Here is a 56,847-nt window from a genome sequence, read left to right on the forward strand (position 1 = left end):
AGGCCGGATATAAGCGTGCAGTCTCACCCCGGCCATGGCGAATCGGGCTTGCACAACGGGACGGGTCCATATAAGCGAATTCATTCGCGATTGCAGCGCGCAGCGCTGCCGGGATGCCCCAACGCAGCTGAAGCCGCTCCTACATTAGCCTTGACACCACTCCCAGTGTGGGAGCAAATTCATTCGCGATGCAGCGTGCAGCGCTGCCTAGTGTATGGCCGAGCGCAATAGTTTGTAGGCTAGCGCACGATCATCACCGACATCTTCGAGTGGTGCACCACATGCTCGGCGTTGGGGCCGAGCACGTAGTCGGCGAACTTACGCTTGTTGTGGGAAGCCATGACGATCAGGTCGGCGTCGATCTTCTTGGCCGCCTTGATGATCGCCTCCCACGGCGAGCCGTCGATGACCGCATGCTTGACGCTGACGTCATCCGGCACGTGCTCGTCGACGAACGCCTGCTGGGCCTCGGTCAGCGCCTCGCGCGCCTTCTTGGCAAAGTCCTTGGGGAAGTAGGAGCCCACCAGCGGCATGCGATAGTCGGGCATCACCGTGACGATCTGCAGCGAAGCGCCGAAGGTGCGGCACAGCGTCAGCGCCGTGGGCAAGGCCTTCTTCCACGACGCCTCTTCGTTGAGGTCGATGGGCAACAGTAACTTCTGATACATGGCAGCTCTCCTTGGGCGCTAGGCGGACGCCGTCTGCGCCGGCGTTGGTTCACGACGGCGACGCTGCAGCACCACCACCAACCCAAACAGCAGGAAGCCGGGGATCCACATCCACTCCTTGGCCCAACGATCCACCGGCGCAAGGATCTCGAGGATCTCCTGGTCGAAGTCGAAGCCGATGTCATCGGCCAGGCTACCGAACTCGACGAAATCGACGATCGCCTGGTCGCCGTCGACATAGAGCTCGAGCCCGAGATTCTCGAGACGCTCGGCGCCGCTGTCACCCGCTGGTACCGGCACCAGCAGATAGGTGGTCATGGGATCGCCGAAGGCATCTTCGCCAGCAATCTGCACGCGCATGTTGCTGCCGTCCTCGATATCGTCCAGGGCCTGTTCGAGCTGCGCCGGAGGCACCGACTGATAAGGATCATGGATGATGTCCATCCAGTAGCCGGGGCGGAACAGGGTAAAGGCCACCAATAGCAGCAGCAGGCTCTCGTACCAGCGGTTGCGCACGATCATGAAGCCCTGGGTCCCGGCGGCGAAGATCAACATCGCGATGGTCGAGATGATGAAGATCACGATGCCCTGCAGGAAGCTCACGTCGATCAGCAGCAGGTCGGTATTGAAGATGAACAGGAACGGCAGTGCCGCGGTACGCAGGCTGTAGTAGAACGCCTGGAAACCGGTGCGGATGGGGTCACCGCCGGACACCGCCGCGGCGGCGAACGAGGCCAGCCCCACCGGTGGCGTGACGTCGGCCATGATGCCGAAATAGAACACAAAGAGGTGCACCGCGATCAGTGGCACGATCAAGCCATTCTGCTGGCCCAGCATCACGATCACCGGCGCCAGCAGCGCCGAGACCACGATGTAGTTGGCAGTGGTCGGCAGCCCCATGCCGAGGATCAGGCTGAGCACCGCGGTGAGCAGCAGGATCAGCATCAGGTTGCCCATGGACAGGATCTCGACCACATCGGCCAGCACCAGGCCAACCCCGGTCTGGGAGACCGCACCGACGATGATGCCCGCCGCAGCGGTCGCGATACCGATGCCGATCATGTTGCGAGCACCGGCCACCAGGCCGTCCCAGAGATCCAGGAACCCCTCCTTGATATCCCCCGCCAGGCGACTGCGGCCGCGGAACAGCGCGGTGATGGGGCGCTGGGTGATCATGATGAAGATCATGAACACCGTGGCCCAGAACGCCGACAGCCCCGGAGACAGGCGTTCGACCATCAGGCACCACACCAGCACGATAACCGGCAGGATGAAGTGCAACCCGACCATCACCGTCGGCCGGGTCTGGGGCAGCTTGAGCACCTTTGAGTTGGGGTCATCCATCTCCAGCTCGGGATAGTTCGACCCCACCTTGAGCAGGCCGATATAGATCACCGCCAGCGCCACACCGACCACCCAGGGCGTGGCATCGCCAAGCACCGGCTTGAGCCAGCCGAGGCCGTAGTAGACCGCAAACGACAGCGCCATCAGCAGGATCAGGCCGGTCAGGAAGCCAAGCACCTTGTTGATCAGCGGGCGCGCCGGGTTGCTCGACGGCAGGCCGGTCATGTTGGCCTTGAGCGCCTCGAGATGAACGATGTAGATCAGGGCGATATAGGAGATCAACGCCGGCAGGAAGGCGTGCTTGATCACCTCCACGTAGGGAATGCCGACATACTCGACCATCAGGAAGGCGGCCGCGCCCATTACCGGCGGCATGATCTGGCCATTGACCGACGAGGAGACTTCGACGGCACCGGCCTTCTCGGCCGAGAACCCGACCCGCTTCATCATCGGAATGGTGAAGGTGCCGGTGGTAACGGTGTTGGCGATCGACGAGCCAGAGATCAAACCGGTCATGCCCGAGGCAACTACCGCGGCCTTGGCCGGCCCGCCCTTGTAGTGGCCGAGCATCGAGAATGCGACCTTGATGAAATAGTTGCCGGCGCCAGCCTTGTCGAGCAGCGCGCCGAATAGTACGAACAGGAATACGAAGCTGGTCGACACCCCCAGCGCGATACCGAACACCCCCTGGGTGGTCAGCCACTGGTGATTGATCAGCCCCGCCACGCTGACCCCGCGGTGGGCGAGCAGCCCGGGCATGTAGGGGCCCAGCAGCGAATACAGGATGAACACCGAAGCGACGATCATCAGCGGCGGACCCAGCGCCCGCCTGGCCGCCTCGAGCAGCATGATGATACCTACTACACCGACTACCACGTCCTGGGGCTGGGGGCGTCCGGGGCGCTGCGCCAGCTCGGCGTAGAACAGGAACATATAGGCGCCACAGAAGGCCGCCACCGCGGCGAACACCCAGTCCTGGATCGGGATCCGGTCACGCGGCGAGCGCTTCAGCGCCGGGTAGGCCATGAAGGCCAGAAACAGCGCAAAGGCCAGGTGGATCGAGCGCGCCTCGGTGGCGTTGAACACCCCGGTGCGAAATATGTAGGGCAGTGGCGAAGCAATCCACAGCTGGAACAGCGACCAGGTCGCCGCAATACCGACCAGTAGTTTGCCCGGCATGCCTACCGGCTTGCGCGCACCGGAGTCGCTGGCCGCTACCATCTCGTCCAGATCGACATCGTTTGCCGGCGCTTTCTTGTCAGCACTCATACGCTTGCCCTGCCCTTGGCCGAGTGGCTCGGATGCACCCTATCCACTCGAAGTTGCTTGACGTCATGCTCAGTTCAATCTCGGATCATCATGTCCAAAACCACGATGCGCGGCCTCCCATCAGGGGTGACCGCGCATCGTCAGGTGGAGTCGGTTACTCCTGGCGTGCCAGGATCACTCCTCGATCCAACCCTGCTCCACGTAGTAGCGCTTGGCACCGTCGTGTAGCGGTGCAGTCAGACCATCGGAGATCATGTCCTCTTCGTTGAGGTTCTCGAAGGCCGGGTGCAGGCGCTTGAAGCGATCGAAGTTCTCGAACACCGCCTTGACGGTCTCGTAGACTACGTCGTCGTCGACGTCAGCGGTGGTGACGAAGGTCGCCGCTACGCCGAAGGTCTCGACGTCCTCGTCGTTGCCGCGATACAGGCCGCCGGGGATGGTGGCACGAGTGTAGTAGGGGTACTCGTCGACCAGACCGTCGATCTCGTCGCCGGTCACCGGCACGATGCGCGCATCGATGGTGGTGGTGGCTTCCTGGATCGAGCCGTTGGGATGGCCGACGACGTAGACCATGGCGTCGACGTTGTTGTCGGACAGCGCAGCAGCCTGCTCGGCGGCGTCCAGCTCTGAAGCCAGCGCGAAATCGTCAGTGGTCCAGCCCTTGGCGTTCATCACCACATCCATGGTGTTGCGCTGGCCAGAGCCCGGGTTGCCGATATTGACGCGCTTGCCCTGCAGGTCGTCGAAGGTTTCGATGTCGGAGTTGGCACGCGCCACCACGGTCAGCGGCTCACCGTGCATGGTGAATACCGCGCGCATGTCTTCCCAGGGGCCGTCGTCCTCGAAGTTGGCTTCGCCGTGGTAGGCACGATACTGAACGTCGGACTGCACCACGCCCATGTCCAGCTCACCGCTCTTCATGCCGTTGACGTTGGCCACGGAGCCACCGGTGGACGGCGCGTTGCAGCGAATGTTGTGGTCGTCGCTACCGCGGTTGACCATGCGGCACACCGACTGGCCGACGACGTAGTAGACGCCGGTCTGGCCACCGGTACCGATGGTGATGAACTGCTCGTTGGCCACGGCGGGCGCGGCAAAAGCCGCAGCGCCGAGGAGCGCGCCGGAGAAGGCGGCGGCAGTGAAGGCATGGCGTTTCATTGTACACCTCTTGAAGTTGTAGACGACGCGACCGGCGATCCTGCCGAGCGCTTACTGCCAGGGACAATTACCCTGCGTTACGATAGCCCTAGCATACTTATAGCCTCTTTACGCGGCATTGAGCCAATCGGCACCTCGCGTGAAGCGGCTAAAGGGCCAAGGATACCGTCATTGACAGTTCGCTACTTTAGCGAAATTTCCTAAAAAAAACAGGTATCAGTGAGAGCATCTTCTGCTTCTCGCCCGATACCCGTCAGTCTAGGTGTCATCAGCGTTTAGGGATCGTTAATTTTGGCTTTCTTTCAAGACGCCTTCATGATCAAAGCCTGCTTGTCGTCCTTCATCGCCGCGAACTCGGCCTCATAGAAGAACTCGCGCTCACCCAGCGCAGGCTCAAGATGGTTGAGCCAGGTGGCCTCCTCATCGTACTTGGCGAAGAACGGCCGCTGCACCCAATCGCTGTCGCGGCCCTGGATGAAGCGCAGCACGAAGACCTTCTCGCCTTTGATTTCAGTCACGCCCTGGATCTCCACCTTGCCGGGATCGGCGGACATCGACGGCCCGCGGGCGGTACGCGCCAGGCCCGGCACCTGTTTCATCGCCTCGCGATAGATCTCCCAGGCGCGCACCAGCGGCACCTCGAAGTAGTGGCGGGCGCCGGTGTCGCGCTCGACGAACATGTAGTAGGGGATCATCCCCAGGCGCACCTGGGTGGTCCACATCCGCGCCCACTGGTCGGCATCGTCGTTGATGTGCTTGAGCAGCGGCGCCTGGGTGCGAATCTCAGCGCCGGTGGCACGGATGCGCCGGATCGCCTCGCGGCAGATGGGGGTGTCCATCTCCTTCCAGTGGTTGAAGTGCGCCATGAAGGCGACGTGCTTGCCGGCGGCGGTCAATTCACGGAACAGCTCGAGGATATCCTCGGCGTCGGGGTCGGTGACGAAGCGGTAGGGCCAGAAGGTCAGGCTCTTGGTGCCGATGCGGATGTCCTGGACGTGGTCCAGCTCCGGCGCCATCAGCCCCTCCAGGTACTGGCGCAGGTGCTTGGCCTTCATCACCATGGGGTCGCCGCCGGTCATCAGCAGGTCGGTGACCTCGGTGTGCTCGGCCAGGTAGCGGTGCAGGGAACCGGCCTCGCTGGAGGCGAACTTGAGCTCCTTGTCGCCGACGAATTGCGCCCAGCGGAAGCAGAAGGTGCAGTAGCTGTGGCACACCTGGCCCTGGCTTGGGAAGAACAGCACCGTCTCGCGGTACTTGTGCTGCATGCCGGGCAGTGGCTCGCCGTCGAGCAGCGGAAGGTTGAGGTCCATCTGCCCTGCCGGATGCGGATTGAGCTCACTGCGAACCCGCTCGATCACCGGCTTCATCTCGGCCGCCGGCGCATCGCGACGCACCAGCTCGGCGACCTCGTCGAAGTGCTCGGGAAGCAGCATGCCGCGCTGGGGAAAGGTGAGCTGGAAAACCGGATCCGCGGGCACATTGTCCCAGTCGATCAGCTCCTCGATCACGTATTCGTTGACGCGAAACGGCAGTACCTGGCTGACCACCCGCATGTCGAAACGCAGGTCCTCAGGCAGAGACTGGAGCGCCTCGATCTTGTCGAGTTGGCGATGGGTGTAGACCTTGAACTGGCGTGCCTCGAAGGCGCTAGCGGATCTTTCGAGGTCGGCATTCACTGGCTGATTCATGCCATCTCCTGTTTATTCTGCGCGGCGCGCGCGGGCCAGCTGCGCTCTGCAGGTGACAGGCAGCGGCGCCGTGTGGCGTTCATCGGGGATGGCCATTGGTACAGGCTAGGGTAAAGGGTTGCAAGTTTCTGCGTGCATTTGCAACGAATGTCGCCAATCACACGCTCAAGTGCGACAAATGCTCTATCGACAGGCGCGCCGGTAGCGGGCCTCAAGCTCGCGGCGCTCGCGCAGCTGGCGCGTGCCGACGGTGGTATCGGCGCGCAGGCGCTCCAGTCGCTCGGCCAGCGCCCGGCAGTCGAGCACCAGCGGTTCGTCGGGCGCCGCCGGGGTCTGCGGGCTCGCCGGCACGCCAGGCTGAGCCGCCTGGGGCAGCAGCTCGAGGGGAATCACCACCTCGACCCGGGGTCGCGGACGGGCCTGGGGGGCGTGCTCACCGCGACGCGACTGGCGCTCGTCACGCGCCTCCCTGGCCTGATGCGGCTCACCCGACTGCCAGCCGATGCGCTGGGCCTCGAGCGGCGCCGAGGTCATTATCGCTAGCAGTGCAGCACAGCCTGTCATCACAACACCCTGTTGCATGCCGCCCTCTCCTTATCGTCACCCTACCCCAGGTATAGCTCAGCATCCGCGGCAGGCTATCCCACGTTGTAACCCAGCACGCGAGGCAGCCATAGGGCGATGTCAGGAAACACCGCTACCAGCGCCAGCGCACTGCCCATGGCGGCAACGAAGATCAGCGCCCAGCCCACGGTCTGCTCAAGGCGGATCTTGGCCACCTCGGTGGTGACCATCAGATTGACCGCCACCGGCGGCGTGAACTGGCCAATGGCGATATTCATCGCCAGCAGGATACCGAACCACACCGGGTTCCACTCGAAGTGCTGCATCACCGGAATCAGGATCGGCATCAGGATCAGGTAGATCGAGATGGCATCCAGCAGCATGCCGGCGACCAGCACCGCCAGCATGATCAGGATCAGTAGCATCACGCCGTTGTCCGATAGCGCGATGATCCACTCCGCCATGTCGCGGAAGGTGCCGAGCATGGTGCCGGCCCAGGCGAAGATCCCGGCCAGGGCGATGATCAGCATCACCACCCCGGAGATCACCCCCGCCTCGCCGAACAGCGACCACAGGTCGCGCCACTTGAGCTCGCGGGTAAAGAACAGCCCCACCACGATGCCGTAGGCCACCGCCGCCACCGCCGCCTCGGTGGGCGTGAACAGCCCTGAACGCAGGCCGCCGAGGATCAGCACCGGGGCAAACAGCGCCGGCAGCGCCTGCTTGAAGGTCTCGCCGACCTTGAGCTGCTCGGCGCCCTCCACCGGGGTGCCGCCCTCCCAGCCGTAGCGGCGCGACAGCAGCAGCGCCGGCACCATCATCGCCAGGCCGGCGAGGATCCCCGGGAACAGCCCGGCGGCGAACAGCGCGCGCAGGTCGACGCCGGGGACCACGATGGAGTAGAGAATCAGCGCCACCGAGGGCGGAATCAGGATCGCCGTGGAGGCCGACGCGGCGATCAGCGTGGCCGAGAACGGCTTGGGATAGCCCGCCTTGGTCATGCTCGGCAGCATCACCATGGCCACCGCCGCGGCATCCGCCGGCCCCGAGCCGCTCATGCCGCCCATGATCATGCACACCAGCACCGCCACCACGGCCAGGCCGCCGTGACGCGGCCCGATCAGCGCCTGGGCGAAGCGCACCAGGCGCAGCGCCACGCCAGCGCGCTCGAACAGCAGACCGGTAAGGATAAACAGCGGGATGGCGATCAGCGGGTACTTGGCGACGCTGTTATAGGTATTGGTGCCGAGGGTCGCCAGCATCTCCGGCGATAGCCCGATAACGATGCCCACCGCCCCCGCCAGGCCCAGCGAAAAGGCCACCGGCACGCCGGCGATCAGCAGCCCGGCAAAGGCCAGTAGCATCCACAGGTCAGGGCTCATCGGCGAGTCTCCCGGTTAACCGGTCCCAGGTCTGCTGGGTCTGGCGAATCAGCATCGCCGCGGAGAGCAGCGGCAGCCAGATGATGTACCACCACTGCGGCAGGCCGATCCCCGGTGACAGCGACTGCCACTGGTACTCCTCCCAGGTCAGCTTGGCGCCGAACCAGGTCACCAGCCCCAGCACTGTCACCCCACACAGCCACTGCAGCACGATCAGCGCCTTGCGCGGCCCGTTGGGTAGCGCCCGCTCCAGCAGGCCGATGCGGATATGGCCGTTGCGGCGCAGCGCCACCGAGGCACCGGCAAAGGTCACTACCACCAGCAGGAACACCGAGAACTCTTCGGTGAAGGCCAGCGAGCCGCCGGTGATATAGCGGGTCACCACGTTGCCGAGGCTGATGACGGCAATGATGATTAGCGCCAGCGACGCCAGCCAGCGCTCAGGACGCGCATCAGGAGACACCTTCATGACCACCTCGAAAAAATGACGCCGCCCCTCGAACACCAGGGGCGGCAGGCAAGACCAGGGAACGACTCAGCGTGCGTCGATGGACGCCTCTGCGGCCTCGACGATCGCCTCGCCGATGCGCGGTGCCCACTTCTCGTAGACCGCCTGGGTGGCCTCGACGAAGGCCTGATGCTGCTCATCGCTAAGCTCGGTAACGGTGACGCCACGCGACTCGATGTCGGCGCGCCGCTCCGGCTCCTGCTCACGCGTCATGGCGACTTCCCAAGCCCCGGCCTCGATGGCGGTCTCGCGCAGCATCTCGCGGTCGGCCTCGTCGAGGGAGTCCCACACGCGCTGGTTGGCGGCGAAGATCAGCGGGTCATTCATGTAGTTCCACAGCGTCAGATACTCCTGGCCCACCTGATCGATGCGCGCCACGTCGAATACCGACAGCGGGTTCTCCTGACCATCCACCGCGCCGGTGGTCAGCGCCGGCTGGGCGTCGGTCCAGCTCATCTGGGTCGGGTCGGCGCCCAGCGCGCTGAAGGTATCCTGGAACAGCGGCGAGCCGACCACGCGGATACGCAGCCCGTCGAGGTCCTGCGGCGAGCTGATCGGCCCGCGCGAGTTGGAGAGCTGGCGGAAACCGTTTTCGCCCCAGGCCAGCGGCACCACGCCGCGGGATTCGATGGCATCGAAGATCATCTCGCCGGCCTCGCCGCCGGTGACGGCATCCACCGCCGCTTCGTCGGGGATGAAGAACGGCAGTGAGAACAGGTTGAGCTCCGGCACCTGGGGCGACCAGTTGATGGTCGAGCCGACGGCAAGGTCGATCAGCCCCGAACGCATGGCCGAGAATTCGCGGGTCTGGTCGCCGGAGACCAGCTGCGAGTTGGGATAGACGCGCAGCGTGATGCGGCCCTCGCTGCGCTCCTCGACGAGCTCGGCCCACTTCTCCGCCGCCTGGCCCCAGGGGAAGGCGTCGGACAGCACGGTGGAAACGGACAGCTCGCGGGCTTGGGCCGACAGCGAGGTGGAGAGCAGCGCGGCACCGGCCAGCGCGACGGTGAAATGGGTCAAGCGGCGTGACAGTGTCATGGAATGTCCTTGCAGCAGAGGGCGCCACCTCTCGGGCAGCGAAGTGTTTATTGGTATGGGTGCGCACCTGGCGCGGGCAGCGAGGCTGCCGCCTTCGGGTAGCAAGGCAATATCGGCCGCTTGTGGCGGGAGGTTCGACGCTCTCGCCGACCTCGGGGTGGGAAGGCCGGCAAGCCGGAGTGCGATGACTCACTGGCCATTGTAGAGCGCCAGGCGTTGAAAGAAAGTCACTTACACCAAGGTGTAAGTCGAGCGCCGCCGAGTTTGCCGCGCTACACCGCTTCGTCCAGCTCGGCCATGCACTGCAGGGCCGCGGTGGGGATCGCCACGCAGTCGCCCTCTTCGATGCCGTGCTCGGCGAAATAACCGGCATTGACCTCCAGCGCGGCGATATAGCGAGCCCCGGGGCGCGTCACCGGGCATTCGCTCGGATCCGATGACGTGCAGGGCTGCATGCTGGCGATGGTCGCGATACGCCCCTGCTCGTCGATGAAAGCGATATCCAGCGGGATCCGGGTGCGGTACATCCAGAAGCCGCTGCGCGACGACTGAGGCTCGGCATAGAGGAACAGCATGCCGGCATCGCTGGCCAGTTCGTCGCGATCCATCAGCCCTCGGGCACGCTGGGCAAGGCTTTCGGCCAGCTCGACCTCGAGCTTGTGCGGCCCGTGCTGACTATGGATGGCCAGGGTATCGCGGGCAAAGTCCATGGGCCGGCCAGCCTCGGACTGCGCCAACAGCGCCTTGGGCATCATCAGGGTGGCGCTCATGCCGAGCAGTAGCTGGCGGCGGGTCAGGTTCATCCTTCGTCCTCTGGTGTTTGAGCGGTGCTCATTAGGGTGCTCGCACAAGGTGCTACAGCTTAAGCTAGGTCCTGCCGATATTACTGCCAGAACGATGCGCAGAGGAAATCCATAATGAACCTAAAGGAGAGAACTGGCATGCACCGGGTCATCACTCGCCTCTTGCTGGCTGGCCTGCTCCTGCCCTTTGGCGTCCAGGCAGCGCCACCCCGCGACATGCCGATTCTTACCATTCACCCCGGCCCAGGAGGCGTTTCGCATGTACTCAGTGTGGCCGACCTGGAAGCATACCCAAGCCGCAGCGTGACGGGCCTGATTCCCGATGTCGGCGATCACGAGGCCGAGTGGACCGGCGTCTCTCTGGCCTCGCTGCTGCAGGGGTTGGGCGAGCCCTTGCCTGCTCGAATCACCGCCAGCGCCATGGACAGCTATCGCGAAACCATCCCCATCAGCGACCTCGAGCGCTACGACCCGATCGTCGCCTACCAGCGCAATGGCGAGTACCTCAGCATCAGCCAGCGCGGTCCGCTGGTCATCATGTATCCCTATGGTGAGCACCCCGAACTACTGACCCGCGCTTTTTTCAGCCGCACGGTGTGGCAGCTTGATGAACTGAGATTGGAGTAAGGCCACTCATGCAGCCCAGCCGCCCCCGACACCATAAGCTGGCCATGCTGGCGCTCCTGTCTACGCTAGCGACGATGATCTTGGCCACGGCCTACAGCCTGGTCAACGTCAATGCCAAGTATGCGAAGTACTCTGCGCCGGGGATGCATACCGAAGTGTGGCAGAGCTATCAGCTGCACTCGGAAACGCGCCGATTGAGCGACACCGCCAACCGCGTGCTGGCCGGTGAGGCAACGGCGCCTGAACTGATCCAGCGCCTGGGGGTAGCGATGAGTCAGCTTGCCCCCCTGCAGAATACCCAGGTCTTCGACTACCTACCCGAGGCGCATACTGAACTGCCCAAAACCCTCGAGCACCTCGACTCGCTGCTTGACGCCTGGTCGTCACGCCTCTCGTGGCAGGACACTTCCCTGGCCACCCAGGTCGCCAGCGAGATGGCAGATCAGCTGCCGAGCATGCTGGGCCCCACCCACGACATCATCGTCAGTGCCAATATTGCCGTGGCCAGCCGTCTCGATGGCGAACGCCAGGACCTCAAGCGCACCTTCCAGCGACTGGTATGGGTGCTGCTGCTATTGGGGACAGGCAGCCTGCTGCTGGCGGCCAAGCTATTCAGGGACCACCGCCATACGCTGCACCTGACACGCGAGCTCGGCACCCTCAACCAGTCGCTGGAAGAACGTGTTGCCGAGCGCACCCGGCGGCTCGAGGAGCGCAAGGCACTGCTCGGCATCATCCTCGACTCGAGCCCGAGCGACGTGGCCCTGCTCGGCGCCAACGACCAGCACGCCTACTATATCAGCGACACCCTTCGGCAACGCGCCAGCGCCAATGACAGTGGCTTTCTCGAATCGCTATTCGTCGATTCGCACCAGTACACACTCTTCATGCAGCGGCTGACCTCGAGCCAGGCGTTCGACAACTGGGAGGCACGCCTCGACCCCAGGTCGCCATACTGGGCGCTGCTCTCGGTACGCCACCTCGAGATCGACTCGCGTCGTGCCTGGCTGATCTGGAGCCTGGACATCAGCGAGCGCAAGCGCATGGAGCATGAGCTCAAGCAACTGGCGACCACCGACTCGCTGACCGGTCTCGCCAACCGGCGCACCTTCCTGCGCCAGGCCATCAAGCAGCTGAGACGCTCGCTACGCGAAGCCAAACCCTGTTCGGTACTGGTGATCGACATCGATAATTTCAAACGTATCAACGACCAGCACGGCCACCAGGTGGGCGATACAGTGTTGCAAGCGGTCGCTCGGCGGCTCGACAAGCACCTGCATCCGCGCGGCCCGCTGGGCCGACTCGGTGGCGAGGAGTTTGCAGCGCTGGTCAAGGACGCCGATGGCCGCGCTGCGTGGGAGATCGCCGAGGCGTTGCGCGACGATGTCGAATGCCTGACCCTGCAAGGCGAGGAGGGAGGGGCCATCCCGGTGACCATCAGCATTGGCATCGCCACCCACAGCGGGCAGGACACCAGCCCCCAACACCTGCTGGTAGAAGCCGACAAGGCGCTGTACCTGGCCAAATCAAGGGGCCGTAACCGCTGCGAAACGCTCGATCAGTCGAGTCCGGCGCCCTCGTACTAACCTTCCGCCTGGCCCCTCGTCCCGGCATCGGGCATGACGTGCAGGCCCGCGGCCAACAGCGATACGCCAACTGGCTCACCGCGGGACAGACCATTGCGCCGCGCCGCATGGGTGGCGATCTCGAAGCGCAGGCTATCGCGGGTGTGGGCAAAGCCCAGCGTGACCTGGGCGATACCGCCGAGCACGATCATCTCGCTGACCCAGCCATGCACGGGGTTCTCGCGCTCTCCGCGAGAGGGCCGCTCGCGCCGGTGCAGCACGACATCCGAAGGGGGAACATACCAGTGCACCGGGTCGCCACTCGCGACATTTGCCGGCAGCTCGGCAGTGAGCCGGTAGGGGCCCCACTGCACCCTGCTCTGCCCATCGCTGTCGCGCAGCGCCTGCCCCTCGAAGACGTTGTGCTTGTCGAGCAGGCGCGCCACCTGGGGCGACGCCGGGCGGCGAAACAGTGCCTCGGCGGTGCCGCTCTGCAAGGTCTCGCCGGCGTGCAGCACGCACAGCCGGTCGGCCAGCGCCGCGGCCTCCTCCAGGTCATGGGTGACCAGCATGATGGGGATGTCGATCATCTCGCGCAGCTGGGCGAGCTCGCGCTGCAGGCGCCGCCGGGTGACCTGATCCACCGCCGAGAACGGCTCATCGAGCAGCAGCGCCCGCGGCTCGCGGGCCAGCGCCCGGGCCACCGCCACCCGCTGGCGCTGGCCGCCGGACAGCGCCGCCGGGTAGCGCCCCTCGAGCCCCTCGAGCCGCACCTGGGCCAGCCAGCGTGACGCACGCCCGGCACGCTCGCCCCGCGGCACATGATCCATTGCCGCCATCACGTTGGCCTGGGAGGTGAGGTGGGGAAACAGCGCATAGTCCTGGAATACCAGACCGATACGTCGCCGCTGCGGGCTAAGGCAGACGCCGCCATCGGCATCGAACCAGGTCTCCCCGGCGCAGCGAATGCTCCCGCGCTCAGGCCGATAGAGGCCGGCGATGGCACGCAGCAGGGTGGTCTTGCCGCCGCCGGAGGGGCCCACCAGCGCCAGCAGCTCGCCGGGCGCGCAGTGGAAATCCGCGGCCAGCGGAATCGGCCCGGCCTGCTGCAGCCGCACCTCGAGGCCTTGTGGCGGGGAAGATGGCTCAGACATGCAGCCCCCTGCCGCGGCGGGCCAGGCCGTAGACCACGCCGATGGTCACGAAGGAGACCGCCAGCAGGATCGCCGACATGATCCCCGCGCCGGCCTCGTCGAAGGCCTGCACGCGGTCGTAGATCGAGATCGCCAGGGTCCGCGTCTCGCCGTCGATGGAGCCACCGACCATCAGGATCACCCCGAATTCGCCGAGGGTGTGGGCGAAGGTCAGCGCCAGTGCCGAGATTAACCCTGGCCATACCAGCGGCAGTTCGATACGGGCGAAGGTCTGCCACGGCGAGAGGCCGCAGCACCAGGCCGCTTCGCGGACGTTGCGCGGCACCCCTTCGAAGGCGCGCTGGATGGGCTGCACGGCGAACGGCAGGTTGACCACCAGCGAGGCCAGCAGGATACCGCTGAAGGTGAAGTTCAGGCCGCTGCCGGTCAGCCGCTGCCAGAGTGCGCCAAACGGTGCCTCAACGCCGAACGCCAGCATCAGGTAGAAACCCAGCACGGTGGGCGGCATCACCAGCGGCAGTGCCACCGCCGCCTCGCACAGCGCCTTGCCGCGAAACCGGCGGGTCGCCAGGGTTCGCCCCAGCCATAGTCCAATAGGGATGAGTAGCAGGCAGGTAAAGACCGCCAGCTGCAGCGAGACCGTCAGCGCACGCCAATCCATCAAGGCGTCTCGTCGCCTGACGGCAGGCTGAAGCCGTACTCGGCGAGCATTTCGCGCGCCGCGTCCTGCTGCAGGTAGGCGTAGAAGTCGCGGGCGGTCTCGCCAGCACCCTCGATCAGCACCATGCGCTGGTTGAGCGGCGCGTGCCACGCCTCGGGAATCAGCACATGCTCTGCGCGCGCCGCCAGCGCCGGCGCCAGGGCCAGCGAATAGGCCACCAGGCCGCCGCGGGCGTCGCCGCCCAGCGCGAACTGCGCCGCCTGGGAAACATTCTCGCCGAGCACCTTGAGCGGCTGCATCTCGGCCCACAGGCCGGCATGCTCCAGGGCCTGCTGCGCGGCCACGCCGTAGGGCGCATGCTCGGGGTTGGCCAGGGCGATGCGCGCGCGCGCCTCACCCGCCTGCAGGCTGGCTACCGCAGCCTGCACCGCGGCCAGCGGCGCGTCGTCAGCGGGCAGGTCATCGCGCCCGGCCGGCTGTAGCCATACCAGCCGCCCCACCGCATAGCGCACGCCGGCATCGACGGTATGCCCCTCGGCGTGGAGCGCCTCGACGTAGGCTTCGTCGGCGGAGAGGTAGAGCTCGAAGGGTGCGCCCTGGGCGATCTGGCGGCGGAAGTTGCCGGACGAGCCGAAATTCAGGCGCAGCGCCTGGCCGGTCTCGGCGGTGAAGCGCTCGGCGATGTCCTCGAGGGCGAACTGCAGGTCCGAGGCAGCGGCCACCGTTGGCGCCTCTGCGTGGGCCAGGCCAGGCAGCCAGGCCAGCATCACCATCAAGAGTCCGCGCCGAAGTCCCTGCATGTCACATCTCCATGTTCCTGTTGCGTGCCTGGATTGTCGGCGATCCGCCCCACCAAGGCAAAGAGGCGCCCATCACTTCTGGCGCACCCACAAAAAAGCCGCCACCCTCTCGGGTGGCGGCTGATTCAACACGACGCCGTATGGCGCGAGTCGAGCGTTACTTGGCGGCCTTGCTGGCAGCCTTGGACGCGGTCTGGATGTTCTCTTCAGCCAGCTTCTGGCCTTGCTGAACGAAATCCTGGTTCAGCGCGACGACTTTCTCTGCATCGCCCTTGACGCGCTCGGACAGCTCTTTGGCCACTTTCTGCTGGCCTTCGACGTAAGTACGCAGACCTTCTGCATCCTTGATGTCGAGCATGGCGCGTGCCTGGCTCATGCTGACGTCGCTATAGGCCTTGACCGCTTCGTACTGGGTGTTCAGCAGCTTTTCGGCGTAGTCGAGGCTCAGTGCCGCATAGGCACGGGCCGGGCCGAAGAACATGGATTCGAACTGCTGAGTGGCTTGATCGATAGTTGCGTTGCTCATTGGACACCTCCGTAGGTTTCGGGAGCGAAGGCTTTTCGTCCTTCGTTGCAGTGCAACATAGCAGAGCATTTTGTGCAGTGCAACATCGATGGCGGAGATTTTCTCAGTCGATCCGCTCCAGGGTCTCGCGGTGCACCCGGCCACGCTCGACGTATTTGTCGGCGCCCTTCTGCATGGCAGCGATGGCCTCGTCGCTCAAGGTCTTCACCACCCTGGCCGGCGCACCGAGGATCAGCGAGTTGTCGGGAAACTCCTTGCCTTCGGTGACCACCGCCCCAGCGCCGACCAGGCAGTTCTTGCCGATCTTGGCACCGTTGAGCACCACCGCCTGAATGCCGATCAGCGCGCCGTCGCCAACGCTGCAGCCGTGCAGCATCGCCTGGTGGCCCACAGTGACCCGCTTGCCCACCGTCAGCGGGTAGCCCGGGTCGGTGTGCAGCACCGCCCCCTCCTGCACGTTGCTGCCCTCGCCGATCTCGATCAGCTCGTTGTCGCCGCGCAGCACCGCCTGGTACCACACGCTGCTGCCCTTGTGCAGCGCCACCCGGCCCATCACATCCGCGGTTTCGGCCACGTAGCTGTCGGCGTGCACCTCGGGGGTCATGCCATCGTAGCGATAGATCGCCATTTCATCTCTCCTCTTGGGACTCGGCCTATGACGTCCCATTGATACCCCATCAATGCCGGCCTCTACCATAGCGCCTTGGTGGTGTGTGGCGCCGGGCGGTTTGCCGAGGCGACCAGGAAGGGCTAGGATGGGAACGTTACCATTCTACCTTGGACAGCATCACGCATGGCCGATCGCGCCCCCACCCTGCATGACGTCGCCAGCGCCGCCGGCGCCTCCAAGACCAGCGTGTCGCGCTACTTTGGCGACGAGCGCGAGAGGCTGTCGGCGGCGCTGCAGGAGCGCATTGCCACGGCAGCCGAACAGCTGGGGTTTTCACCCAACCGCATGGCTCGCGGCCTCAAGGGCGGTCATTCGCGGCTGATCGGCATGCTGGTGGCCGATATCCGCAATCCTTTCTCGGTCGCCGTCATGCACGGCGTCGAGCAGGCGTGTCGCCAGCACGGCTACTCGCTGATGCTGTGCAATACCGATAACGACCCCGCCCAGGAGCGCGCGCACCTCGAGATGCTCAACGCCTACCGGGTCGAGGGCCTGGTGATCAACCCGACCGGCAGCCGCCAGCCGGCACTCGACGCCCAGAACATCCCCACGGTACTGCTCGACCGCCGCCTCGACCACGCACGTGCCGATGTCGTGGGGCTCGATAACCGCCTGGCCATCGAGATGGCCCTCGACCACCTGGCCGCACAGGGCTACCGCGAGGTGTTCTATCTCAGCGAGCCAGCAGCCCGGGTCAGCTCCCGCGAACAGCGCCTGGCGAGCTTCCGCCACGGCCTGGCACCGCGAGGGCTGCACGGTGAGGTCCACTGCCAGGCGCCGGACTGCGCCGACGAGTCACTGAAGGCCGCGCTCAGCGCGTTCATCCAGCGCCCGGCCGCGGCGCCAAAAGCCGTGCTATGTGCCAACGGCAACATGACCCTGGCCGCCACCCGTGCCTTCCACGCCCTGGCGATTCGCCCTGGCGCCACTGGCTTGATGGGGATCGATGAGCTCGACTGGTGTGGGCTGGTCGAGCCCGGCATTACCACCCTTGCCCAGCCCACCGCGGCCATCGGCCACAGCGCGGTCGCGTGCTTGCTAAAGCGCCTCGCCGACCCCGCCCGCGCCATCGACGACATCCAGCACTCCCCGACGCTGATGGCGAGAGGCTCGACCGCGGCCAGCACGCCATTCCAGTCACCACCAGCGCCCTCCCCTGGCCGCTGACTCACGCGGAGACGACGTACCCATGACGAGCCACAGCACTCCCGAGATCCTCACCTTCGGTGAGGCCATGACCATGTTCGTCGCCGAGACACCGGGGCCGCTGGCCGAGGTCGAGCGCTTCCGGCGCAGGATCGCCGGCGCCGATACCAATGTCGCCATTGGCCTGGCCAGGCTCGGCTTCGGCGTCGCCTGGCTGAGCCGCGTCGGTAACGACGGCTTCGGCGAGTTCATCCGCCGTACCCTGGAGCAGGAAGGGCTGGATTGCCGCCATCTGGTCAGCGACGCCGCCAACCCCACCGGCCTGCTGTTCAAGGAGCGCGCGGAGGATGGCCAGGATCCACGGGTCAGCTACTTCCGCCGCGGCAGTGCGGCAAGTCAGCTGTCTTGCGACGACGCCAATGACCTCGACCTCAGCGCCCTCAGGCACCTCCACGCCACCGGCATTCCTCCCGCCCTCTCGTCCAGCGCCCGGGAGCTCTCCCACCACCTGCTGACCCAGGCCCGCGCGGCCGGTGCGAGCATCTCCTTCGATCCCAACCTGCGCCCCAGCTTGTGGCACAGCGAAGAGGAGATGCGTGACACCCTCAATCGCCTCGCCGCCCAGGCCGACTGGGTGCTGCCCGGCCTCGCCGAGGGGCGGCGGCTGACCGGACAGGAATCTCCCGAGGGCATCGCCGACTTCTACCTCGAGCGCGGTGCCAAGGCGGTTGTCATAAAACTGGGCCCCCAGGGCGGCTACTATCGCGGCACGCTCGGCGGCCGCGAACAGAGCCTCAGCGTGCCCGGCTTCGCGGTGGCCGAGGTGGTCGATACCGTGGGCGCTGGCGACGCCTTTGCCGTCGGCGTGATCAGCGCCCTGCTCGACGGGCTCGATCCGCGCCAGGCCGTGCTGCGCGGCAACCTGCTCGGCGCCGAGGCGGTCAAGGTTATCGGCGACATGGAAGGGCTGCCCGATCGCCAGCAACTCGAGGCCCTTATCGCCACGCATCCGGAGACATTTGCATGACTACCCCGCTCTGCCTGCTGTTCGATTCCGACGGCACCCTGGTCGACAGCGAGATATTGCTCGCCGAGGTCATGGCCGAGGTGCTGCCGCGCTTCGGGCTGCCCTTCACGCCGCGCCAGTATATGCAGACGTTTCGCGGCGTCCGCTTCCTGACCATCGTGCTCGCCCTCGAACAGCGCCACGGCGCCCTCGACGCCGCGCGCCGCGAGCGTCTGGAGCAGGATATGCGCGCCCTGATGGAGCGGCGCATGCGCGCCGAGCTGATGCCCATCGCCGGCATGGCCGACGCCCTGGCGGCACTGGACGCCCACCCCAAGGCGGTGGTCTCCAACGGCCCCGAGGCCAAGATTCGCTGCGCGATGGAGAGCGTGGGTTTCAGCCATCATTTCGAGGAGCGGCTGTTCAGCGCCTACACCCTCGAGGTGTGGAAACCGGACCCGGGTCTTTTTCTGCAGGCCGCCGCCAGCATGGGCTACCCGCCGTCGCGCTGCGTGGTGATCGACGACGCCGCGGTAGGCGTGGCTGCCGGCCTCGAGGCCGGCATGCAGGTGATTCACCTCAACCGCTTCCCCGACGCCGAGACCACTCCCGCCGGCGCCATCGCCATCCACCACGCCAGCGAGCTGCCCGCGGCGGTGGCCGAGCTGAGTCCGCTGCGCGCCTGAGTCAGCGCGTCAGTTGGCGCACCGCCAGCTCCACGCCGCGCAGCTCGGCCAGGCCGCGCAGCCGACCGTAGAGGGGGTAACCCGGGGCCGTGGCGCGCTGCTGGTCGTCGAGGAGCTGGTGGCCATGGTCGGGGCGCAGCGGCAGGCGCGCCCCACCCTCGCGTTCACGACGCCGCTCCTCCGCCACCAGCGCCTGGATCACCGCCACCATGTCGACATCGCCGTCGAGGTGCGGCGCCTCGTGGAAGGAGCGCGGATCCGGCGTCTCGCGCCGGGTCGAGCGCAGGTGGACGAAGTGGATCTGCGGGCCGAAGCGACGCGCCATGTCGGCCAGGTCGTTGTCGCCGCGCACGCCGTAGGAGCCGCTGCACAGCGTCAGGCCGTTGGCCGGGCTGGGCACGGCATCGAGGACCCACTGGGCGTCCTCGGCGGTGGAGACCACCCGCGGCAAGCCCAGCATCGGCCGCGGTGGATCATCGGGATGGATCGCCATGCGGATGCCCACCTCCTCGGCCACGGGTATCACCGCGCGCAGGAAATACCCCAGGTGCTCGCGCAGGCGGCCGGCGTCGATCCCGGCGTAGGCCGTCAACACCTCACGAAACTGGGCCAAGGTGTAGCCCTCCTCGGCGCCGGGCAGGCCGGCGATCAGGGTATCGACCAGGGTGTCGCGGTCGGCCTGGCCTAGGGTGTCGAGATAGTTCCGAGCCTCGCGCTGCTCCTCTTCGCTGTAGTCGCTCTCGGCCCAGGGGCGCGCCAGCAGGTACAGATCGAAGGCGGCGAAGGCGACCTGGTCGAAGCGCAGCGCCAGAGCCCCATCGGGCAGGCGATAGCGCAAGTCGGTGCGGGTCCAGTCCAGCACCGGCATGAAGTTGTAGCAGACGGTGTCGATGCCGCAGGCCGCCAGGTTGCGCAGAGTCTGGCAGTAGTTGGCAATCAGCTCGTCGCGCGCCGCCAGCCCCTGCTTGATCGCCTCGTGCACCGGCACGCTCTCGACCACCGACCAGGTCAGCCCGGCGGCCTCGATCAGCGCCTTGCGCTCGGCGATCGCCTGATGCGGCCACACCTCGCCATTGGCGATCTCGTGCAGCGCGGTGACGATGCCGGTGGCACCGGTCTGGCGGATCTCGTCGAGGCGGATGGGGTCCGTGGGGCCGAACCAGCGCCAGGTATGCTGCATAGGGTCTCCTTGCTGTCAGGCGTGTGTCACGCGGGCCAACGCCGCGGCGAGGCCATCATCGGTCAGGCGGCGATAAGCGTCGAGCACGTCGGCGGCGAACGCCGCGTCGGCGGCCAGGGCCGGCGGCACGACGTCGTCCATGGCCATGAAGGCATCAATCAGTGCCGCAGGATCGCCGCCATGGCGGGCATGGCAGTCGGCAAAGCGCGCCGCCAGCGGGTCGCTGACCTCGACGCGATTGCCCCGCAGGTCGTGGCCGGCGGCATAGCGGATCCAGGCCGCCAGGCCCAGCGCCGTCGCGGGTAGCGCCGCCCCTGCCTGGCGCTGCGCCACGGCGCCCTGCAGCCAGCGCTGGGGCAGCTTCTGGCTGCCGTCCATGGCGATCTGCTGCAGGCGATGCTGCAGGCTGTCGTTGCCGAAACGCGCCAACAGCGAGGCGGCATAGCCGCTCAGGTCAGTGCCCGCCGGCAGGCTCAGGGTCGGCGCCGCCTCGCGATGCATGTAGTGGTGCAGCAGGGCGCGCAGGTCGTCGCGGGCCACCGCCTCGGCGACCGTTGCGATGCCATCCAGCGCGCCAAGATAGGCGAGCAGCGAGTGGCTGCCGTTGAGCAGGCGCAGCTTCATGGTCTCGAACGGCGCGACGTCATCGACCATCTCTACCCCGTCGGCCTCCCAGTAGGGCCGGCCCTGGGGAAAGCTGTCCTCCACCACCCACTGGCTGAAGGCCTCGCAGGCCACCGCCTGGGCATCGGCCACGCCCAGTTCGGCAAGCCGGGCGGCATCGCGCTCGGTCATCGCCGGCACGATGCGGTCGACCATGCTGCAGGGGAAGGCCACCTCGCGCTCGATCCACGTCGCCAGCTCGGGGTCGCGCCGCGCGGCGAGCTGGACCACGGCGTTGCGGGTGCGCCGGCCGTTGTCCGGCATGTTGTCGCAGCACAGCACCGTAAAGGGCGCGACGCCCTGGGCACGCCGCCGCGCCAGCGCCTCCACCAGCATGCCTGGCGCCGTGCGGGGTCTCGAGGGCTCAGCGATATCGGCGGCGATCATCGGATCGTCGCTGAGCAGCTCGCCGCTGGCCGGGTTGAGAAAGTAGCCCTTCTCGGTGACGGTCAGGGTGACGATGCGCGTCTCGGACGCGGCCATGCGTTCAAGCAGGGCATCCAGGTCGCGCCCCCACTGCCCCCCGGCGTCGCGGCCGGAGAACAGCGTCTCCTCGATGGTGCCGATCTCGCGTAGGGCGACGTTCTCACTGTCGGTGTACTCGGCGACATGGTAGCGATGGCCGGCCGCGGCCAGGCCGTCCACCAGGGCCACATTGCCGCGCAGGTTGGCGCTGCAGATACCCCAGGCATCATCGCCGCTGCGCTGGCGGTAGCGTTCCAGATAGACCGCCTGGTGGGCGCGATGAAAGGCCCCCAGGCCGAGATGCACGATGCCGATGGCAGCGCGACGCGACGCGGCGGGATAGCGGGTGATGGACATCATCCCTCCTTATGGTGGGTCATTCGCCCATGATCAGGGTCGGCAGCCACAGCGACACCGCCGGCACATAGGAGACCAGCAGCAGTACGCCGATATTGCAGAGCAGAAACGGCACGATGGCTCGCGCCACGGTGAGCATCGGCAGCTTGCCGATGCCCGCCACCACGAACAGACACACCCCCACCGGCGGCGTGGTCAGGCCGATCATCAGGTTGAGCACCGCGATGACCGCGAAGTGCACCGGGTCGACGCCGACCCCGGTGGCCACCCCGAGCAGCGCCGGGAACAGGATGATCAGCGCAGCGATGGTCTCCATGAAGGCGCCGACGAACAGCAGGATGAGGTTGAGAATCAGGATCACGATGATCGGGTTCTCGCTGATCGACAGGATCAGCGCAGCGATCATCTGCGGCACCTGCTCGCTGGTCAGGATCCAGCCGAACAGGTTGGCCAGCCCCACCAGCAGCAGCAGCGCCGAGGAGGTCAGCACCGTGTCGCTGAGAATCCCCGGCAGCTTGCGCCACGAGAGCCCCTTGTAGACGTACATGCCGACCACCAGCGCATACAGGCTGGCGACGATGGAGGCCTCGGTGGGCGTAAAGAAGCCGCCGATGATGCCGTAGAGGATGATCACCGTCATCAGCAGCGCCCAGAAGGCGGTGCGTCCCTCGCGCAGCAGCTCCATGAAGGTGGCCCGCTCGCCCCTGGGATAGCCACGCCGCACGGCGAGGATATAGACCGTGATCATCATCGCCAGGCCCAGCAGCAGCCCGGGGATGGCACCAGCCAGGAACATCCGCCCCACCGAGACGCCGGACAGCGACCCGGCAATGATCATCGGCACGCTGGGGGGAATGATCGGCCCCACCGTGGAGGAGGCGGCAGTGACCGCGGCGGCAAACGGCTTGTCGTAGCCGGAGCGGGCCATGCCGGGAATCATCACCGAACCGATGCTCGCCGAGTCGGCCACCGCGGTACCCGAGATGCCACCGAAGATCATCGAACCGCCGACGTTGGCCAGGCCCAGGCCGCCGCGGATGTGCCCTAGCAGGGCATTGGCGAAACGCACAATATGCTCGGTGATGTTACCCACGTTCATCAGGTTGCCGGCCAGCACGAAGCCGGGAATGCACAGCAGCACGAAGGTATCGATGCCGGCGTACATGCGCTGCGGCACGATGGTCAGCGAGATGCCTTCCAGCAACAGATAGGCCAGCGAGGCGAGTCCCAGGGCGAAGGCGATCGGTAGACCGATCACCAGCAGCACCAGGAAGACCCCGAACAGGACGAGCACTTCCATCAGCGACGCTCCTTGGGACGCAGCATGGCGATGAGACCCTCGATGCAGCCGAGCACGCTATAGCCCAGCAGCAGGGTGAACATCACCACGGTGGAGAAGAAGATATAGAGCATGGGGACCCTGAGGGTCGGCGAGGTCTGCCAGGCGCCGTTCTGGGCGTACAGCCAGGCATAGGGCAGCACGGTCCAGGCGAAGCCGCCGATCAGCAGGCACACCAGGACCTGATAGCCGGCCCGGGCACGCGGCCCGAGGCAGTGATGAAACAGTTCGACGTTGACGTTGCGGTTACGGCGCAGCACCACCCCCGCCGAGAGCGCCACCATGTAGACGAACAGATAGCGCGACAGCTCCTCGGTCCAGGCCATCGGGAACGGCAGGAACAGCCGGCCGGATATCTGCAGCAGCACGGTGATGGCGATGGCCACCAGGGCCGTCACCGCCAGCCCTAGAAACAGCGTGTCGATCCAGCCGATTACACGCCCCAGCGGGCCTCCCAGGGTGGGCACCGAGGCTAGCGTATCGAGGCGCTCGATCGCTTCTTTTTCGAGCGCCTGGGGATCAGATGTCGTCATGCTTGCGACTCCGGTAAGACGAGGCGGGCAGCAGCTGCCCGCCCGCCTGGCTTACAGGTCCTGGATGGCCTCGAACAGCGCCCGCTGCTCGTCGTCCAGTGCCTCTTCGACCGCCGGACGCGCGCGCTCGGCGAAGGCCTCGATATCCACTTCGACGAACTCCATACCGCGCTCGCGCAGGGCCTCCTCGAGGCGCTCCTGGTCCTCGACGAACAGCTCCGCCTGGTAGTCCTGCATACTGGCAGCAGCGTCCCGCACCACCTGCTGGAGGTCATCGGGCATCTGGTTCAGGGCATCCTGGCCGATCACCACATAGATCCAGCTGCGCACATGGCCGGTGAGGTTCACGTAGTCCTGCACCTCGTAGAAACTGGCGCTCTCGATCAGGCTCAGCGGGTTCTCCTGGGCCTGGATGGTGTTCTGCTGCAGGGCGGTGAACACCTCGCTGAAGGCCATCGGCGTCGGCCGCGCCCCCAGCGCCTCCCAGGTATCGACGAACAGCGGCACGTTGGGCACCCGCAGGCGCATGCCGTCGAGGTCATCGGGATGCTCGATGGGGCGGTTGGAGGTCAGCTCGCGGGGACCGCGCTCGAACCACGCCAGCGGTACCAGGTTGGCCCGTTCGATGATCTGTTCTTCGATCTCCGCACCGATCTCGCCGCTCACCGCGGCATGCAAGTGTTCGGCGTCGCGGAACGCATAGGGCACCGCCATCATCGCCGCCTTGGGCGCCCAGTTCTGCAGGCTCTCGCCGGTGATGGTCATCTCGGCGGTCCCCAGCTGGATGCTGTTGATCACATCCATCTCGCTGCCGAGCTGCTCATTGGGATAGAGGCGGACTTCGATACGGCCGTCGGAGTTGGCCTCGACCTCATCCTTGAACTTCTCGGCGGCCTGGTGCCAGATGTTCTGCTCATTGGCCAGGTGGCCGAAGCGCAGCGTGAAGTCGGCGGCCACCGCCGCCTGGCTTGCGATCAGGGCGGCGCCGAGTACGGCACCGGTAACGACTTGCTTGATCATGGCGTTGACTCCTGCACGAACGGGTTGTGAGTTGTGATTGCTGTGCATCAAGGTACGAATGGCGTATGCCAATTGGCCGTCAGGCACCGATCTCGATCAGTACCTTGCGGGCCCTTTCTGGATGGTGGTCGAGCATCTCGATGGCCGATGGCATCTCGTCGAACGGCAGCCGGTGGCTGACCAGCGCCGCCGCGTCGAGTGCCCCGGATGCGAGCAGCTCGAGCACCTCCGGAAACTTGCGATTGTTGAGTCGTGAGCCGACCAGGGTCAGCTCCTTCTTGATCACCTCCAGCTGCACCAGGTCGCTGGGGGTGGGATTGAAACCGAGCAGGCCGATGCGCCCCGCCGCCGAGGCCAGGCGCAGCATCTGCGGCAGCAGCGCCGGCACGCAGGCAGCATCGGCGATCAGCGGCACGCCCTCGCCGTCGGTGAGGCGCATGACCTCGGCCTCGACGTCGTCGCGGCTGCCATGCAGGGTATGCCGTGCGCCCAGCTCGCGGGCCGTGGCCAGGCGCTCGTCGATGACGTCGCTGACGATCACCTCCTCGATGCCCTTGGCCCGGGCCATCTGCAGCACGGTCAGGCCAATCACCCCGGCGCCGTAGACCAGCAGCCGGTCGCCCGGCTGCGGCTGCATGCGGTCGAGCACGTTGGCGGCGATGCTGTAGGGCTCGACCAGGGCGGCGAGATCCAGCCCCAGGTGCGCCGGTAAGCGATGCAGATTGGCCGCCGGCACGTTGACGCGCTCCTCGAAGCCGCCGTCGCGATGCACGCCGATCACTTGCATGGCGGTACACACATTGGGCCGCCCGATGCGGCACGGGTAGCAGTGCCCGCAGCTGACCACCGGGTCGACGCACACCCGCTCGCCGATGTCGACGTTCTCGACGCCCTCGCCCACCGCCTCGACGATCCCGGCGAACTCGTGCCCGGTGATGCGCGGAAAGCGCACGAAGGCGTTGTCGCCATGGATGATATGCATGTCCGACCCGCAGATACCGGCGAAGGCCACCTTCACCAACACCTCGCCCGGCGCCGCCTGGGGTGCCTCAACGTCGGCGATCCGGTAGTCCAGCGGCGCATTGACCTGGAATGCTTTCATGTTGCTCTCCTCACCAGTGCCAGAGGGTGCCGTCCTCGAGCCGGTTGACCGGCAGGCTGGCACGCTTGTAGGGGTATTGGGCGGCCCGCGACTCGTCGATATCGACGCCGTGCCCCGGCGACTCGCCGACCAGGAAGTGGCCATCCTCGAAGCGATAGTCGTGGGGGAAGACCGCGTCGGTCTCCGGCGTGTGGGGCATGTGCTCCTGGATGCCGAAGTTGGGCACCCAGGTATCGAAATGCACGGCCGCGCCCAGGCACACCGGCGACAGGTCCGTCGGCCCATGGAAGCCGGTGCGCACGTGATAGAGCCCGGCCAGGTCGGCGATGCGCCGCACGTGGGTGATACCGCCACCGTGGGAGAGCGGCGTACGGATGTAGTCGATCCACTGGTTCTCGAGCAGCTCGCGGTAGTCGTGGATCGAGTTGAACACCTCCCCCACCGCCAGCGGCGTGGTGGTGTGCTGGCGAATCAGCCGGAAGCTCTCCTGGTTCTCGGCCGGCACGCAGTCCTCCAGCCAGAACAGGTGGTAGGGCTCCACCGCCTTGCCCAGCCGCGCCGCCTCGATGGGCGTCAGCCGGTGATGCACGTCGTGCAGCAAGTGGATGTCGTCGCCGAAGCGCTCGCGCACCGCGGCAAACAGCTTGGGCACGTGGTTGAGGTACTTTTCGGTGCTCCACACGTGCTCGGCGGGCAGCTCGGCGTCGGCGGGCTCGTAGCGCTCGCCTTCGCGCTTGGCCACGCCGTAGATGGTCGCAATCCCCGGCACCCCGGCCTGGACCCGCACCGCGCGATAGCCCAGGGCAATGTGCCGCTCGACCTCGGCAAGGCAGCCCTCGATATCGCGCCCGGTGCAGTGGGCATAGGTCATCACCCGCTCGCGGCTCTTGCCGCCCAACAGCTGATAGAGCGGCATGTCGGCGGCCTTGGCCTTGATATCCCACAGCGCCAGGTCGACGGCCGAAATCGCCGCCATGGTTACCGGGCCGCGCCGCCAGTAGGCGCCGCGATAGAGGTAGTGCCAGATATCCTCGATGCGGCTGGCATCGCGGCCGATCAGGGCGGGCAGCACGTGCTCCTCGAGATAGGCGACCACCGCCATTTCCCGGCCGTTGAGGGTGGCATCGCCGATCCCGTAGGTGCCCGACTCGGTGACGATCTTGAGGGTGACGAAGTTACGACCCGGCGAGCTGACGATGAGATAGGCATCACTGATCTTCATGGCGATTCCGTTGCAAAAGGAAAAGGTTCAACGCTCGAAGAGGTAGCGCTGCACGTTGTCGTAGCAAACTGCACGCACCAGCTCGCCGATGCGATCGAGATCGTTCGGCAGCTCGCCCCGCTGGACCTGCGCGCCGAGCATCTGGCAGAAGATGCGGCGGAAGTAGTCGTGGCGGGAGAACGACAGCAGGCTGCGCGAATCGGTGAGCATGCCGACGAAGTGACGCAGCAGGCCGAAGTTCATCTGGGTGATGAGCTGGCGCTCGATGCCGTCGCGCTGGTCGTTGAACCACCAGGCGGCGCCGAACTGCAGCTTGCCGGGAATGCCGTCGCTCGAAAACGAGCCGACCAGGCTCGCCAGCATCTCGTTGTCGCGCGGGTTGAGGTTGTAGACCACGGTGCGCGGCAGCACCCGCCCGCGGTCGAGGGCATCGAGAATCGCCGCCAGCGGTTCGGCGTAGGTGACATCGCCAATGGCATCGAAGCCGCTGTTGGGACCAATCTCGATCTGGCCACGCTGGCTCAGGCTGCGCAGCGCCCCCAGGTGCAGCTGCATCACCCAGCCGCGGCGGGCGTACTCGCGCCCCAGCCACAGCAGCACCGCGGTGGTGAAGCCGCCGCTCTCCTCGCCAGAGAGCGCTTCGCCGCGGCGGCGGCGATCGAGCAGCCGGTCCAGTTCGGCCACGCTCGGCGGCGAAACGAACACCGGCTCTTCCAGACTGTGGTCGGAGAGACAGCAGCCGTGGGCGGCGAAGTGATCAAGACGCTGGGCCAGCGCGGCGAGCAGATCGTCGAAGCGTCGGATCGGGACGCCACTCGCCTGTTCGAGTACATCCAGATAGTCGACGAAGCCGGGCTGCTCGATCTTGAGCACGCTATCGGCGCGGAAGGTCGGCAGCATGGCCGGCCCCGCCCCGCTCTTGGCGTGACGACCATGAAGCGCCAGCGAATCGACCGGATCGTCGGTGGTGCACACCGTGCGCACCTTGAAACGTTCCAGGATTCCCTGGGCGCTCAATGACGGCGTGGCCAGCCGTTCACGGGCCGTGGTCCAGATCTCGTCGGCGGTGGTCGGCGAGAGCAGCAGGTTCTCGATACCCAGCGGATGGCGCAGCTCCAGATGCGTCCAGTGATAGAGCGGGTTGCCGAGACAGTCCGGGACGGTTTCCGCCCAGGCCTGGAAGCGCTCGCGGTCGCTCACAGCGCCGGTGATGCGGTGCTCCTCGATACCCGCGCAGCGCATCGCGCGCCATTTGTAATGGTCGCCCTTGAGCCACAGCTGGGTGAGGTTATCGAACCGCACGTCATCGGCGATCTCCACCGGGCTCAGGTGCGAGTGGTAGTCGCAGATCGGCATGGCGGCGGCATGCTCGTGGTAGAGCCGGCGCGCCGGTTCGTTCTCGAGCAGGAAATCCGAGCCCATGAAGTCGATCCGATCATTAAAGGGCATGACAAACTCCGTCGTCGTTGGACTTGAGCATATTCACCCCATCAGCAAGTTGGGCAGGAACAGCACGATGTCAGGGAACAAAATGATGCCCAGCACCACCACGAAAACGGCCAATGCAAACGGCACCAGCTCACGGCTGTAGTCGATGAAGGAGCAGCGCAGGATGCCGCACACGGTGTACATGGAGATGCCCACCGGCGGTGTCATGCCGCCGAAGGTAACCAGGGTCATCATCAGCAGGCCGAAGTGCACCGGATCGATGCCCGCCGCCTTGATCACCGGTACCAGGATCGGTGTCAGCAGCATGACCACCACGGTGGCTTCAAGCAGCATGCCGAGGCAGACGAGCAGTACCGCCAGGGTCAGCAGCAGCGCCGTCTGGCTGGCAAAGACGCCCAGCGTCAGTTCAGCGATGGTCTGCGGCACCCGCTCGAAGGAGACGACGTAGCCGATGATCCCCGAGAACATGATGATCAGCATGATCATGCCGATGTCGCGCACGCTGGCATGCATTGCCGCCAGGATCTCCTTCACCCCCATCTCACGGTGAATGACACAGCCCACCACCAGCGCATAGGCGACGGCGAAGGCACCCGCCTCGGAGGGCGTGAACAGGCCGTAGCGAATCCCCACCAGCAACCAGACCGGGAACAGCAGCGCCCAGACGCTTGCGCGTGCGGCCTTGAGCACCTCGCGCCCGGTGGGCAAGCCCTCCCGCACCGGGGTATAACCACGCTTCTTGGCGACGAAGTAGGTGGTCACCATCAGCGCCACCATCAGCAGGAAGCCGGGCACCAGGCCGGCGATGAAGAGCCGCCCGATCGACACCTCGCCGAGATAGCCGTACAGGATCAGGCCGATGCTCGGCGGGATGGTGGCGGTGATCAGGCCACCGATGGAGAGCACGGCCCCCGAGAAGCCGGGGCTGTATCCCCCCTTGATCATGCCCTGCCCCAGCACCCGGGACTGCATGGCGGCGTCGGCGACCGCCGAGCCGGACACGCCGCCCATGAGCGTGCTGAGTACGATGCTGGCCTGGGCCAGCCCGCCGCTCATCCAGCCCGCCAGCAGCGTGGAGAGGCGCATGAGCCTTGGCGTGATGCCGCTGGCATTCATCAGGTGGCCGATGAAGATGAACAGCGGCACCGCCAGCAGCGGGAAGGACTGGGTGGCAGAGACGATACGCTGCGGGCCGATATTGACCGGGAGAAAGGTGCCGGGGAGAAAGAAATAGGTAAACCCCGCAATGCCGATCGCAAACGCAACGGGCATGCCAATCGCCATCAACAGCAGGCCCAGCCCAAGCAGCAGGGCAGCGGTCATAGCGTCTCCTCCACGATCTCGTCATCGGCCACAAGGCTGCCGATAATGCCTTGGTCGATGACGCGGCGAATCAGCGAGACCATCATCAGCGTCGCACCGACCGGCAAGGCCAGGGTGATATAGCCATAGCTCAGGCCGGCGACGCCCATGGGGCGCTGCCAGTTGGAAAGTGCCAGCGGAAAACCATGCCGCACCAGGAGGGCCAGGAAGAGCAGCATCAACATCAAGCAGAAACCGGTCACCAGACGCTGCAGCGGCAGCGGCAAACGAACCGCCAAGGCATCGATGCGCACCTGTCCGCCGCGACGTAGCGTGATATCCGCGCCCAGCACGGCGGTCCAGATGAACAGGAACTGGGCCAGCTCGGCGCCGCCGGCGAAGGGCTGCCCCAGTGCCCGGGCCGTGGAGCTGGCCAGCATGGTCAGGGAAGTGCCGGCCAGCAATATGATAGCCAGCCACTCCTCGATTCGATCATACCAACGCCACATGGGACGTCCTCCCCCCTTACTCACCCGAGACCAGCTGCTCGCGGTACTCGTCATAGCCGAGGTCCGCATAGACGCCATCGACGCGCTGGCGGAACACCTCGACATCCACCTCGGTGAAGGTCACGCCCTGCGCCTCCATGCGCTCGCGCACGGCATCCTGGGCATCGACGGTGGACTGACTGGCTTCTTCCCCGGCCCGGGTGAGTTCCTCGGTCAGGATCACTTGCAGCTCTTCGGGCAGCGACTGGTACCACTGCTCGGAGGTGGCGATCCCGGTCATGAGATGGATATGGCTAGTCAGGGCGATGTGGCTGATGACTTCGTGCAGGTTCTGGCCTTCGGCCGCAGTCAGCTGCGCCTCGGCTCCGTCGATGGAGCCCAGCTGCAGCGCAGAGTAAACCTCGGACCAGGGCAGCGGCGTGGGCGTGGCCCCCATGGACTCGATGGTCTTGACCCACACCGGCGAGTTGATGGTGCGTACGCGAACGCCACGCAGGTCGTCCGGCGACTCGACCGGGTTCTGGGTCAGCATCTGACGCGAGCCCTGGAACCAGTTGTAGTTCAGCAGCCGCAGTCCGCTGTCGTCGGCCAGGCTCTCGACCCACCCAAGGTAAAGGTCGGAGGAGGTGATCTGTGCATAGTCGCTGTGGTCTTCCACCAGGTAAGGCGCGCTGAGAATGCCCAGTTCCGGCTGATACTCGGAGAGCCGTCCGGCATCGATCAGGATGGCGATATTGGCCCCGCTGCGGATCTGTTCCACCACGTCTTCGTCGGAACCGAGCTGGCTGTTGGGGAACACCTGGATAGTGAGCTCACCGTCGGAGCGCTCCTCGATGGCCTGCCTGGCACTCTCCATGGCCAGCACTACCGGGTCCTGGGAGCTCAGCGCCGACGAGAGATTGAGCTGATACGATGCATGAGCCATGTTACTGGTCACGGCCACGACGACGGCCGAGGCGAGGACTGACATTTTCATGAGAATCTCCTGAAGTGGCGTGCGTATTGTGATTGTTGCGTTAGCCAAATGCGTGTTGCCCGTCGTAATCACTCTGAGCCGGAGCTCCCTCGAACATTTCAGGAAAGCGCTGCACCAACGCCGGGAGCGATTTCAGTATTTCACTCTGATGTAGCCGCATGGCCTGCTCCGCGCCTTCCATATCGCAGGCCTCAATGGCTGCCACGATCGCCGCATGCTGCTCGATCAGGCGCGGTATCGGCGTGGTGTCAGGCACGCTGAGATAGCGCACCCGGTCGAACTGCGCCTTGACCTCCTGGGTCACCTTCCATGCCGCCTGCTGACCGACGGCCAGCGCCAGAGTGCGGTGGAAATCCTCGTCGAGTCGGTAAAAACGATCGAAGTCGTGGGGATCGACACAGCGCCGCTGGCGGTCGAGCAGTTCGTGCAGTTCGGCCAGATCGGCCCGAGGCAACCCCTTGGCGGCGGCGCTGCGCACCACCGCGACCTCGATCGCCTCGCGCACGAAGCGCGCCTCCAGCACCGCCCGCTGGGAGATCTTCACCACATAGGTGCCACGCTGGGGGCGCACCTCCACCAGCCCCGCCTCGGAGAGGCGAATGAACGCCTCGCGCACCGGCTGACGGCTGACGTTGAAGGTATCGGCAATCTCCTTTTCCGACAGCGCCTGCCCCGGCGCCAGCACCATGTGAATGATCGACTGGCGCAGTACCTGATAAAGCCGCTGGCGCACCGACTCGGCGGCGTTGGTCTCGTGCCAGAGCGTCTTGAGGGTGGTGTTCATAAGCGTTTCGTCTCCGCCGAAACCTGCGTCCGACTATCTGATATGACTAGTATGGTAGTCATATCAGCACAGCGAAAGTCGCGCTCAGCTAGACATTGGTCTAACGCCGGCGCCCTGGACCATCAAGGATATAAATGCAGATGGCCCGCTAAGCGGGCCATCGAGTCTTTGGCAGCGCGCACAGCTAGTGCCATGTTCACCGCGGATTCAGCGTCAGCGGTAGCCGTCGGGGAGATCGACCACGCGTGGCGCCGCGCGGCACATGCCGCCGTTCAGGTCGAGCATGCGCTCGAGCCAGGCGTAGACCGGATCAGCGTTGGAGACCAAGTCCGCCGCCGACACCACCCGCGCCCACATAAAGGTGGCAAATACCAGATAGTCGGCAGCAGCCGGGGCCTCGCCATCGATGAAGTCGGCTTCAGCGAGCCGGCCACGCAGTGGTTCCAAGGCCGCATCCAACTGACTCAGGCCACGGCTCGGCGAATGAAAGTCCTCGAGGCTGCGCCCGAAACGTTTTTCGCGGGTCTCGCGAAAGTATTCCCGGTCGCCGGGGTGCAGGGCGTTGAGCAGGTCCATGATGATGGTGCGCAGTATCGCCGGTGCCAGCGAACGCTCGGCGTAGAACTTGAAGAAACGCGCCCTGGCCTCGGCGTGCTCGTCACCGAACAGCGGCGCGTCTGGGTAGGTGCGATCAAGGTAGCGCATGATTGCATAGCTGTCGCAGACGACGTCATCACCGTCCACCAGCACTGGCACGGCCCCCTGACCAGAAAAAGCCAGTGCTTTCTTGTCAACGAAGTGCCAAGGTCGCGTTTCGACCTCGAGCCCTTTGTGCGCCAGCGCCAGCTTCACTCGCCAGCAATAGGGTGAAAACCGCAGTGCATCGTCTTTGCCACTAAGGTCGTATAGCACGAGAGACATCAGGGCTTACTCCTCACCAATAGCGTTATCGTTTCACTCGATCGCAGAATTAGTCTCAGACTATCACCGGCTTAGCTTCTTTTCCGCAACTGATATAACCCACTGTCCATTAGTCGAACGCTGGAGCCTTCAAGTCGCCCGAAAGCACCAGAATTTCTCACGAAAAATGATAACCATACTTTAAATTTCAAATAGTTATAGAAAACAAGCCGTCCCACCCCGCACTGGTCATACCAATTACCCACGAGTAGCATCAAGGTCGCCAATGCGATTATCTTGCCACTACCGTCCACGGCGACGGTTCGCCGGGATATCAGCCATCACTGATATCCCATGGACACGCAAGCATCTCGCTCCCGTTGCAGGCATCTCATGCGATGCTTGAAAAATAAGAGGAAACTTGCCTCATGAATGACACTGTACTCGCGCTATTGGCGTTCACGCCATTGCTGTTGGCCGGTGTACTGCTGATAGGCTTTCGCATGGCCGCCAAGGTGGCGATGCCGATCGTCTTCGTCGTCTCCGCCTTGATCGCTCTGGTCGCCTGGGACATGACCTTCACTCGGGTCGTGGCCTCCTCGCTGCAGGGCCTCATCCTCACCGTCTCGATCCTGTGGATCATCTTCGGCGCCATCCTGCTGCTCAATGCCATGAAGTACTCGGGAGGCATCGCCGCCATCCGTAACGGCTTCTCAGGCATCAGCCCCGACCGCCGCGTGCAGGCGATCATCGTCGCCTGGCTGTTCGGCTGCTTCATCGAAGGCGCCTCCGGGTTCGGCACCCCCGCCGCCGTTGCCGCGCCGCTGATGGTGGCACTCGGCTTCCCGGCACTGGCCGCCGTGGTGGTCGGCATGATGATCCAGTCCACGCCGGTCTCCTTCGGCGCCGTGGGCACTCCGATCGTGGTCGGCGTTACCGGCGGTGTGAACCAGAGCGCCATTACCGAACGTCTGGCCGCCGACGGCGCCACCTGGACCGAGTACTTCCGGCTGATCGCTGCGGAAGTGGCGATCATCCACGGTATCGTCGGCGTGCTGATGCCGCTGATCATGGTGGTGATCATGGTGCGCTTCTTCGGCGCCAACCGCTCGTGGAAGGAAGGCCTGTCGATCGCCCCCTTCGCGATCTTCGCCGGTGTCGCCTTTGTGGTGCCCTATATGCTGGCAGGCGTGCTGCTCGGGCCGGAGTTCCCGTCGATGATCGGTGCCATGGTGGGCCTCGCCATCGTCGTACCAGCGGCGCGCCGCGGCTTCCTGATCCCCAAGGACACCTGGGATTTCCCACCCCGCGAGCAGTGGCTCGACGAGTGGATCGGCAAGCTCGAGATCAAGATGGACGACATTGCCGGCAAGAAACCGCTGTCGACCTTCATGGGCTGGGTGCCTTACGTACTGCTGGCCGTGCTGCTGGTGATCTCACGCACCGTCGAGCCGGTCACCAACGCACTCAACTCGGTCGTCCTGAGCTGGAACAATATCCTCGGTGAAGCCGGTGTCTCGGGTGCTATAGCACCGCTCTACCTGCCCGGCGGTATCCTGGTGTTCGTGGTGCTGCTCACGGCACTGATCCATCGCATGAAGTTCTCCGAACTGCAGGCCGCCTTCGGCGAGTCGACCAAGACCATTATCGGGGCCGGTTTCGTGCTGATATTCACCATCCCCATGGTGCGGATCCTGATCAACTCCGGCGTCAATGGCTCGGACCTGGTGTCGATGCCGGTGGCCATGGCACAGTTCGTGGCCAACAGCGTAGGCGATGTCTATCCGCTGTTCGCGCCGGCCGTAGGCGGCCTGGGGGCCTTCATCGCCGGCTCCAACACCGCCGCCAACCTGATGCTCGCGGAGTTCCAGTTCAACGTCGCCGAGCAGTTGGGTGTTTCCACGGCCATGATGGTCGCCCTGCAGGCGGTCGGTGCCGCGGCGGGTAACATGATCGCCATCCACAACGTGGTCGCGGCGTCCGCCACCGTTGGCCTGCTGGGCCGCGAGGGTACGACCATCCGCAAGACCATCTTGCCGACGATCTACTACCTGACCTTCACCGGCATCATCGCGCTGATCGCCTTCTATGTGATCGGAGTGACGGATCCGCTGATGGGTAATTGACAACCTTTATATAGGTATCTGTCTGACCTGCGCCCCACCTCCTTGGTGGGGCGCAGTCGTTTGCGGCCTACGTAATGCTATCTTGAGAGCGTCAGCCAGAAGATCTTGACCTTCCTTACAGCTTGCTCTCCAACTCCGGCAGCACCTCGAACAGGTCGCCGACGAGACCGTAATCCGCCACTTGGAAGATCGGCGCCTCCTCGTCCTTGTTGATCGCCACGATCACCTTGGAGTCTTTCATCCCCGCCAGGTGCTGGATGGCACCCGAGATTCCCACGGCGATATACAGCTCCGGGGCGACGATCTTGCCGGTCTGGCCGACCTGCATGTCGTTGGGCACGAAGCCGGCGTCCACCGCCGCACGTGAGGCGCCGATGGCGGCCCCCAGCTTGTCGGCGATGCCGTCGAGCAGCTTGAAGTTGTCGCCGTTGCCCATGCCGCGGCCGCCAGAGATGACGATCTTGGCGCCGCCAAGCTCGGGACGGTCGGACTGGGCGAGGGCCTCTTTCACGAAGCGCGACTGGGCGTTGTCGGAAACGTGATCGACCGCCTCGATGGCGGCGCTGCCAGTGCTGGCCACGGCGTCGAAGGCGGTGGTGCGCACGCTGATCACCTTGAGCGGGTCGTCGCTCTTGACCGTGGCGATGGCGTTGCCGGCGTAGATCGGCCGCTGGAAGGTGTCGGCGCTCTCCACCGCGATGATCTCGGAGAGCTGGCTGACGTCCTTGAGCGCGGCGAGCCGTGGCAATACGTTCTTGCCGGTGGTGGAGGCGGCCGCCAGCACGTGGCTGTAGTCGTCGGCCAGGGCCACCAACAGCGCGCCCACGGGCTCGGCCAGCTGGTGGGCGTAGACGGGGTTATCGGCGAGGCGCACCTTGCTGACGCCGTCGAGCTGGGCGGCCTCGGCGGCGGCCTGGACGCCGTCGCCGGCCACCAGCACGTGAATATCGCCGCCGATGGCGTTAGCCGCCGCCACCACGTGGGCGGTGGCGTCGGCGAGGTGGCCGTCGTGAAGCTCGGCGAGAACCAGAATGCTCATGAGTTCGCTCCTATCAAAGCACTTTGGCTTCGTTCTTGAGTTTGTCTACCAGCTCGTCCACCGAGCCGACCTTGACGCCGCCCTGGCGCTCGGGGGGCGGGGTGACCTTGAGCAGGCTGACCTTCGAGCCCACCTCGACACCCAGCTCGGCCGGGGTCTTGACGTCGAGCGGCTTCTTCTTGGCCTTCATGATGTCGGGCAGCTTGGCGTAGCGCGGCTCGTTCAAGCGCAGGTCGGTGGTGACGATGGCCGGCAGCGTGAGCTCGACGGTCTGCAGGCCGCCGTCGATCTCGCGGGTCACCGCGACCTTTTTATCACCCCCGTCGCCGCTAATATTCACCTCGGAGGCGAAGGTGCCCTGGGGCAGGCCGCTGAGTGCCGCCAGCATCTGGCCGGTCTGGTTGTTGTCGGTGTCGATGGCCTGCTTGCCGAGGATGGTGAGGCCCGGCTGCTCCTCTTCGACCACCTTGGCCAGCAGCTTGGCCACCGCCAGCGACTCGACGCGCTCGTCGGTCTCGACATGAATGGCGCGGTCGGCGCCCAGCGCCAGCGCGGTACGCAGCTGTTCCTGGGCGGCCTTGGGGCCAACGGTCACGGCAACCACTTCCGTCGCGACACCCTTCTCCTTGAGGCGCACCGCTTCTTCCACGGCGATCTCGCAGAAGGGGTTCATGGCCATCTTGACGTTGGTGAGGTCAACGTCGGAGTGATCCGGCTTGACGCGGATCTTGACGTTGTAGTCGATGACGCGTTTGACCGCAACGAGGATTTTCATGGCTATCAGTTCCTTCCTATCACTTGATCACTCCCTTACGACGCAGCTCATCGCAGCGCGACTCATCGATGCCCAGCTCGGCCATTATCTCATCAGTATGTTGGGCATAAAGTGGCGCTGGCCGCCGAATCTCCGGCGGAGTCTCAGAGAGCTTGCTAGCAAAGCCGATGGTTTTCATCTTGCCGATGATCGGGTGATCCATCTCCTGCACCATGCCGCGCGCTTGATAGTGCGGATCATCTAGTGCTTGCGCGAAGTTGTTGATGGGACCTGCCGGCACGCCTGCATGGTCACACTTTGATAACCAAGAATCACGCACATCCTGAACAAATATCTCTTCAAGAACGCCTTCCAGCTCTTCCACGTTCTGCCCGCGCAGATGATTGGTTATAAAGCGAGGGTCCTCCAACAGGTCGGGGCGCTGAATCACCTCATGGCAGAGGCGTTCCCAGGTACGCTGGTTGGCACAACCCAGCATAATATAGCCATCCTGTGTCTTGATTGCCTGATAGGGTGCCGACACCCGATGGCGCCAACCGGTAGGCTCAGGAACAGTGCCTTCTGCAAAATAGGCCGCCGCTTCCCACATAAACCAAGGCAGACCACATTCGGCAATGGCAATATCGACATGCTGCCCCTCACCAGTATTCATCTTGTGGATATAAGCGGCTAAAATCGAATAAACAGCGGTGATGCCCGCGCCGATATCGTAGACGGCGATCCCGGTCTTCAACGGGCGACGGCCAGGTTCCCCGGTCATCGACATTAGGCCCGTCATGCCCTGAGCGACCAGATCGAAGCCCCCTTTATGACTGTAGGGACCGGTCTGTCCATAACCAGAGATGGAGCAGTAGATGATGCCGGGATTGATAGCCTTAATGCTCTGGTAATCCACCTTAAGCTTCTTAGCCACACCGGTGCGGTAGTTTTCAACGATTACGTCGGCCTCCTCCGCGAGCCGATAGAATATCTCGCGCCCCTCATCCTCCTTTAGATTCAGTGATATGCTCTTCTTGTTGCGGTTAATCTGGGCAAAGCAGGTCGACTCGTCGTTAACATAGGGACCCATCTGACGACTATCGTCTCCTCCATTCTTCTCCACCTTGATGACATCCGCCCCCAGATCACCTAGCACCATAGTGCAGTAGGGCCCGGCCATGATCTGGGAAATGTCGAGAACCTTAATCTTTGTTAAGGGAAGCATATTAGCCACCTCGTTGCATTAGGAGAACTTTACGTTGAGAAAAGACGATGAATCGCCATGGAATAAACACTACTCTCCTTGCCATGCATGGGGAGTCTTGTTGATAAAGGCGCTGACGGCACTCTTGAAGTCTCGGCTGGTGTAACAGAGCGAAATCAGGTCCGCTTCACTGCCGGCGACCGGTCGACGCGCCGATAGAACACGCTCGATTGCCTCCTTGGAGGCTCGCAACGTTAGGGGAGCGAAGCCACCCAGTCTTTCGGCCACCTGCCTGACCTCGGCTTCGATCGCATCGGGCGTGACGACCTCGGTGACCAAACCAGCCGACTTCGCCTCCTCGGCTTTGAACAGCTTGGCCAGCATCAACACCTCCTTCGCCCGGGCGGCGCCGACCAGATCGACTAGACGTGACATATTGGTAATCGAGACGCAGTTGCCAAGGGTCTTGGCAATGGGTACGCCGAAGCGTAGATCGGGCGTGCAGTAACGGAAATCACAGGCCATGGCGATAGCCGCACCACCGCCAACACAGAACCCCTCGATCAGGGCAATGGTGGGCTTACTGAGTGATTCCAGAGCACCGATGACCTCATCGATACGATGTTCATAATCCAACGCCTGCTGGGCCGTGCTGAAGTTGGCGAACTGCTTGATATCGGTCCCAGCCACGAAGGCTTCACCTCCACTGCCGCGCAACACCACCACATCGATATCTGGATCCTTGTCCAACGTTTGACAGTGACGCTCAAGTTCGCTGTACATCTTCCATGTCATGGCATTTCGTACTTGAGGACGATTAAAAATCAGCCAAGCAATTCGCCCCTCCTTAATGAATTCCAGCTCAGCTTTCGATGTCGGCTTCATTTCGGTCTCCTACATTGTTTATAGCCCGGACGCCTTACCCACCTTGTCAACCCGGCTCTTGCCCTCATTTTGTAATTATGAACTCATAATTCATTTTATCAATGTAGACTATCGTCTACTCTCCTCTCCCATCCCCGACGAGGAGTGGCAATGACTCATCGTGTCGTCGCACAATCTCAAATCACTAGATTGACGGCATGGGTATCAGTTCTATCGACGCTGATTAGCACTCAACCGACTTTCCCTTCTGGGACAGAATCTTATTTGGAACAAAGGTAGGCTTCGTCATGATCCTGACCGCGACAGGCCAGGAGACACTCAGCGGGAACCTAGGAAAGGTCGAGCGACACATGACCCTCTGTGGCGCTTAGCATGAATAGTTCAATGGATGTTGGATAACAATTGTCGTTCGGCCAGGGGCAAGATACGTCCCGCCCCCATCAGCTCATCAGGATCGAATACCTCCTTGATACTTGTCAGCAGCCGCTGCTCGGTAGAGGAAAGCCTGGCTAAGTAGGCAGCCTGCTTGCTGCGTCCGATGCCATGTTCAGCGCTGATGCTGCCGTCGAAACCGTCCACGACGGTGAAGATCGCGCCCTCCAGTTGCTCAAACAGCGCCGGCAGCGCTTCTCCCGGCGTCTCGGCAGCTGGCAGCACATTGATGTGCAGGTTGCCGTCACCGATGTGCCCGTAGGCAATCAGCAGAGAGTTGGGGGAGAGCGTCGTCACAGCCGCGGCGGCCTGTTCCACGCACTCGGCAATGGCGGAGATCGGCACCGAGATGTCGGTGCGCAGGTGCTCGCCACGCAGCAGCTGTCCCTCCACCATGCCCTCGCGGATCAACCACAGCTGATCGGCCTGGGCGATGCTCGAGGCCAGTACACCGTCGAGTACCACCTCTTCTTCCATGCCCGCCTCCAGTAAGCATTCGAGCATGACGGACAGATCCACCGGCCCGCTGGCCGCCAGCTCAAGCAGGACATAGTTGGGATAGACCTCATCGAGCGGATCGGAGAGCTGTGGCGCGGCCTCGAAGGCCAGTTCCAGGCACTGGCGCGGGATCAGCTCGAAGGCGGAGAGCAGGTCGCTGCCGACGCGACGCGCCAGGGCATAAAGCCGGACCGCAGCCTCGACCGAGGGGACCGCCAGCAAGGCGGTCTGCGACTGCTGGGGACGCGGTGTCAGCTTGAGCACCGCACCGGTGACGATGCCCAGGGTACCCTCGCTACCGATGAGCAGCTGCTGCAGGCTATAACCGCGGTTGTCCTTATGCAGGGCCCTCATGCTGCTCCATATCTCGCCGTTAGGCAGCACCACTTCTAGACCCAGCACCAGCTCGCGCATCATGCCGTAGCGCAAGACGTTGACCCCGCCGGCATTGGTGGCGATGTTGCCGCCGATTTGGCAGCTGCCCTGGGCCCCCAGCGAGAGCGGGAAGAAGCAGTCGTTCTCCTCGGCGGCCCGCTTGACCTCTTCGAGGATGCAGCCACCATCCACCGCCATGGTGAAGTTGAGCGGGTCGAGTCGGCGGATGCGCGTCATGCGCTCAAGGCTGATGACAACCTCAGCTATGTGGTCGTCCGGCAGGGCACCCTGCACAAGGCCAGTGTGCCCCCCCTGAGGCACCATGCGGATGCGCTGCTCATGGCAGTAGCGCACCACCTCGGCAACCTCTTCAGTGGTCCCGGGGCGAACCACGGCCAGAGGCATGCCCAGGCGGCCGCCGGCCCAATCGCAGACGTAGCGTTCCTGATCTTCGGCCTCGGCCACCACCCCCTTGGCACCCAACAGCTGGGTGAAGAAAGCGACGGCTGTGTCATTGCGGATAGTCATGTCGGCGTCTCTACTCTGGGGGACAGGGTGACACATCGGTCGACTGCGACAGCGCCAAGGCGCTGGCCAGCTTCATTCGGCAGTCGCCCGGCGTCTGCGCTGGCGTGCCGCCACGAACAGCTTCTTGACGAGCGGAAAAAGCACGAACAGCAAGATAAGAGTTAGAAGAGTGGCCGCGATCGGGCTTCTAAGGAAGATCATCGGGTCGCCGCGCGAGATGTCGAGCGCCTGGCGCAGGCTGGTCTCGAGGCGAGGCGTAAGCACGAACGCCAGAAGCAGCGGCGCTATGGGGTAATGGGCGGCGGTCATGAAGAACGCCACAACCCCGGCGCCGAGCATGAACCAGACATCGAACATGCTGTTGTTGACGCTGTAGGAGCCGACAACGCAGACCACGGCGATCACTGGGATCATAATTGAGGCCGGGATCAGCAGCAGCTTGACCAGGAACGGAATAATCGCAAGGGCCGCCAGCACCGCCATAACGTTGCCCAGATACATGGAGGAGATCAGGCCCCAGACGAAATCGGGGTTGGTTTGGAACAATAGCGGACCAGGCTGTAGCCCCCACATCATCAGGCCACCGAGCAGCACTGCTGCCGTGCCCGAGCCAGGAATACCCAAAGACAGCAGGGGCGCGAAGGAGCCGGCAGCAGCGGCGTTGTTGCCCGCCTCTGAGGCAGCCACACCCTCAATACGCCCCTTGCCAAGTTCGCTACCGTTGCGTCCTACCTTCTTCTGCAGCACGTAAGATAGGAAGGAACCTGTAGTAGCCCCCGCCCCAGGCAGGATGCCCACCAAGTTTCCTATCACGCCAGAGCGCAGAGAAGCCGGAATGATGCTACGAATCTCCTTGCGATTAAGCAGGCTAGCCTTTAATCCCAGCCGGCTGGACAAGCCCTGGGCAGCAGGATCTATCCGATTGACCATCATCACCAACACCTGACTGAAGCCGAACATGCCGATCACTAACGGGATGAAGGAGATGCCGTTGAGCAGGTACATCGAATCGAAGGTGAAGCGTGGCTGGCCGAAGGCCGTGCCAATGCCGATAGTAGCTAGCATCACGCCGATGAAGGTCGAGATAAGGCCCTTGACCGGATTATCGCCCAGCAACCAGCCAATGGAGCAGAGCGCCAGTAGGATCAGTGCCGCCACCTCGGCCGGCCCGAACATCAAGCCGACGTAGGCCAGGATGGGTCCCATGAAGGTGAGCATGATGATACCCACGGTACCGCCGATGAAGGAGGAGATATTGGCGGTGAAGAGGGCCTTGCCGCCCCGCCCTTGCTGCGACAGCGGATAGCCGTCGAGGGAAGTCACCACGGCTGGTGCATCGCCGGGGATGTTAAGCAGAATAGCACTGTATGAGCCTCCATACATGCAGCCATAGTAGAGGGCCCCAAGCATGATGATGCCGGTGATCGGGTCCATCTGGAAGGTGAGCGGGAGCAGCAGTGCGATACCGGTGACGGAACCAAGCCCGGGGATGGCGCCGACGATGATGCCCAAGCCGGCTCCTACCAACGCGGCCAAGATATTGCTGAAGGTTAGCGAGGTGGCAAACCCCTGCAACAAAGATTGTAAAATATCCATAAGGGCCTCTTCATGCGTTTAACTTAGCCATCCAATGAGGGCACCTTGAGGGAACGCCACCATCAGCCACATACCAAATAGCAGATAAATTACACCACCAGCGCCCCCACCAATTAATATCGACTTGAGCCAAGACTGATGCTCGACCAGCGCCATCCACATTACGATGAACAGCGTCATAGCCAACACCATGCCGAATAGCGGGATAGTGGCGATGGCTATGCCCATGGCCACGGCGGGCCAGAGGTTGCGCAGCCCCACCTGATCGGCAATCCACCGGCGACGCAGTAACTCGTAACCACCGAGCAGAGCGGCGCCAAGGCCCATCACGAGAGGGAAAAAGCCGGCACCGGGGCCGTTGTGCATCCACACCCCATACTTGAGCCAGCCGAAGCCAGCCCAGGCGAGCCCCATCGCAATGAGACTCAACGTGACTAAGGAAGATATCCAGAATTGACGACCGAGATCTGATGGTTTATTTACATTTGACATGGCGTACACCTCTTTAGCAATAGCGGTCGACGTTGTCCTCTCAACTCCTATTCATATCGCATATTAAGAGAAATTATAGAAGAAAAAGTGAACACTTAGGGCGTGGAGCCTTACAGGCACCACGCCCACAGATCAGTCGATCATACCAGCTCGCTCAAACAGTACACGGTACTGCTCTAGCTGATCGCGGTAGTGCTCGGCACTCTCCTCTGCGCCCATAAATGTGGGAATCAGGCCACTGCTCTCAACATACTCGTTGGTCCATTTTTCCGTATCCGATGCGGCACGGAATACGTTCTCCCAATACTCAACAGCCTCGGCGGGCATCTCAGGGGGGCCAGCATAGCCACGGAAGATCATCAGCTCGAGGTCTTCGTGGCCTAGCTCAGCGAATGTCGGCACCTGATCAAATGGGGCGTCGAGACGGTCTTCAGCATATGTGGCAAGCAGATTGATGACACTTTGATCGACCCCAGAGCCTAGCTTGAAAATGGCCGCGTCAATGTGGCCGCCCAGGAGTGCCGCCGTAACATCGCCGGTACCATCGAAAGGTACATACTGGAAATCAGCCCCAAGATTGTCGTTGAGCATCTCAAAGGCAAGGTGATCTTCACCTCCACGGCCAGCCCCACCAATGGTGACACCGCCCGGGTCCTGCTCAGCACGCTCTACCAAGTCATCAAGATCCTCAATATCACCACTGGCGTTGACACCGACGAAGAGTGTATCCAGCGACAAGGTGGCGAGAGGCGTAAGATCCTCAAGCTGTACCGAAGCATCATTAACCACCATACTCATCATCTGACCGCCATTAAAGGTCATAAGGGTATGGCCGTTATCGCCCTGGCTGTACGTGTAGCTATTCCCGACAGCACCTGAGCCGCCAGGACGGTTATTGACCAATATGTTGCGGTCGACCAACCCGGTCTCACGAATCGCCTCGACCAGCATACGCGCATTTATGTCGCTGCCACCGCCAGCGCTATAGGGCACCACGAACTCGACATTGCTCTGAGGCTCCCATGCATTAGCACCGCCGACAAGCGCCAAACTTAATGCGCCGGATAGAGTAAGCTTGCAAACCCAAGTTGTCTTCGTCATATCTCAATAACCCCGTTTATCGTTGTTGGGTAATTGCCTGAGCCGCCAAGTTATTGCGACACCGGACGTGCTTAAATGTGCGAGAGGGGAAAAATGGATCTTTGCCCCTCTCTGTAATTATGAACTCATAATTCATTTCAACAACATCAACTTTAGTCTACTCAATCTTCCTATCGATAGACCCCGCCGGCTCGCAGACAGCGCATACCAACTGGATAGCTGTCGAGCGCTCACCCCTCTGGCTAGGCGAGATGCTCCATTAGTGATTTAGCTGACACGGCCCGGCGTCGCAGCTCCTCCACCAGTTCCGCGGTGGCAGGCGGGAGCGGCTCATGCTTGCGGGTGATAATGCCGTAATGGTTGAGCGGCTTGCCGATCGTCAGCGGCAGTACCACGTACTGACCGCTGGCCAGTGGTCGCTTGAGTACCGATTGGGGTAGCACCGCCAACATCGACGAGCTCAGCAACAGCTGCAGTATCATCTGGGTCGAAGTGGTTTCGATGATGTCATCGGGTGAGGCAATACCGAGCTCAGCCAGCGCGCGCTCAAACACCTGGCGCATGGGGCTGGCAGGGGGATGCAGGATCCAGGGCCAACGGCAGAGGCTTGCAAGATCGATCGTCCGGGTCTCCGCCAGCGGGTGCTCTCGTCCTACCACTACACGCAACGGCTCCTCCAGCAGCGGCTCGAAATCGAACAGATTATGCTGGCTCTCCGCCGTGAGCCGGCCGACCACCAGATCTAGCTGCTTGTACTCGAGCGCTTGCAACAGGCGGTCGCTGCTCTGTTCATCGAGACTGATGGACAGCCGCGGACGCCGTCGCTTGAGCGCAGCGATTGCCGCCGGCAATATCTCGGGAGCAGCGGCCGGGATCGCGCCGATCAACAGCCGGCCATAGCCCCCTTCTCGCCTCATTTGGATGTCCTTGACCATCCGCTCGGCGTCGTTCAACAGGATTTCAGCATGCCTCACCAACTGCATGCCTAACTCTGTCGGGACCATGGCACGCGGATGACGCTCGAAAATGGCAAAGCCGAAGTACCGCTCCAGATCGCGAAGCATCTTGCTGGCAGCTGGCTGGCTGAGGTGCATGTGACGGGAAGCGGCGTGCATATTGCGGCACTGATCGAGATGCACCAGTAGCAACAAATGTTTGAACCGCATCCAACCGCATAGACCTGCCGATGACAGCTTTTCCATGATCCTGCCTCAACGATAACCAGTGGTGATCGCTCAACCTAAGCGTCCCCCACCATGCGAGCAAGCGATCATGCCCCAATACCACCATCGCCTATCTGGCGCGGCGATCCCCGAGAAGCGTGATCAGCTCGGGTAACGTGGCACCGGCATGCCCCGCCGACTCCACCTCGCCCAATAGCCTGTTGATACTCACCGCAGCCTCTTGGGTTGCTCCCAGTTCGCTGGCCATGGTGACGTAATAGCCAAGGTCTTTATGGGCATTGGCAATGCTGAAGCGGAAACCGGAGGCGTCCCGCGCCTGGATATAAGGGCGCAGCCGCTCGAGCACGGTGCCCGCCCCACCGCCCTGGGCCAGGACATCGACGAAGACATCGGGCTCGATACCGCCCAGTTCAGCACAGGCCGCCGCTTCGGCCAGCACGGTGGAGAACCCCACCGACACGAAGTTGTGCAACAGCTTCAGCTGGTGGCCGGCCCCGACTGGCCCGGCGTGGGTGATGTTCTCGGCAAAACTCTGCAGCAGAGGTTGTTGAGCCTCGAACAGATCGCGATCTCCGCCAACAAGAAGGTTAAGCCGGCCCTGGGCGGCTTCCTTGGGAGTGCGTGTCATGGGGGCATCAAGAAAGCGGCCCCCCGCCGCTGCCACTGCCTCGGCAATTCGCTGCGTCGAGCTGGGGATGGCCGTCGAACAGTCGATGATCACCGCGCCAGGCCGAAGCCCATGTAGCACACCATCATCACGGAACAGCACCTCCTCTACCTGCGGCGAGCCGGTCACGCAAAGAATGATGATCTCGGCATGCTGAGCCAAGGCCGCGCCGGTATCGAATGACGTTGCTCCCTGGGCGAGCAGCTCATCTACCGGCTGATTGCCGGGATGCTCAACAAAAGCCAGCGGCCAGCCGGCACGCTGGATATTGGTGGCAATGCCATGGCCCATCATGCCGATACCCACCATGCCCACTCGCCGCTTCGTCAATTGCGTGTCGTTCATGCCATCTCCCGTGTCGTTGTGTGTACGGCCATCACAGCCCACCCATGCAGAGATACTTGATCTCGAGATAGTCTTCGATGCCGTACTTGGAGCCTTCACGCCCGATACCTGACTCCTTGACGCCGCCAAAAGGCGCCAGCTCACTGGAGATGATGCCCTCGTTGATACCCACGATGCCGCACTCCAGAGCCTCGGCTACCCGCCATACCCTGCCCACATCGCGGGAGTAGAAGTAGCTGGCCAGGCCGTAGGGTGTCGCATTAGCCAGGCGAATCACCTCCGCCTCGTCGCTAAAGCGCAGCAGCGGCGCCACCGGGCCAAAGGTCTCTTCATTCATCAGCCTGGCGTCACTGGCCACATCGGTAAGAATCGTCGGCTCGAAGAAGTTACCGCCCAACGCATGGCGCTGTCCGCCTAGGTAGACACGCGCACCACCCTCCAGAGCATCAGCGATGTGCTCCTCAACCTTGGCCACCGCGGCCTGGTCGATCAGTGGGCCAAGCCTGACCCCCTCCTCGATACCCCGGCCGACTCGCTGCGCCGACACCGCCTGAGCGAGGCGCTCGGCAAAGTCGTCATAGATCTCGTCATGCACGAAGATGCGATTGGCGCAGACGCAGGTCTGCCCGGTGTTGCGAAACTTGGAGGCCATCACTCCGGCCACGGCCTGATCGAGATCAGCATCCTCAAAAATGATGAAAGGGGCGTTGCCACCCAACTCCATCGAGACCTTCTTGACGGTTTGCGCACAGGCGGTGAGCAGCACCTTGCCCACCTCGGTCGAGCCAGTGAACGATAGCTTGCGCACCAGTGGGTTGGCTGTCAGCTCGTCCCCCACGACCCGCGCGCTGCCGGTAACCACATTAAGCACCCCCTTAGGCACGCCGGCACGCTCGGCCAACTCGGCCAGCGCCAGTGCCGAAAAGGGTGTGCTGGAGGCCGGCTTGACGACCACGGTACAGCCGGCGCCCATGGCGGCGGCTGCCTTGCGGGTGATCATCGCATTGGGGAAGTTCCACGGGGTGATTGCGGCCACTACGCCGACCGGCTCCTTGGTCACCACGATGCGCCGATCCGCGGCATGGGCAGGAATGACATCGCCGTAAACGCGCTTGGCCTCCTCGGCAAACCATTCGATGAAAGACGCTCCATAAGCGATCTCTCCCCGAGCTTCCGCCAGCGGCTTGCCCTGCTCCAGGGTCAGGATCAGGGCCAGATCTTCCTGATGGTCCATGCACAGGTCGTACCAGCGCCTCAGGATGGCGGCACGCTCCTTTGCCGTCTTGGCCCGCCAGGCGGGAAGCGCCCTATCGGCCGCGGCAATCGCCTCCTTGACCTGCGACTGGGGCAGCCTCGGCACGCTGCCCAGCCGCGACGCATTGGTCGGATTGACCACCTCGATAACGGCGTCGTCGCCGGCAGCGATCCATTGGCCATCAACATAAGCGTGCTGCCTAAACAGCGTTGGCTCCTGAAGCACCACCTCCTGCCAGCCAGGCTCTTGCGATGTCATGCGCCCTCCTCTTATACGTGATTGACGCTTCAAAATATGAATTATGTATCAAAAATTAAGTATTATACTTTTGGAGAAGGGTCCGAACAGTCGATGTCTGCCACCATCAGCGGGGGAAGCGCGGGGTATGTACCTTGATATTTCGATAACCAGAAGAAATCGATAATGGCAAAAATTCGATTGGCAAGTTATCGGCATGCCTACCTAAGCTGGATGCACCCTAGCGACCACTTAATCACGCGAGATCTATCTGCCATGACCCAAATCACCCACATCAGGGTTCAGGACATCCGCTTCCCGACCTCCCGCTCGCTGGATGGCTCCGACGCCATGAATGCGGCACCGGACTACTCTGCCACCTATGTCACCCTGCAAACCGACGCTAACCTGGAGGGCCACGGCCTCACCTTCACCATCGGCCGCGGCAACGAGCTCTGCGTCAAGGCGGTGGAGTCCCTCGCCTATCTGGTCGAGGGCGAAACCCTCGAGACCATCACCTCGGACATGGGCAATTTCTGGCGCCGGCTCACCAGCGGCGACAGCCAGCTACGCTGGACAGGCCCCGAGAAAGGGGTGATCCACCTGGCCACTGCCGCCATCGTCAACGCCATCTGGGACCTGTGGGCCAAATCGGAAGGTAAACCAGTGTGGAAACTGCTGGTGGACATGTCTCCGGAGCAACTGGTCAAGAGTCTCGATTTTCGCTTCGTCAGCGACGCCATCACCCCAGAGGAGGCGCTAGGCCTGCTCAGGCGCCAGGCGGCTGGACGCCAGGAGCGCGAAGCCACGATGCGCGCGCAAGGCTATCCGGGCTATACCACCTCGGCAGGATGGCTGGGCTACGACGATGACAAGGTTCGCCGCCTGGCGCGCGAGGCGCTGGCTGAAGGGTGGACCCACTTCAAGCAGAAGGTCGGTGGCAATCTCGAAGAGGATCGCCGCCGCGCGCAGATCCTGCGCGAGGAGATCGGCTGGGAGCATGCGCTGATGATGGATGCCAACCAGATGTGGGACGTCGATGAAGCCATCGCCAATATGCGCCAGCTGGCCGAATTCGACCCGCTGTGGATCGAGGAACCGACCAGCCCCGACGATATCCTCGGGCACGCTGAGATTCGCCACCGGCTGGGCTCGATCGGCGTGGCCACCGGCGAGCACTGCCACAACCGAGTGATGTTCAAGCAGTTGCTGCAGGCCGAGGCCATCGACTACTGCCAGCTCGATGCCGCGCGGCTCGGTGGCCTCAACGAGGTTATCGTAGTGCTGCTGATGGCTGCCAAGTTCGGCGTGCCGGTCTGCCCCCACGCCGGCGGCGTGGGGCTCTGCGAATACGTGCAGCACATCTCGATCTTCGACTATATCGCCGTCTCAGGCTCGCTGGAGGGGCGTATCCTCGAGTACGTCGACCATCTCCACGAGCACTTCGAGCACCCCGTGGTCATCCGCAGCGGCCACTACCAGGTGCCCACCGCAGCGGGCTACAGCATTACCCTCAAGCCCGAGTCGCTGGCACGCCATATCTACCCAGACGGCGAAGCCTGGCAAAACGCATGAGGTAGCCACCGCAGCCTGACCCACGCAGCAAGGAGATATCTGTCATGACTGAAACCCGACCTTGTGTTGCCGTTACCCTGGGAGACCCAGCAGGCATCGGCCCGGAGCTCATCGCCCGACTGCTGGCAGATGACGAAGCCATCGCTAAAGCCGACATTGTGGTGGTCGGCGACCGCTGGCTATGGCAGGAAGGGCAGCGGGTGGCCGGCACTCGGCATGAGCTACCGGAGATAGACACCTGGGATCAGGCCCGTGGGGGCACTGGGCCAGTATTCCTGACACTGGATAGCGTGGCGCCCGAGGACGTCGAGTATGGCCGGGTCGACGCCGCCTGCGGCGCCTCGGTGCTCAAGGTCCTGGCATACTGCCTCGATGCAGCCCTGGCAGGGCACGTCGACGCCATCTGCTTCGCCCCACTCAACAAGCTGGCGATGAAGCAAGGCGGACTGCGCCATGAAGACGAGCTGCACTTCTTTGCTGAATACCTGAACGTCACAGACGATGTCTGCGAGTTCAACACCCTGGGACAGCTCTGGACATCACGCATCTCCTCGCATGTGCCACTTGCCGAGGCCGCCTCCTATGTTACCCAGGAGCGCATCCTGAGTGCGACCCGCCTGATACACGGCGCTCTCACCGCGGCTGGGCAAACGGAGCCGCGCATCGCCGTCGCCGCGATCAACCCCCACGCCGGTGAAGGCGGCACCTGCGGCCGCGAGGAGATCGATATCATCGCTCCAGCAGTAGAAGCATGCCAAAACGCCGGCTATCCAGCCCATGGTCCTTTCCCCGCAGACACGCTCTTCCGCCGTGCCCGGGATGGCGAATTCGACGGTGTCGTCACCATGTATCACGACCAGGGACAGATTGCCTTGAAGCTCTTGGGCTTCGAGCGCGGCGTGACGGTCCAGGGTGGGCTACCGATCCCCATTACCACCCCCGCCCATGGAACCGCTTTCGATATCGCCGGCCAGGGCAAGGCCAGTGCAGAAGCGACGCGCCGCGCATTCGACATCGCCTGCCGAATGGGAGGAAATCAACCAGCCAATCGGCGCGACTAAAGTTTAACACCAAGGAATGAATTATGAGTTCATAATGACATAGAGATCAATAGAGCATCAATCCAAAGGGGAGAATGCCACTCAACAAGAAGCGTACGCCAACTCACCAGACACTGATCTTCATATAATGACAAAGGTGCTTAATCATGCGTTTCAGAGAAAAAATCACTACCGCCGCTGTTGCTCTTGCCATTGCAACAGCATCGGCGTCGGCATCCGCGACCACTCTGCGTTATGCGCACGTTGGCGCAGAGGGCGACGCCCAAACCCGCTTCGCCTCGGAAGCATCAGCAGCCATCGAAGAAGCAAGCGAAGGCTCGATCAGTATCAATATATTTCCTGCAAGCCAGCTAGGCGGCGTTTCAGAGATGGTGGATGGGGTATCAATTGGCTCCATTTCCATGGCTCACCATGAATTCGCATCGCTGGCTCAATCGGTTCCCGATATTGCTGTCTTTAACGCGCCGTTTATATATCGTGATGCAGAGCATGCGCTAAGAGCCACGGATCCCCAGTCCGATGTCATTCAAGAAATGAACGAGCAACTCATCGATGAATCTGGGATGCGTATCATCGGACGTATGTATCGTGGTGCTCGGCATATCACATCGAATTTCCCAGTAGAGTCGCCTGACGATCTAGCGGGAGAACCGTTCCGTGCCGTGCCACTTGATATCTGGATCTCAATGGTACGCGGGTTTGGCGCCGATCCAACGCCAGTAGAGGTCTCAGAACTACCAACATCTCTTATGACGGGGCTAGTGGTAGGCCAGGAAAATCCACTAACCATGATCAGGTCAGACAGCTTATATGAAGTGCAATCGCATGTTTCCATGACCGGGCATATGCACTCCATTCTGGCGGTATTTATCAACGAAGATGTGTGGCAATCTCTAGATGAAACGCAGCAAAATATTATCACCAGCACGCTCACAGAGAAGGCCGAAGAATCACTTCGCTGGGCAATAGAAACAGAGGAAGAGCTCATTGATGAATTAACCGAGAGAGGCATGGTGTTCATTACTGAGGACAATGGTCTAGACATAGACGCTTTCCGCGAAAGAGTTCTTGCGCAGATAAACGAGGACTATCCAAACTTTGCTCCATATATCGAAATGATTTCTGAAATCGAATGAAGCCACTCGGGCAGCACATAATGTGCTGCCCGCTACGGAGCTGCATTTCTATGTATAAAGCAAAATCATGCTTAGAATTTTTTTGCGTATTGATATTAGCAGCAATGATACTTGTTCCCTTTGCACAGGTGCTATCGAGAGACCTGTTCGGAGTATCAATTCCCGGCTCTGGAGAGCTAACCCGTTTCTTGCTCATCTGTCTTGTGTTTTCATCCTACCCTCTAGTCGTCGGTAGCAATGAAAATATCTTGATGTCTGAGCTTCAAGACGCACTCCCCCAAACCCCAAAATTCATACTAAGAAAATTCATCACAATACTTTCTATAGCAGCATGCTTATTCGTTTGCTATTCGGCAGCGACCACAATAATATCAAGCTTTCACAGAACAACACCCGTGTTAAAAATACCATACTGGATATTTTTCAGCACAACCACTCTGGGCTTTCTATTAGCCGCGCTCATCCATTTTTACAAGCCATTTAAGCAGCCAAACTAGGCTGCTCCTAAACACTTATTACGGGTAGGCGACAACATGGGAATAACAGTACTTGCTTGCTTTTTAATTCTGTTCATACTGGGGTTCCCGGTAGTCTATGCGATATTACTACCCTCCATTGCCTATGTACTTATAGAAGGACTGCCTTTAGGATTGATGGGGCAGCGCATCACTTACTCACTCGACAGCTTCCCTCTAGTAGCTGTGCCAATTTTTATCTTCGTTGGCAACCTTATGAACCAGGCTGGTGTAACCGACAGAATATTCAACTTTGCCAATGCGCTGGTCGGACGCGCGCCAGGAGGCTTGGCACAGGTCAACATATTTTCCAGCCTTATATTTTCAGGCATGTCGGGGGCTTCTCTTGCAGATGTCGGCGGGCTTGGGAAAATTGAAATTGAAGCTATGAAAAAGCGAGGATATAGCGGACCTTTTTCTGCTGCCGTTACAGCATCCTCAGCCGTTGTTGGCCCTATTTTCCCACCCAGCATCCCACTAATCGTTTATGGATCAGTAACTAGCGTATCAATTGTTCAACTTTTATTGGCCGGCATTATCCCGGCACTGATATGCATAGCTTTGCTTATGATAACAGCCGCCGTCCTTGCGCTTAAATACGATATGCCAAGAGCAGAGCGTTGGCCAACAGGGTCTGAGCTATTCCACGCATTTATGCCAGCGCTTCCGGCGCTACTGGCTCCAGTACTGATGATTTCTGGTATGCTCGCGGGGTTATTCACCCCTACCGAGGCTGCGGCTGTTACAGCTGCCTATGTCGTGATCATTAGCGCAGTTATTTATCGAGAGCTTACTTGGGATCACTTACTGCAATCTATGCTTGCCACGCTAAGAACCACAAGCGCCATACTTATCATAGTCGCAGCAGCCTCAATGTTTGGATGGATCCTCTCCGTAGAACAAATCCCCCAGCAGTTTGCCACGCTCATATTGCAGATATCTCAAGACCCCTTGATGCTGCTGTTGATCGCCAACCTCATCTTTCTCATCGCGGGTATTTTCTTAGACTCAACAACTGCTACCTTGCTGATTGTTCCCATCGTAGCTCCCCCCATGGTATTAGCCGGTGTCGACCCTGTGCATTTGGGAATAGTCTGCATATTCAATTTAATGATCGGCCTTCTGACTCCTCCGATGGGACTCTCATTATTCCTCGTATCGTCAATTGCAAAAGTGACCCTGCGCCAACTATTAAAAGCCCTAATACCTTTTTATATCCCCTTGGTCATCACCTTGGCAATCATAACTTTCGCGGCTGACTTAGTCTTATGGCTACCAGGGTTCATGCGATAAGCATGACACTTATGGGACTCAATTTAATATTAAGAGAATCATCTATGAAACCAGCAAAGGCTTACACCGTCGAAGATATGAAAAAATTACACCAAACTTTCCTGGAGGCAATGCGAGGGATAAGAAGTAGACCATACACCCCAACTCTCAGGCTGCCACTGGTGAGCGACAAGATAAAGGCCAGTATAAACATCGATGCTCGGCCCGCCATTCGTCTTATCAATATGAAATTTAGCTGCCGAAGGCTATACTACAAAGCGGGTAATGCATTAGATCCGTTCGGGTTCGCCAATCTCATGATAACGGCATGGTACAGGATCAAATTGACGAAGCCAGTGTGACTTAGGAACGATTTGACAGTTGCTTACCCGAACTGCCAGGACAACAGGCCATTTAAGGTGGTTAAAAAAAACATCACTGGCTCCATGATGAGGCCCTATCCAAGCACCTCATCTGCTTAGACGGCATGCTTATTAGCAAGACCTCAATAGCCAATGATTAAAACCCACTAATTAAGCTTCCTACTACATCGATATAGCTAATGTTGCTGTCATCATAATGACAACAGCCGGCATGAATTTTAGACCAAAGCATTACATAAAAAAATGAATTATGAGTTCATAATTACCAAGACGCTGCATGGATGCCACAACTACAACAGGCACACGAATGCGAAAAAATGGAGGCTACTTACCATGAAGCACGCTGCCAAACTACTCTGCACGCTCTCTGCAACCGCTCTGATCTCACCGCTGGCGATGGCTCAGTCATTCGAAGCCACGCTGGCTCACCCACACCAGAACTATGGGGTAGAAGCGGCCGAAGCGTTCAAGAATTATATCGAAGCAGCCACTGACGGCGAGCTGGTCATCAACTTGGTGCGTCACGGCGCGCTAGGCGGGGATCGAGAGATTACCGATCAGCTACGTCTCGGTGAGCTGGAGTTCAACCTCCCGGGTGCCGGGGGTATCGCAAGCATCTTTCCCCATGCTCAGGTGCATAGCTGGCCATTTCTGTTTACCGAACGAAGCGTTTTCTGGGAGCTTCCCCAGGACCCCGAATACTTCCAGCTGACCCGGGATGAGCTCCTGGAAGCCAGTGGCGGGACCATGCGTCTACTGGCACTAATGGAGAACTCCATTCGCCATCTGTACACCACCGCCGGTCCGATTCGAGTGCCGAGCGATCTCGAAGAGCATGCCATCAAGATGCGCACCCAGGCGGTTCCACTTCATCAGGAGCTATTCGAAGCCCTGGGTGCCGCACAAATCGTTACTGTCTCGGCGCCTGAGCGCTACTCGGCCCTGCAAAGTGGCCTGATCGATGGTCTCGAAGGGGGGCTGTCATCGGCCTGGGATGCCGGGCTGATGGAGGTGGCGGATTACGTGTCACTCACTGGTCATATGTATGAGTATCTGTGGCTAGTCTCCAATAACGACTTCTACGAAAGCCTGCCTGAGGAGTTCCAGCAAGCCGTCGATGAAGCCGCCATCATTGCGTCTGCGACCAGCAATGTGGTGAGCTTCAAGGATGATAATGAAGCACTCGAAAAAATGGCAGAAGCGGGCAAGGAGATCTATGTACCAACCGCAGACGAACTGAGCGAGTGGCAAGATATTGCCGTACCGGCAGCTCGCGATTTCATCGAGGAAGAAGTCCCTGAGTCCTACATCCAAGCAACTCTCGACGCCCTGGAACGCACCCGGGAACGCGTTGCCGGGATAAAGAACTCAGAATCCGAGTAACGATATCACATCGATAGCATCTCCCCCTTCCCTTTCAATTGAAAGGGAAGGGTTCACTACCCCAATGCAGCCGGAGTCTACGTGATAGCGCTACTCATGCTCATTGCCCTGGTCGGGCTCATCGTCATCGGCGCGCCAGTCTTCATGGCAATGGCCGGGGCATCTCTTATTCATTACTGGGAAACCGGACGTGAAGCAACCATGAACATTCTGACACTCAGAATGTTCGATGGAATGACGTCCTTTACTTTCCTAGCGATACCACTATTCCTCTTGGCGGGTGAGATCATGTCTCGGGGCGGTCTAACGGACCGACTCATGGATCTCGCACGCGCACTGGTTGGCCATTTCAAGGCCGGTCTTGCACAGGTCAACATTGCCTCAAGCCTATTTTTCTCAAGCATTTCTGGCTCAGCGTATGCCGATGTCGCAGCGATGGGTCCTGTCATGATTCCAGCGATGCAAAAAGAAGGCTATCCACGCGGGTTCGCGGGAGCTCTCACAGCAGCATCGGCCACACTATCGCCGCTATTCCCGCCCAGCATCGTTTTGATAATTTACGGCTCAGCATTTAGTGTTTCCATTGGCGCGCTCTTTGCTGCAGGCCTGACTATTGCACTAACGCTGACACTACTATTTGGTTTAGTAACCTATGCCATGGTATGGCGCTACGGTATCCCGACCCATGGCTGGATGGGGATGCGCCAGCTGGGTCGTGCCTTTCTCAAGGCGGGCATTCCACTTGGCATGCCAATCATTGTGGTTGGGGGCATACTCGGCGGCTTCTTTACTGCTACCGAGGCTGCTTCTGTCGCAGTCGCCTATGGCTTGGTCGTCACACTTTTCATCTACCGCACCATCCACCCTCGCGACCTGATCCCTATCATCCGCCAGACGGCTATCACCAGTGCGGCCATTACTATCCTGGTTGGCGTAGCGGCAATGTTTTCTTATGTTGTGGTACGTCGTAACATCCCCACTCAGGTGGTGGACTTTCTTCTACAGATCACCCAGTCGCCGATTGGTATTGTCGCCCTCATCGTGCTGGTATTGCTCATTGCAGGCATGTTCATAGACCGCAATTCCAACTTACTTCTGTTGGGCCCGATCATTATTCCTATTTTCACCATGGAATTAGGCTTCAGCGACGTACAGACGGCGATGATCATCATCTCTGCACTGGGTGTAGGACATCTCACGCCCCCATTCGGTGGAACCTTGCTGACAGCCTCTCTCGTAGGCCGCATGTCAGTAGCAGAGATCAGTCGCTTCGCTTGGCCTTTCATTCTGATAAAGGTGGTACTCACAGCTCTGATCATTGCCATACCAGCGCTCAGCGAAGCGCTACCGCGTTTCCTCGGTTTCGGAGGAGTTTGATATGACAGCCATCAGCAGATCATGGGCAAGTAAGCTGATACAGGGCATCGATCTAGTGGCCGAGTGGGTAGACCATCTACTACAAGCCATTCTAGTACTGGTCCTTAGCAGCATCTTTGTGTTGATGTTTGCCCAGGTGCTTCTGCGTTACATCATCCACTCTCCCTTCGCTTGGATCGAGGAGGTAGCGGCCTACATGCTTCCGGTATTGGCCATTTGGGGCGCAGCCGTCTGCATTCGTCAGGGCTCACATCTCAAGGTAGACCTGCTGCTGGATGTACTGCCACGCACCGTCAAGGCTCTATTCTTGATTGCCATACATGGCTTTATTTTCTACTTCGCCCTGAAGGTCTATCAATCTGG

Annotated in this window: 52 protein-coding genes (1 of these 52 only partly in view); 14 read left to right on the top strand and 38 right to left on the bottom strand. The window is 62.2% G+C overall.

Annotated elements, in window-relative coordinates; translation table 11 throughout:
* Positions 1–239: 239 nt before the first annotated feature.
* The 9 genes from QC821_RS14305 to QC821_RS14345 all read right to left on the bottom strand — a co-directional run bounded on the left by QC821_RS14305 (position 240) and on the right by QC821_RS14345 (position 10,422).
* Positions 240–668, bottom strand: coding sequence for a universal stress protein (locus QC821_RS14305; RefSeq protein ID WP_309722795.1), 429 nt, complete (start codon positions 666–668; stop codon positions 240–242).
* Positions 669–686: 18 nt separating this feature from the next.
* On the bottom strand, positions 687–3,281 hold the full coding sequence (locus QC821_RS14310; protein WP_309722797.1) for a TRAP transporter permease: 2,595 nt from the start codon (positions 3,279–3,281) through the stop codon (positions 687–689).
* A gap of 174 nt (positions 3,282–3,455) precedes the next feature.
* Entirely contained in the window at positions 3,456–4,439 is a 984-nt protein-coding gene (locus QC821_RS14315) for a TAXI family TRAP transporter solute-binding subunit (RefSeq protein WP_309722799.1), read from the bottom strand.
* 302 nt (positions 4,440–4,741) lie between these two features.
* A complete protein-coding gene (locus tag QC821_RS14320; protein WP_309722801.1) occupies positions 4,742–6,127 on the bottom strand; it encodes a KamA family radical SAM protein in 1,386 nt (461 codons plus the stop codon).
* A gap of 183 nt (positions 6,128–6,310) precedes the next feature.
* The gene (locus tag QC821_RS14325; protein ID WP_309722804.1) at positions 6,311–6,709 is read right to left on the bottom strand and encodes a hypothetical protein; all 399 of its coding nucleotides are present in this window, start codon (positions 6,707–6,709) and stop codon (positions 6,311–6,313) included.
* A gap of 56 nt (positions 6,710–6,765) precedes the next feature.
* Positions 6,766–8,073, bottom strand: coding sequence for a TRAP transporter large permease (locus tag QC821_RS14330; protein ID WP_309722807.1), 1,308 nt, complete (start codon positions 8,071–8,073; stop codon positions 6,766–6,768).
* Entirely contained in the window at positions 8,063–8,542 is a 480-nt protein-coding gene (locus QC821_RS14335) for a TRAP transporter small permease (protein ID WP_309722810.1), read from the bottom strand. The genes QC821_RS14330 and QC821_RS14335 overlap by 11 nt, the downstream gene beginning before the upstream one ends.
* Before the next feature lie 66 nt (positions 8,543–8,608).
* A complete protein-coding gene (locus QC821_RS14340; RefSeq protein WP_309722815.1) occupies positions 8,609–9,619 on the bottom strand; it encodes a DctP family TRAP transporter solute-binding subunit in 1,011 nt (336 codons plus the stop codon).
* A gap of 272 nt (positions 9,620–9,891) precedes the next feature.
* Positions 9,892–10,422: a DUF192 domain-containing protein gene (locus QC821_RS14345; RefSeq protein ID WP_309722818.1), complete on the bottom strand. Its 531-nt coding sequence runs from the start codon at positions 10,420–10,422 to the stop codon at positions 9,892–9,894.
* 138 nt (positions 10,423–10,560) lie between these two features.
* On the opposite strand from QC821_RS14345, the gene QC821_RS14350 reads away from it, so the two are divergent.
* Together QC821_RS14350 and QC821_RS14355 are read left to right on the top strand one after the other, a co-directional pair.
* Positions 10,561–11,049 (top strand): putative pterin-binding protein, encoded by a 489-nt coding sequence (locus tag QC821_RS14350; RefSeq protein ID WP_309722821.1) that lies wholly within the window; start codon positions 10,561–10,563, stop codon positions 11,047–11,049.
* Positions 11,050–11,057: 8 nt separating this feature from the next.
* Positions 11,058–12,635, top strand: a complete 1,578-nt coding sequence (locus tag QC821_RS14355) for a GGDEF domain-containing protein (RefSeq protein ID WP_309722824.1) — start codon at positions 11,058–11,060, stop codon at positions 12,633–12,635.
* Here QC821_RS14355 and QC821_RS14360 read toward each other — a convergent pair.
* The 5 genes from QC821_RS14360 to QC821_RS14380 form a co-directional block, all read right to left on the bottom strand.
* Entirely contained in the window at positions 12,632–13,768 is a 1,137-nt protein-coding gene (locus QC821_RS14360) for an ABC transporter ATP-binding protein (protein ID WP_309722827.1), read from the bottom strand. The genes QC821_RS14355 and QC821_RS14360 overlap by 4 nt on opposite strands.
* Positions 13,761–14,429 carry a molybdate ABC transporter permease subunit gene (gene modB / locus QC821_RS14365; protein WP_309722830.1) on the bottom strand — a complete coding sequence of 223 codons (669 nt, stop codon included), beginning with the start codon at positions 14,427–14,429 and terminating at the stop codon, positions 13,761–13,763. Before modB ends, QC821_RS14360 begins: the two co-directional genes overlap by 8 nt.
* Complete coding sequence (gene modA / locus QC821_RS14370) at positions 14,429–15,229, bottom strand: molybdate ABC transporter substrate-binding protein (protein WP_309722833.1); 801 nt, start codon at positions 15,227–15,229, stop codon at positions 14,429–14,431. The genes modB and modA overlap by 1 nt, the downstream gene beginning before the upstream one ends.
* Positions 15,230–15,386: 157 nt before the next feature.
* Positions 15,387–15,755, bottom strand: coding sequence for a phasin family protein (locus QC821_RS14375; RefSeq protein ID WP_076748961.1), 369 nt, complete (start codon positions 15,753–15,755; stop codon positions 15,387–15,389).
* A gap of 103 nt (positions 15,756–15,858) precedes the next feature.
* Entirely contained in the window at positions 15,859–16,383 is a 525-nt protein-coding gene (locus tag QC821_RS14380; protein WP_076748962.1) for a gamma carbonic anhydrase family protein, read from the bottom strand.
* Positions 16,384–16,548: 165 nt separating this feature from the next.
* On the opposite strand from QC821_RS14380, the gene QC821_RS14385 reads away from it, so the two are divergent.
* From QC821_RS14385 to QC821_RS14395, 3 genes are read left to right on the top strand one after another with little or no spacing between them, the layout of a single operon-like run.
* Positions 16,549–17,592 (top strand): LacI family DNA-binding transcriptional regulator, encoded by a 1,044-nt coding sequence (locus QC821_RS14385; protein WP_309722838.1) that lies wholly within the window; start codon positions 16,549–16,551, stop codon positions 17,590–17,592.
* Between the two features lie 22 nt (positions 17,593–17,614).
* Positions 17,615–18,598: a sugar kinase gene (locus tag QC821_RS14390; protein WP_309722842.1), complete on the top strand. Its 984-nt coding sequence runs from the start codon at positions 17,615–17,617 to the stop codon at positions 18,596–18,598.
* Positions 18,595–19,263, top strand: a complete 669-nt coding sequence (locus QC821_RS14395; protein ID WP_309722845.1) for an HAD-IA family hydrolase — start codon at positions 18,595–18,597, stop codon at positions 19,261–19,263. The genes QC821_RS14390 and QC821_RS14395 overlap by 4 nt, the downstream gene beginning before the upstream one ends.
* A gap of 1 nt (position 19,264) precedes the next feature.
* On the opposite strand, the gene uxuA is transcribed toward QC821_RS14395, so the two are convergent.
* The 13 genes from uxuA to QC821_RS14460 form a co-directional block, all read right to left on the bottom strand.
* Complete coding sequence (gene uxuA / locus QC821_RS14400) at positions 19,265–20,443, bottom strand: mannonate dehydratase (RefSeq protein ID WP_309722846.1); 1,179 nt, start codon at positions 20,441–20,443, stop codon at positions 19,265–19,267.
* 15 nt (positions 20,444–20,458) lie between these two features.
* Positions 20,459–21,928: a mannitol dehydrogenase family protein gene (locus tag QC821_RS14405; RefSeq protein WP_422720119.1), complete on the bottom strand. Its 1,470-nt coding sequence runs from the start codon at positions 21,926–21,928 to the stop codon at positions 20,459–20,461.
* Positions 21,929–21,947: 19 nt separating this feature from the next.
* Positions 21,948–23,228, bottom strand: a complete 1,281-nt coding sequence (locus tag QC821_RS14410; protein ID WP_309722852.1) for a TRAP transporter large permease — start codon at positions 23,226–23,228, stop codon at positions 21,948–21,950.
* A complete protein-coding gene (locus tag QC821_RS14415) occupies positions 23,228–23,800 on the bottom strand; it encodes a TRAP transporter small permease (RefSeq protein WP_309722855.1) in 573 nt (190 codons plus the stop codon). The genes QC821_RS14410 and QC821_RS14415 overlap by 1 nt, the downstream gene beginning before the upstream one ends.
* Positions 23,801–23,851: 51 nt before the next feature.
* Positions 23,852–24,820 carry a TRAP transporter substrate-binding protein gene (locus tag QC821_RS14420; protein ID WP_309722858.1) on the bottom strand — a complete coding sequence of 323 codons (969 nt, stop codon included), beginning with the start codon at positions 24,818–24,820 and terminating at the stop codon, positions 23,852–23,854.
* A gap of 79 nt (positions 24,821–24,899) precedes the next feature.
* A complete protein-coding gene (locus QC821_RS14425; protein ID WP_309722861.1) occupies positions 24,900–25,922 on the bottom strand; it encodes a Zn-dependent oxidoreductase in 1,023 nt (340 codons plus the stop codon).
* Between the two features lie 10 nt (positions 25,923–25,932).
* A complete protein-coding gene (gene manD, locus QC821_RS14430; protein WP_309722865.1) occupies positions 25,933–27,144 on the bottom strand; it encodes a D-mannonate dehydratase ManD in 1,212 nt (403 codons plus the stop codon).
* 27 nt (positions 27,145–27,171) lie between these two features.
* The gene (gene uxaC, locus QC821_RS14435; RefSeq protein ID WP_309722868.1) at positions 27,172–28,593 is read right to left on the bottom strand and encodes a glucuronate isomerase; all 1,422 of its coding nucleotides are present in this window, start codon (positions 28,591–28,593) and stop codon (positions 27,172–27,174) included.
* A gap of 33 nt (positions 28,594–28,626) precedes the next feature.
* Positions 28,627–29,916: a TRAP transporter large permease gene (locus tag QC821_RS14440; RefSeq protein WP_309722871.1), complete on the bottom strand. Its 1,290-nt coding sequence runs from the start codon at positions 29,914–29,916 to the stop codon at positions 28,627–28,629.
* Entirely contained in the window at positions 29,913–30,404 is a 492-nt protein-coding gene (locus tag QC821_RS14445; RefSeq protein ID WP_309722874.1) for a TRAP transporter small permease, read from the bottom strand. Before QC821_RS14445 ends, QC821_RS14440 begins: the two co-directional genes overlap by 4 nt.
* A gap of 16 nt (positions 30,405–30,420) precedes the next feature.
* Entirely contained in the window at positions 30,421–31,380 is a 960-nt protein-coding gene (locus QC821_RS14450) for a C4-dicarboxylate TRAP transporter substrate-binding protein (protein WP_309722877.1), read from the bottom strand.
* A gap of 40 nt (positions 31,381–31,420) precedes the next feature.
* A complete protein-coding gene (locus QC821_RS14455) occupies positions 31,421–32,164 on the bottom strand; it encodes a GntR family transcriptional regulator (protein WP_309722880.1) in 744 nt (247 codons plus the stop codon).
* A gap of 213 nt (positions 32,165–32,377) precedes the next feature.
* Positions 32,378–33,085: a glutathione S-transferase N-terminal domain-containing protein gene (locus QC821_RS14460; RefSeq protein WP_309722883.1), complete on the bottom strand. Its 708-nt coding sequence runs from the start codon at positions 33,083–33,085 to the stop codon at positions 32,378–32,380.
* A gap of 407 nt (positions 33,086–33,492) precedes the next feature.
* Between QC821_RS14460 and QC821_RS14465 the strand changes: the two genes are divergently transcribed.
* The gene (locus tag QC821_RS14465; RefSeq protein WP_309722886.1) at positions 33,493–35,190 is read left to right on the top strand and encodes an L-lactate permease; all 1,698 of its coding nucleotides are present in this window, start codon (positions 33,493–33,495) and stop codon (positions 35,188–35,190) included.
* Between the two features lie 115 nt (positions 35,191–35,305).
* Here the strand turns inward: QC821_RS14465 and QC821_RS14470 are convergent, their stop codons facing one another.
* The 11 genes from QC821_RS14470 to QC821_RS14520 all read right to left on the bottom strand — a co-directional run bounded on the left by QC821_RS14470 (position 35,306) and on the right by QC821_RS14520 (position 47,803).
* Positions 35,306–36,229: an electron transfer flavoprotein subunit alpha/FixB family protein gene (locus tag QC821_RS14470; protein WP_309722889.1), complete on the bottom strand. Its 924-nt coding sequence runs from the start codon at positions 36,227–36,229 to the stop codon at positions 35,306–35,308.
* A gap of 13 nt (positions 36,230–36,242) precedes the next feature.
* Positions 36,243–37,004, bottom strand: coding sequence for an electron transfer flavoprotein subunit beta/FixA family protein (locus tag QC821_RS14475; RefSeq protein ID WP_309722892.1), 762 nt, complete (start codon positions 37,002–37,004; stop codon positions 36,243–36,245).
* Positions 37,005–37,023: 19 nt separating this feature from the next.
* Positions 37,024–38,208: a CaiB/BaiF CoA transferase family protein gene (locus tag QC821_RS14480; RefSeq protein ID WP_309722895.1), complete on the bottom strand. Its 1,185-nt coding sequence runs from the start codon at positions 38,206–38,208 to the stop codon at positions 37,024–37,026.
* A gap of 69 nt (positions 38,209–38,277) precedes the next feature.
* Positions 38,278–39,072, bottom strand: coding sequence for an enoyl-CoA hydratase/isomerase family protein (locus QC821_RS14485; RefSeq protein ID WP_309722898.1), 795 nt, complete (start codon positions 39,070–39,072; stop codon positions 38,278–38,280).
* 381 nt (positions 39,073–39,453) lie between these two features.
* On the bottom strand, positions 39,454–40,905 hold the full coding sequence (locus QC821_RS14490; protein ID WP_309722901.1) for an FAD-binding oxidoreductase: 1,452 nt from the start codon (positions 40,903–40,905) through the stop codon (positions 39,454–39,456).
* A 72-nt stretch (positions 40,906–40,977) separates the two neighbouring features.
* Entirely contained in the window at positions 40,978–42,501 is a 1,524-nt protein-coding gene (locus QC821_RS14495) for a tripartite tricarboxylate transporter permease (RefSeq protein WP_309722904.1), read from the bottom strand.
* 18 nt (positions 42,502–42,519) lie between these two features.
* Entirely contained in the window at positions 42,520–42,993 is a 474-nt protein-coding gene (locus tag QC821_RS14500; protein ID WP_309722905.1) for a tripartite tricarboxylate transporter TctB family protein, read from the bottom strand.
* 132 nt (positions 42,994–43,125) lie between these two features.
* A complete protein-coding gene (locus QC821_RS14505; RefSeq protein ID WP_309722908.1) occupies positions 43,126–44,094 on the bottom strand; it encodes a Bug family tripartite tricarboxylate transporter substrate binding protein in 969 nt (322 codons plus the stop codon).
* Positions 44,095–44,336: 242 nt separating this feature from the next.
* Positions 44,337–45,296 carry a LysR family transcriptional regulator gene (locus QC821_RS14510; RefSeq protein WP_309722910.1) on the bottom strand — a complete coding sequence of 320 codons (960 nt, stop codon included), beginning with the start codon at positions 45,294–45,296 and terminating at the stop codon, positions 44,337–44,339.
* Positions 45,297–45,387: 91 nt separating this feature from the next.
* On the bottom strand, positions 45,388–46,290 hold the full coding sequence (locus QC821_RS14515; protein WP_309722915.1) for an NAD(P)-dependent oxidoreductase: 903 nt from the start codon (positions 46,288–46,290) through the stop codon (positions 45,388–45,390).
* A gap of 31 nt (positions 46,291–46,321) precedes the next feature.
* Positions 46,322–47,803 (bottom strand): NAD-dependent succinate-semialdehyde dehydrogenase, encoded by a 1,482-nt coding sequence (locus QC821_RS14520; RefSeq protein ID WP_340349371.1) that lies wholly within the window; start codon positions 47,801–47,803, stop codon positions 46,322–46,324.
* Positions 47,804–48,058: 255 nt separating this feature from the next.
* Here QC821_RS14520 and QC821_RS14525 point away from each other — a divergent pair, with 255 nt between their 5' ends.
* From QC821_RS14525 to QC821_RS14560, 8 genes are all read left to right on the top strand, one after another.
* Positions 48,059–49,357 (top strand): L-fuconate dehydratase, encoded by a 1,299-nt coding sequence (locus tag QC821_RS14525; protein ID WP_309722918.1) that lies wholly within the window; start codon positions 48,059–48,061, stop codon positions 49,355–49,357.
* Between the two features lie 44 nt (positions 49,358–49,401).
* Positions 49,402–50,418: a 4-hydroxythreonine-4-phosphate dehydrogenase PdxA gene (locus QC821_RS14530; RefSeq protein ID WP_309722921.1), complete on the top strand. Its 1,017-nt coding sequence runs from the start codon at positions 49,402–49,404 to the stop codon at positions 50,416–50,418.
* 146 nt (positions 50,419–50,564) lie between these two features.
* Positions 50,565–51,554 (top strand): TRAP transporter substrate-binding protein, encoded by a 990-nt coding sequence (locus QC821_RS14535; protein WP_309722924.1) that lies wholly within the window; start codon positions 50,565–50,567, stop codon positions 51,552–51,554.
* Between the two features lie 104 nt (positions 51,555–51,658).
* A complete protein-coding gene (locus QC821_RS14540) occupies positions 51,659–52,051 on the top strand; it encodes a TRAP transporter small permease (RefSeq protein ID WP_309723208.1) in 393 nt (130 codons plus the stop codon).
* A 36-nt stretch (positions 52,052–52,087) separates the two neighbouring features.
* On the top strand, positions 52,088–53,362 hold the full coding sequence (locus tag QC821_RS14545; RefSeq protein ID WP_309722927.1) for a TRAP transporter large permease: 1,275 nt from the start codon (positions 52,088–52,090) through the stop codon (positions 53,360–53,362).
* A 695-nt stretch (positions 53,363–54,057) separates the two neighbouring features.
* Complete coding sequence (locus tag QC821_RS14550; RefSeq protein WP_309722930.1) at positions 54,058–55,107, top strand: TRAP transporter substrate-binding protein; 1,050 nt, start codon at positions 54,058–54,060, stop codon at positions 55,105–55,107.
* Positions 55,108–55,203: 96 nt separating this feature from the next.
* Entirely contained in the window at positions 55,204–56,484 is a 1,281-nt protein-coding gene (locus tag QC821_RS14555) for a TRAP transporter large permease (protein WP_309722932.1), read from the top strand.
* 1 nt (position 56,485) lies between these two features.
* Positions 56,486–56,847, top strand: the 5' portion of a protein-coding gene (locus tag QC821_RS14560) for a TRAP transporter small permease (RefSeq protein WP_309722933.1). It continues 205 nt past the right edge of the window; 362 of the gene's 567 nt are visible here — the first part of the coding sequence; its start codon is at positions 56,486–56,488; its stop codon lies beyond the right edge, outside the window.

It is taken from the genome of Franzmannia qiaohouensis (assembly GCF_031451695.1).
Lineage (GTDB): Bacteria > Pseudomonadota > Gammaproteobacteria > Pseudomonadales > Halomonadaceae > Franzmannia > Franzmannia qiaohouensis.

What these genes read in the sequence shown, in the direction of transcription:
- QC821_RS14535 (WP_309722924.1), top strand. Translation starts at nt 50,565, where the DNA reads ATGCGTTTCAGAGAAAAAATCACTACCGCCGCTGTTGCTCTTGCCATT.
- QC821_RS14390 (WP_309722842.1), top strand. Translation starts at nt 17,615, where the DNA reads ATGACGAGCCACAGCACTCCCGAGATCCTCACCTTCGGTGAGGCCATG.
- QC821_RS14340 (WP_309722815.1), bottom strand. Translation starts at nt 9,619, where the DNA reads ATGACACTGTCACGCCGCTTGACCCATTTCACCGTCGCGCTGGCCGGT.
- QC821_RS14350 (WP_309722821.1), top strand. Translation starts at nt 10,561, where the DNA reads ATGCACCGGGTCATCACTCGCCTCTTGCTGGCTGGCCTGCTCCTGCCC.
- QC821_RS14460 (WP_309722883.1), bottom strand. Translation starts at nt 33,085, where the DNA reads ATGTCTCTCGTGCTATACGACCTTAGTGGCAAAGACGATGCACTGCGG.
- QC821_RS14470 (WP_309722889.1), bottom strand. Translation starts at nt 36,229, where the DNA reads ATGAGCATTCTGGTTCTCGCCGAGCTTCACGACGGCCACCTCGCCGAC.
- QC821_RS14555 (WP_309722932.1), top strand. Translation starts at nt 55,204, where the DNA reads ATGCTCATTGCCCTGGTCGGGCTCATCGTCATCGGCGCGCCAGTCTTC.
- QC821_RS14490 (WP_309722901.1), bottom strand. Translation starts at nt 40,905, where the DNA reads ATGACTATCCGCAATGACACAGCCGTCGCTTTCTTCACCCAGCTGTTG.
- QC821_RS14360 (WP_309722827.1), bottom strand. Translation starts at nt 13,768, where the DNA reads ATGTCTGAGCCATCTTCCCCGCCACAAGGCCTCGAGGTGCGGCTGCAG.
- QC821_RS14425 (WP_309722861.1), bottom strand. Translation starts at nt 25,922, where the DNA reads ATGAAAGCATTCCAGGTCAATGCGCCGCTGGACTACCGGATCGCCGAC.
- QC821_RS14355 (WP_309722824.1), top strand. Translation starts at nt 11,058, where the DNA reads ATGCAGCCCAGCCGCCCCCGACACCATAAGCTGGCCATGCTGGCGCTC.
- uxaC (WP_309722868.1), bottom strand. Translation starts at nt 28,593, where the DNA reads ATGCCCTTTAATGATCGGATCGACTTCATGGGCTCGGATTTCCTGCTC.
- QC821_RS14530 (WP_309722921.1), top strand. Translation starts at nt 49,402, where the DNA reads ATGACTGAAACCCGACCTTGTGTTGCCGTTACCCTGGGAGACCCAGCA.
- QC821_RS14395 (WP_309722845.1), top strand. Translation starts at nt 18,595, where the DNA reads ATGACTACCCCGCTCTGCCTGCTGTTCGATTCCGACGGCACCCTGGTC.
- QC821_RS14385 (WP_309722838.1), top strand. Translation starts at nt 16,549, where the DNA reads ATGGCCGATCGCGCCCCCACCCTGCATGACGTCGCCAGCGCCGCCGGC.
- QC821_RS14455 (WP_309722880.1), bottom strand. Translation starts at nt 32,164, where the DNA reads ATGAACACCACCCTCAAGACGCTCTGGCACGAGACCAACGCCGCCGAG.
- QC821_RS14500 (WP_309722905.1), bottom strand. Translation starts at nt 42,993, where the DNA reads ATGTCAAATGTAAATAAACCATCAGATCTCGGTCGTCAATTCTGGATA.
- QC821_RS14415 (WP_309722855.1), bottom strand. Translation starts at nt 23,800, where the DNA reads ATGACGACATCTGATCCCCAGGCGCTCGAAAAAGAAGCGATCGAGCGC.
- QC821_RS14510 (WP_309722910.1), bottom strand. Translation starts at nt 45,296, where the DNA reads ATGGAAAAGCTGTCATCGGCAGGTCTATGCGGTTGGATGCGGTTCAAA.
- QC821_RS14320 (WP_309722801.1), bottom strand. Translation starts at nt 6,127, where the DNA reads ATGAATCAGCCAGTGAATGCCGACCTCGAAAGATCCGCTAGCGCCTTC.
- QC821_RS14410 (WP_309722852.1), bottom strand. Translation starts at nt 23,228, where the DNA reads ATGGAAGTGCTCGTCCTGTTCGGGGTCTTCCTGGTGCTGCTGGTGATC.
- QC821_RS14480 (WP_309722895.1), bottom strand. Translation starts at nt 38,208, where the DNA reads ATGCTTCCCTTAACAAAGATTAAGGTTCTCGACATTTCCCAGATCATG.
- QC821_RS14540 (WP_309723208.1), top strand. Translation starts at nt 51,659, where the DNA reads ATGATACTTGTTCCCTTTGCACAGGTGCTATCGAGAGACCTGTTCGGA.
- QC821_RS14325 (WP_309722804.1), bottom strand. Translation starts at nt 6,709, where the DNA reads ATGCAACAGGGTGTTGTGATGACAGGCTGTGCTGCACTGCTAGCGATA.
- QC821_RS14485 (WP_309722898.1), bottom strand. Translation starts at nt 39,072, where the DNA reads ATGAAGCCGACATCGAAAGCTGAGCTGGAATTCATTAAGGAGGGGCGA.
- QC821_RS14525 (WP_309722918.1), top strand. Translation starts at nt 48,059, where the DNA reads ATGACCCAAATCACCCACATCAGGGTTCAGGACATCCGCTTCCCGACC.
- QC821_RS14505 (WP_309722908.1), bottom strand. Translation starts at nt 44,094, where the DNA reads ATGACGAAGACAACTTGGGTTTGCAAGCTTACTCTATCCGGCGCATTA.
- uxuA (WP_309722846.1), bottom strand. Translation starts at nt 20,443, where the DNA reads ATGCAGCATACCTGGCGCTGGTTCGGCCCCACGGACCCCATCCGCCTC.
- QC821_RS14465 (WP_309722886.1), top strand. Translation starts at nt 33,493, where the DNA reads ATGAATGACACTGTACTCGCGCTATTGGCGTTCACGCCATTGCTGTTG.
- QC821_RS14335 (WP_309722810.1), bottom strand. Translation starts at nt 8,542, where the DNA reads ATGAAGGTGTCTCCTGATGCGCGTCCTGAGCGCTGGCTGGCGTCGCTG.
- manD (WP_309722865.1), bottom strand. Translation starts at nt 27,144, where the DNA reads ATGAAGATCAGTGATGCCTATCTCATCGTCAGCTCGCCGGGTCGTAAC.
- QC821_RS14380 (WP_076748962.1), bottom strand. Translation starts at nt 16,383, where the DNA reads ATGGCGATCTATCGCTACGATGGCATGACCCCCGAGGTGCACGCCGAC.
- QC821_RS14345 (WP_309722818.1), bottom strand. Translation starts at nt 10,422, where the DNA reads ATGAACCTGACCCGCCGCCAGCTACTGCTCGGCATGAGCGCCACCCTG.
- QC821_RS14495 (WP_309722904.1), bottom strand. Translation starts at nt 42,501, where the DNA reads ATGGATATTTTACAATCTTTGTTGCAGGGGTTTGCCACCTCGCTAACC.
- QC821_RS14515 (WP_309722915.1), bottom strand. Translation starts at nt 46,290, where the DNA reads ATGAACGACACGCAATTGACGAAGCGGCGAGTGGGCATGGTGGGTATC.
- QC821_RS14475 (WP_309722892.1), bottom strand. Translation starts at nt 37,004, where the DNA reads ATGAAAATCCTCGTTGCGGTCAAACGCGTCATCGACTACAACGTCAAG.
- QC821_RS14545 (WP_309722927.1), top strand. Translation starts at nt 52,088, where the DNA reads ATGGGAATAACAGTACTTGCTTGCTTTTTAATTCTGTTCATACTGGGG.
- modA (WP_309722833.1), bottom strand. Translation starts at nt 15,229, where the DNA reads ATGCAGGGACTTCGGCGCGGACTCTTGATGGTGATGCTGGCCTGGCTG.
- QC821_RS14405 (WP_422720119.1), bottom strand. Translation starts at nt 21,928, where the DNA reads ATGTCCATCACCCGCTATCCCGCCGCGTCGCGTCGCGCTGCCATCGGC.
- QC821_RS14440 (WP_309722871.1), bottom strand. Translation starts at nt 29,916, where the DNA reads ATGACCGCTGCCCTGCTGCTTGGGCTGGGCCTGCTGTTGATGGCGATT.
- QC821_RS14310 (WP_309722797.1), bottom strand. Translation starts at nt 3,281, where the DNA reads ATGAGTGCTGACAAGAAAGCGCCGGCAAACGATGTCGATCTGGACGAG.
- modB (WP_309722830.1), bottom strand. Translation starts at nt 14,429, where the DNA reads ATGGATTGGCGTGCGCTGACGGTCTCGCTGCAGCTGGCGGTCTTTACC.
- QC821_RS14450 (WP_309722877.1), bottom strand. Translation starts at nt 31,380, where the DNA reads ATGAAAATGTCAGTCCTCGCCTCGGCCGTCGTCGTGGCCGTGACCAGT.
- QC821_RS14520 (WP_340349371.1), bottom strand. Translation starts at nt 47,803, where the DNA reads ATGACATCGCAAGAGCCTGGCTGGCAGGAGGTGGTGCTTCAGGAGCCA.
- QC821_RS14445 (WP_309722874.1), bottom strand. Translation starts at nt 30,404, where the DNA reads ATGTGGCGTTGGTATGATCGAATCGAGGAGTGGCTGGCTATCATATTG.
- QC821_RS14420 (WP_309722858.1), bottom strand. Translation starts at nt 24,820, where the DNA reads ATGATCAAGCAAGTCGTTACCGGTGCCGTACTCGGCGCCGCCCTGATC.
- QC821_RS14550 (WP_309722930.1), top strand. Translation starts at nt 54,058, where the DNA reads ATGAAGCACGCTGCCAAACTACTCTGCACGCTCTCTGCAACCGCTCTG.
- QC821_RS14330 (WP_309722807.1), bottom strand. Translation starts at nt 8,073, where the DNA reads ATGAGCCCTGACCTGTGGATGCTACTGGCCTTTGCCGGGCTGCTGATC.
- QC821_RS14315 (WP_309722799.1), bottom strand. Translation starts at nt 4,439, where the DNA reads ATGAAACGCCATGCCTTCACTGCCGCCGCCTTCTCCGGCGCGCTCCTC.
- QC821_RS14375 (WP_076748961.1), bottom strand. Translation starts at nt 15,755, where the DNA reads ATGAGCAACGCAACTATCGATCAAGCCACTCAGCAGTTCGAATCCATG.
- QC821_RS14305 (WP_309722795.1), bottom strand. Translation starts at nt 668, where the DNA reads ATGTATCAGAAGTTACTGTTGCCCATCGACCTCAACGAAGAGGCGTCG.